The sequence below is a fragment of the Rugosimonospora africana genome, from assembly GCF_016862975.1.
GTDB classification, from domain to species: Bacteria; Actinomycetota; Actinomycetes; order Mycobacteriales; family Micromonosporaceae; genus Rugosimonospora; species Rugosimonospora africana.
This window is the reverse complement of record NZ_BONZ01000062.1, coordinates 113399-155624: the sequence shown is the minus strand read 5'-3', so window position 1 is coordinate 155624 and position 42226 is coordinate 113399. Positions and strand designations below refer to the sequence as shown.

The window sequence follows — 42226 nt, the reverse complement described above, 5'->3', positions numbered from 1 at the left end:
ACGCAGTTCAAGGCGGCCCTGATGGGCTCGGCACAGCCGAACCCCGACCTGACCGTGTACCAGCAGGGTGCCGGCCGCCTCGACGTGGGCCGGGCGATCAGCCAGACGCTGACCGCGCAGCCGGCCAGCCTGTCCCTGGGTGTGCAGCAGTGGCCGCACACTGACGACCAGCCGGTGACCAAGACCGTCACGTACCACAACGGCGGCGGCACCGACCTGACGCTCAGCCTGTCCATCGGCGGCCGGGCACCGGACGGTACGGCGGCGCCGGCCGGCATGTTCACCCTCTCCGCCAGCCAGCTCACCGTCCCGGCGGGCGGTCAGGCGCAGGTCACCCTCACCGTGGACACCCGGGTCGGCGGGCCGGACGGCCGGTACTCCGGCGACCTGGTCGCCACGGCCGGCGACACCAGGGTCGGTACCCCCATCGGAATCACCAAGGAGGCCGAGAGCTACAACCTCACCCTCACCTTCATCGACCGCAACGGCGGCCCAGGCGACGCCGACGCGCTACTGCAGGGTACGGACGAGGCCACGCACTCCGTCGTCGAGTTCCCGTACGACCCGTCCGGCACCGTGACCCTGCGGCTGCCCAGGGGCCACTACGACCTGCACGCCGACATCCCCACACTCACCGACGACCCGTGGAACCCGCTGCGCAGCCTGCTCGCCGAGCCGGCGCTGAACCTGACCGGCGACACGCACGTCACCCTCGACGCCCGTACCGCGAAGCCGGTCACGGCGACCGTTCCGGACCCCACGGTGTCATCGGTCCTGGCATACATCGGGTACGACCACCTCACCCCGTACGGCGACGCCGGCACCAGGCTGTGGCTCTTCGCCCTGACCGGGGTGTTCACCGACCAGCAGGGGCCGAGCCTGCCGGCCTCACAACTGCGGGGCGCGTTCATGCTCCAGTGGGCCGCGACGGACTCCGACGGCTTCGTCACCGGTGGACCGTTCTACAGTGCCGCCGAGTTCCCGGTCGGCGGCCTGCCGAACGGGTTCGTCAGGCACTACACCGCGCGGGACCTGGCCGAGGTGCACGCCACCTACGGACCGATCCAGCCCGGTGACACCGGCCTGGTGGGCACGTTCGCGCTCTCGCCGCTGTCCAGTGGCGCGATATCCGCGGAGATTCCGGTGACTCTGCCGGGAAGTCTCACGCTGTACCACACCACCGTGGACGGCACCCGGTGGTACACCGATCTGACGAGCATGGCGACCGGGCCGGAGGGCTTCCCCACGCCGGACGCGGACTTCACCGGATCGGCCGTCTACCAGGCGGGGCGCCGCTACCAGGAAACCTGGGCGAGTCCGGTGTTCGGACCGGCGTTCCCGGTGTCCCCGTCCGGGGAGGGGGACATCAACCGGCAGGGCGACACGCTGAACTTCTTCCCGCCGCTGTACGGCGACGGAAGCGGCCACGCCGGCGGTACGACGACCGACTCCGGACTCACCACGGTCTACCGGAACGGAACCCAGATCGCCCAGGTCCCGGACGTAGCCGGGCAGTTTGCCGTGCCGGCGGACACCGCACGGTACCGGATCGAGACGCAGGCCACCCGCACCGGATTCGGCGGCCTGAGCAGCACGGTGAGGGCGGCGTGGACGTTCAGATCCGGGCACGTCGACGGCGACGGCTTCGCACCGCTGCCGGTCATGGCGGTGCAGTTGCGCCCCGCGCTGGACGCGAACAATGCGGCGCCGTCCGGCCGCTTCACCATCCCGGTCTCGGTCCAGCGCCAGCCTGGCGGCTCCGCGGGCGCGGTCAAGCAGATCCACGTGGCGGTGTCCTACGACGACGGCAAGACCTGGCAACCGGCCACGCTGCAATCCAGCGGTGACGGCTGGACCGCCACGGTCACCCACCCGGCCGGCGGCGGTTTCGTGTCGCTGCGGGCGGACGCGACAGATTCCTCGGGCAATACGGTCGAGGAGACGATCATCCACGCATATGCCCTGAACGGGTAGCCGCAACCGGTGGTGGGCGCCGGACCGATGCCCGGCGCCCACCCCGGCGGCTACAGGTGCGGCCCGAGCAGCGTCAGGTCCGCCGGGGACAGCCGGTCCCGGGCGGTGTTCGCCTGATGCCAGTACGGGTACAGCAGCGGCATCGCGCTGGCCTCGTCCAGCCGCTTGCGCTCCTCGTCGTCGAGGATGAGGTCCGCGGCCGCCAGGTTGTCGGCGAGCTGCTCGCTGGTACGCGCGCCGATCACCAGCGAGGTCACCGCCGGCCGGCCCAGCAGGTACGCCAGGGCCACCTGGGCCGCCGAGACGCCGTGCGCCCGGGCGACGTCGATCAGCACGTCCACCGTGTCGTACAGCTTGTCCCGGTCGTACACCGGGGGTTCGCCCCACTCGGTCAGCTGCCGGGAACCGGCCGACGGCTGGTGGTCCCGCCGGTACCGGCCGCCCAGCAGGCCGCCCGCGAGCGGGCTCCAGACCAGGACGCCGAGCCCCTGATCGATGGCGGCCGGGATCAGCTCGTACTCGGCCTCACGGGCCTGCAGCGAGTAGTAGATCTGCTGGCTGACGAACCGGGGCAGCCCGTTGCGCTCGGCGGTACCCAGTGCCTTCATCAGCTGCCAGCCGGTGTAGTTGGACGCCCCGACGTAGCGCACCTTCCCGGAGCGCACCAGCGTGTCCAGCGCCTCCAGCGTCTCTTCCAGCGGGGTCACGCCGTCCCACTCGTGCACCTGGTACAGGTCGATGTGGTCGGTGCCCAGCCGGCGCAGGCTCGCCTCGCAGCCGGAGATGATGTGATGGCGGGACAGGCCGGCGTCGTTGGGCCCCGAGCCCATCGACATGCGTACCTTGGTGGCCAGCAGGACGCTGTCCCGGCGGCCCCGCAGCACCTCCCCGACGATCTGCTCGGACAGTCCGGCCGAGTACACGTCCGCGGTGTCTATGAGGTTGATCCCGGCGGCCAGGCACATGTCGACCTGCCGGCGTGCCTCGTCCACGTCGGTGGAGCCGACGTTGGCGAAGTTCCCGGTGCCACCGAACGTCATCGTTCCCATGGTCAGTACCGAAACCCGCAGGCCGGAACGACCAAGTGTGCGATATTCCATGCCCGCAGCCTAGGCCCTGATGGTCGCGTCGATCAGTTGGCCGCCGGGCGGTCGGCGGTCAAAGTTCCTCGACCTGCCGGGAGCGGCGCACGATGAGTGTGGTCAGCGCACCGGTGACGCCCAGCCCCACCACGCCGAACACCACCAGCAGCCAGGCGAGGACCCCTCGCCCTCCCCGGGTACCTGTGCCGGGGAGGGCCTGCATGACCAGCGGGCTCGTGCTCACCGACGGCGAGGCGGTGGCACCCGGATCCGACGTAGTCACAGACGGTACCGACTCCGTTACCGAGTCGGGCGCCGCTGTGCCGGTCCTGGACTGGGTCGTCTTCGTCGCGCCGGCCGCGGTCGGGCTCGGCCGTGCCGTGGAGGACGGCCGGGAGGTCGGGGACGTGCCGGTGCCGGGCGCGACGATCGTGTACGTGGCACTCCGGGCCGGTACCCCGGCGACCTTGGGCGTGGCCTTGACCGTGTGCTTGCCGGGCGCGCGATCCAGCAGCGGCGGCGACCCGAAGTAGCTGGCCGCGCAGGTGGTCCCCTGGTTGGTCGCCGTCACCGTGCCCAACGGCCAGGTGTCGAACGCGAAGTCGACCTCGCCACAGCCCGTGGTGTGCGGGGGCTTCTGCCACTCGAAGATCAACGCGAAGCTCTGGTTCGGGCCGCCACTCGTACTGCCGGTCAGCGTGGATGGCGGGGGCGCGGCGAGAGCCGGCGCGGCGAGAGCCGCACCCGCGAGTGCCCCGGCAACAACGACGGCGAGCATGTGACGGATTCGCACCCGCAAATAGTGGCTGGCCAGACGTCTCACATCAAATAGACGACACTCGATTAATGTGTACATAGAGGGACAACCGCACTCGCGGCACGGATTAGCCGGAGGCCGCCCGGGGTACTCATTGCACCCGTTACCACCACAGCGAACACGGGCGCTTCACATAGGAGGTCTCACATGCGGGTCTCAGCCGTCATCGTCGTCGTGTGGCTGATCATCGGTGCGATCGCCGCCGGCCAACGAGGTTACTTCGGAAGTTCGCCCACCAACTGCTCCCGCGCCACCAACGCCATCCTGAACATCGTCGCCGGGCCGCTGAATTACGTCGGGGTCAACCCGAAGGTGGACTGCCATGCCCCCCAGCCGTCCCAGTAACCGCGCCTGGGGCGCTGAACGCGTGGGCCGCCGGATCCCTTGATCCGGCGGCCCACGCATGAATTGAGGAGCGGCGATCAGCCGACTCCGGCCGCCGCCGACACAGCCCGGCCGGTGAGCACCGTGGCCAGGTGCGCCCGGTACTCCGCCGACGCGGTCAGGTCGCTCGTCGGCCGGGTACCCTCGCCGGCCAGGCCGGCCGCGGCGGCGATCGCGTCGGCCGTGGAGGCCGCGCCGGTCAACGCGTCCTCGACCGCCCGCGCCCGTACCGGCACCGGACCCATGTTGGTCAGCGCCACCCGGGCCTCCGCGATGGTGCCGTTCTCCCGGCGTACCGTGGCGGCCACGCCGACCAGGGCCCACGCCTGGGCCATCCGCTGGAACTTCTCGTAGTGCGTGCCCCAACCCTCGTGGCTGGGAAAGCGCACGCCGAGCAGCACGTCGGCCGGTCCGAGGGCGGTGGTCAGGTAGTCCACGAAGAAGTCGCCGGCCGGCACGGTGCGCTGCCCGTCCGGACCGGCGATCTCCATCGTGGCGTCCAGCGCGACCGCCACGGCCGGCAGGTCACCCGCCGGGTCGGCGTGCGCGAGCGAGCCGCCGAGCGTACCCAGGTGACGCACCTGGCGATCGGCGACCGTCGCGGTGGCCTGCGCCAGCAGCGGCACGTACCGCCGGACCAGAGGGTTGGCCAGCACGTCGGCGTGCCGGGTCATCGCACCGATGAGCAGCCCGTCGCCGTCCTCCCGGATGCCTCGCAGATCGGCGAGGGCACCCAGGTCGATGAGCACAGACGGGGCGGACAGCCGCAACCGCAGCATCGGGATCAGGCTCTGGCCGCCGGCCAGTACCTTGCCGTCGTCTCCGGCGGCGGACAGAGCCTGGACCGCTTCGTCCACTGTAGAGGGACGCTGGTAGTCGAAGGACACCGGGATCACGACTGGCCACCGCCGTTCCGGATCGCCTGCCAGACGCGCTCGGGCGTGCAGGGCATGGGTACATCGTCGACTCCGTACGGCCGCAGCGCGTCCACCACGGCGTTGACCACGGCCGGCGTCGAGGCGATCGTGCCCGCCTCGCCGACGCCCTTCGTACCCAGCGGGTGGTCCGGCGCGGGGGTCTCGGTCCGGTCCGAGACGATGTCCGGCAGGTCCGCCGCGCTCGGCGGCGTGTAGTCCACGAACGTACCGGTGAGCAGGTTGCCGTCCGCGTCGTACACGGCCTCCTCGAACAGCGCCTGGGCGACGCCCTGCGCCACGCCGCCGTGCACCTGACCCTCCACGATCATCGGGTTGACCACCCGGCCGACATCGTCCACCGCCACGTACGCGCGGATCGTCACCCGTCCGGTCTCCGTGTCCACCTCGACGGCGCACAGGTGGGTGCCGTGCGGGAAGGAGAAGTTGACCGGGTCGTACACGTCGTCCGCGTCCAGCGTCGGCTCCACCCCGTCGGGCAGGTCGTGCGCGGCGAACACGGCCAGCGCGCAGTCGGCCAGCGACCGGCCGCCGTCCGGAGTGCCCCGCACCCGGAACGCGCCGTCGGCGAACTCCACGTCCGACACATCGCACTCCAGCAGGTGCGCGGCCACCGGCTTGGCCTTGTCGATGACCTTCTTGCACGCGTTGACCAGCGCGAAGCCGCCGACCGCCAGGGACCGCGAGCCGTAGGTGTCCATCCCCTTGTACGCGGTGCGGGTGTCCCCGTGCAGCACCTCGACGTCCTCGAACGCGACCCCGAGCTGGTCGGCCACGATCTGGCTCCACGCCGTCTCGTGCCCCTGCCCGTGCGGCGAGCTGCCAGTCACCACCTCGATCTTGCCGGTCGGCAGTACCCGGATGCTCGCGCTCTCCCAGCCACCGGCCCCGTACCGCAGGCTGCCCAGTACCCGCGAGGGTGCCAGCCCGCACATCTCGGTGTACGTCGACACCCCGATGCCCAGCTGTACCGGGTCGCCGGACGCCCGCCGGGCGGCCTGCTCCCTGCGCAACTCGTCGTAGCCGAGCAACTGCTTCGCCCGGTCGGTGGCCGCCTCGTAGTTGCCCGAGTCGTAGGTGAGCCCGGCGACCGTGGTGAACGGGAACTCCTCGTGGCCGATCCAGTTGCGCCGCCGTACCTCCAGCGGGTCCAGGCCCACCTCGACGGCCAGCTCGTCCATGATCCGTTCGATAGCGTAGGTCGCCTCGGGGCGGCCGGCGCCCCGGTACGCGTCGGTGAACGTGGTGTTGGTGAACACGCCGGTGCACTCGAAGCGGTACGCCGGGAACTTGTAGATGGCGTTGTACATGAAGGCGCCCAGGATCGGAACCCCCGGCCCGACCAGCCCCAGGTACGCGCCCATGTTCGCGGTCAGCCGCACGTTCAGGCCCAGGACCGTGCCGTCGCGGCGGGCGGACAGCTCGATGTCCTGGATCATGTCGCGCCCGTGGTGCGCCGACAGCAGGCTGTCCGAGCGGGTCTCGGTGTACTTCACCGGCCGGCCGGCCCGCTTCGAGGCCAGGTACGTGATCATCTCCTCGGGCGTCACCTGGAGCTTGCCGCCGAACCCGCCGCCCACGTCCGGCGCGACGACCCGCACGCGGTGCTCCGGCGTACCGGTGCCGACGGCCAGCAGGAAGCGCAGCACGTGCGGGATCTGGGTCGCCGACCACACGGTGACCTGGTCGCCGGTCGCGTCCACCACCACGCTGCGCGGCTCCATGAACGCGGGGATCAGGCGCTGCTGGCGGTACCGGCGCCGGATCACCACCTCGGCGCCCGACGCCGCCTCGTCCACCGCCCCACCGGTCCCGGCCTGCGCCGAGTCGAAGATCCAGGTGTACGCCTTGTTGGTGGTCTGGTCGGTGTGAACCAGGTCGGCACCGTCGGCGAGGGCCGCCTCCAGGTCCAGTACCACCGGCAGCGGCTCGTAGTCGATCTCGATCGCGGCCAGCGCGTCCACCGCGCTGGCCCGGTCCCGGGCCACCACCACGGCGACCGCCTCGCCGGTGTGGCACACCTCGTCGACGGCCAGCGGCGGATGGGCCGGCATGACCAGCTCGGCGGTGACCGGCCAGGCACACGGCAGGCTGCCCTGGACGTCGGCGACGTCGCGTCCGCTGAACGCGGCGACCACGTTCGGTTCGCGCAGGGCCGGAGCGGTGTCGATCCGGCTGATCCGGGCGTGCCCGAGCGGGCTGCGGAGGATCGCCATGTGCAGCATGCCGGGCACGACGATGTTCTCCGTCCACATCGTCTGCCCGGTGATCAGCCGCGCGTCCTCCTTGCGCTTGCGGGCCGCGCCGACCTCGGCGGCCGGCGCCTGGGAGGTGATCGTCATACCGCCACCTCCCGCTGCTCCGGTGCGGCCTGCGCCGGCACCTGTGGCGGGGCCGCGCCGCCGCCGTCGGCCATCGCCGCCGCGGCGTCGTGAACCGCGCGGACGATGTTCTGGTACCCCGTGCAGCGGCACAGGTTCCCTTCCAGCCCCTCGCGGATCTCGGCATCGGTCGGGTCGGGATTGTCGGCGAGCAGGGAGACCGATGCCATGATCATGCCGGGGGTGCAGTAGCCGCACTGCAACGCGTGCCGCTCATGGAACGCGCGCTGTACCGGGTGCAGCGCCCCGCCCGGTTCGGCCAGACCCTCGATCGTGGTGACCGCCTTGCCGTCGGCCTGGACGGCCAGCACAGAGCAGCTCTTGACCGAGACGCCGTCGAGCAGCACAGTGCAGGCCCCGCAGTTGCTGGTATCGCATCCCACCACCGTGCCGACCTTGCCGATCCGGTCACGCAGGTGTTGGACGAGCAGAGTGCGCGGCTCGACATCGTCGTCGTAGCGCACGCCATCGACGTTGAGTTTGATCCGGGTCATCAATCCTCCCGGGCGGGACGGGATCCGGCGCTCGCACCGGATCGTGGCCAGGCGTGCTCGTCAGCCCGGCGCCGTCGCTTTCCGGCCGCGCCTCGGGTCACCGTGCGCGCTGTGATCCACCCAATAACGTCTTCCAGGTTCCCGCAAGAGCCCGCCCGGTGGACGATCGGCGGGGCGGGACCCGCGTCTCCGCTCAGCCGATTCGCAGATGAGAGGGCATCATCCTGAGCTGACTCGCAGCCGCGAGCGTTAACGGCTCAACGGCTCGCACGTCGCCGCACGGCCTCCGGATCGCGGCTCACACCCGGCAGCGCCGCTACCGGGCCGCGCCGCCGTCGACCGGACCCTGGCCGTGCCGACCCGAGGACCCCGCCGACGATCGCCGCCCCGCAGCGACACCGGGGCCGGCTTGAGCCCGGAGAGCCCGATGGCGGAGATGGAGACCTCGACCATCGCGGACATGCTGTACGCGGCCGTCCTACATGTCAAACTGTCGATATTCGGCGCGGCAGGGTAGCCGGCGCCATCCGGTCAGCGGGGCGCGGCGATCACCTCGACCAGATCCTCCAGCGCGGCGAGGCTGTGCCCGGCCACGAAGTCGTCCAGGTACGGCAGCGCCGCGGCCATCCCGCCGGCCACCGGCTCGTACCCCGGCTTGCCCCGGTGCGGGTTGACCCAGACCAGCCGGTACGCCAGCCGGGACAGCCGGGCCACCTGCGCGGCGAGCTGCGCCGGGTCGCCCCGCTCCCACCCGTCGCTGCCCAGCACCACCACCGCGCCCCGGGCCGTGCCCCGCTGCCCCCACCGGTCGAGGAACGCGCCCAGCGAGTCGGCCAGCCGGGTGCCGCCGCGCCAGTCCGGGATCGCGTCGCCGGCCGCCCGCAGCGCGGCATCGGGGTCGCGGTGCCGCAGCGCCCGGGTCACCCTGGTCAACCGGGTACCCAGGGTGAACACCTCGGTCTGCGTGGGCCGCCGGCGTACCGCGGCGTGACCGAAGCGCAGCAACGCGTCGGAGTACTGCGCCATCGAGCCGGACACGTCCAGCAGCAGCACCAGCCGGCGCGGCCGCTCCCGCCGCTCCCGGCGGGCCAGCCGAGCCGCCTCTCCACCGTGCCGCAGCAGGTACCGCACCGTACGGGCCGGATCGATCCGGCCGCTGGGCGCCGGCCGGTACCGGCGGCTGGGCCGGGTGGCGGTACCGGGAGCCAGCAGCGCCAGCATCCGGCGTACCTCGGCGCGCTCCGCCGCCGTCAACGCGGCCACGTCGCGGTGACGCAGTACCTCCTCGGCGCTGGCCGACAGCGCCACCACGTTCTCCGCCTCATCCTGACCGTCCGCGCCTGGTATGGCGCCCAGGCTCAGCGACAGCCGCGCCGGCCTCGGGTGGGCCGTGCGCGGCCGGTGCACCGGCGCCCGCCCGTCGCCGAAGTACGCGGCGAACGCGGCATCGTAGATCGGCAGGTCGTCGGGCTGGCCGCAGAGCGTGAGCCGGCCCGCCCAGTACGCGCCCCGGGCAGTGGTCACTCCCAGCTCGTCGACCGCGGCGAGCATCGCCTGTACCCGCTCGACGCTCGCCTCGACGCCGGCCCGGCGCAGCGTACGCGCGAAGCCCACCAGCGCACCGGTGACCCCGCGCCCGGCCACGGATCAGGCCCCGACCAGGGTCGCGACTCCGGTGGTGCGCACCCGGTCGGCGTCCTCGCGGTACTTCAGCACCGCCCCGAGCGTGGCTGCCGCGACGTCGGGGTCCAGCTCGCTCGCGCCGAGGGCGGCGACCGCGCTCGCCCAGTCCAGCGACTCGGCCACGCCGGGCGGCTTGATCAGATCCAGCTCCCGCATCCGGGCCGCGGCCCGCGCGACGTCGACCGCCAGGCGCTGGGTGATCTCCGGCAGCCGGGCGCGCAGGATCTGCACCTCGCGCTCGAAACTCGGGTGCTCGACCCAGTGGTACAGGCACCGGCGCTTGAGCGCGTCGTGCACCTCACGGGTGCGGTTGCTGGTCAGCACCGCCACCGGTGGGGACGCCGCGGCGATCCGGCCCAGCTCCGGAATGGTGATCGCGGCGTCGGACAGCACCTCCAGCAGGAACGCCTCGAACTCGTCGTCGGCGCGGTCGATCTCGTCGACCAGCAGTACGCACGGGCTGTGCTCCAACGCCTGCAGCAGCGGGCGGGCGATGAGGAACCGCCGGTCGTACAGGCTCGCCTCGAGCGCGGCGTGTTCCGGTGCGGCGCCCGACGCGGACGCCGCCGCTTCCACCGCGCGCAGGTGCAGCAGCTGGCGCGGAAAGTCCCAGTCGTACAGGGCCTGCGTCGCGTCCAGCCCCTCGTAGCACTGCAACCGCACGAAATGCGCGCCGGTCGCCGCCGCCAGCGCCTGCGCGAAGGCCGTCTTGCCGACGCCCGCGTCGCCCTCCAGGAACAGCGGCCGGCCCAGCCGCATCGCCAGGTATCCCGCGGTGGCCAGACCCTCGTCGGCCAGGTACCCCTGCCCGGCGAGCGCCTGTGCCAGCTGGGCGACGGTGGCGGGCGGGGCGGTGCCGCCGGCAGAGGTCATCTCCTCACTATGCCGCCGCCGGCCGGGACCCGCTACATTCCCGGCCGGCCGCGACCCGCCCCGCTGGTCTCCGACCAGTCTGCGGTCAGCGCAGACCCACGCCGACGCGCGCGCTACGCGGCGCACGGTTCACGCCGACGCGCGCGCCCAGCGAGTCACCACCTCGTCCAGCACGCTCAGCGGCAACGGACCGCCGCCGAGTACCACGTCGTGGAACGCCTTGATGTCGAACCGGTCGCCGAGCGCCCGGGTGGCCTCGGCCCGGATCCGCAGAATCTCCAGCCGGCCGACCATGTAGGACAGCGCTTGGCCCGGCGCCGCGATGTACCGGTCGACCTCGGCCACGATCTCCACCGGCGCCATCGGCGTGTTCGCCATCAGGTAGTCGATCGCCTGCTGGCGCGACCATCCCTTGATGTGCAGGCCGGTGTCGACCACGAGCCGGCCCGCGCGCATCGAGTCCAGGGTCAACATGCCCAGCCGGTCGACGTCGCCGGAGTACAGGCCCATCTCGTCGGCCAGCCGCTCGCAGTACAGGCCCCAGCCCTCGGAGTACGCGTTGACGTCGGCGCACCGGCGCAGCAGCGGCAGGTCGGTCAGCTCCAGCGAGATGGCCTGCTGGAAGTGGTGTCCCGGGACGGCCTCGTGGAACGCGGTCGCCTCGGACGTCTGCCGCCCGCGTTCGTGCGCCTGGTAGGTGTTGGCGAAGTAGACGCCGGGGCGCTTGCCGTCCAGCGACGGCATCATGTAATACGCCGCCGGCTGCCCGGGCGCTTCCGCGGCCGGGACGGCCTCGACCTGGCACCGGGTGCTGGGCATCCGGCCGAACCAGGCCGGCGCCGCCGCCTCCGCCCGCTCGATCGCGCTGCGGGCGGCGTCCAGCAGTTCGTCGCCGTCCTGCCAGCGCAGCGCCGGATCGGTGCGCATCCGCTCGAAGATGTCCGCCAGGTCGGTGACCCCGAAGACCCTCGACCCGACCTCGCGGTACTCCTCGGCCAGCTTCGCGATCAGGTCCAGCCCGGTCTGGTGCAGTTCCTCGGGCGAGCGCTCGGTGCTGGTGTGCGCCCGCGACAGGCCGGCATACATCGCCTCGCCGTCGGGAAGCCAGCAGATGCCCGACTTCTCCTCCGGGCGACCGGCCGCGCTGAACTCGGCCGCCAGCACGTCCCGGTACGCGGCCAACGCCGGCCGCACGACCTCGGCCACCACCCGCTCCCGGTCCTGCGCGAACGTCGGGTAGTCCTCGGGGCCCGGCTGGCGCAGCAGCGGATCGTTCGCCGGATCGGCCAGGTACCGGTCGAGGTGCGCGATCGCGCCACGCACCAGGTGCGCCACCGGCGTACGCCCGGCGGCCAGGCCCGCGCGGTGGCGGCTCACCACGCCGTCGAGGAATTCGGGCACCGCACGCAGCCGGGCCAGAAACGCCTCGGCCCGCTGGGCGTCGGGGAACGTGAGCATCGGGAGGACCGACAGCAGGCCAGAGGCCGGCGCGGCGAAGAAGTCGCTGATGGTGTACTCGACGGCGCGTGCGTCGATCCGGTCCGCCTGCGCCCGCGCCTGCTGCGCGACCACCGCGAGCGTCACCGCGTCGCCTTCGTCCACAGTGGACTCAGCGAGCCGGTCGGCGCGCTGCCCGAGTGCGAGCCCCTTCGCGCGCAGTTCCTGCTCGGCTTCCTCGGACGGGTCGGACAGGAGTTCGTCGTAGCCGGGCACCCCGAGCAGCGTCGCACCCAGCGGCTCGGCCGCGAACATCAGCTTGATCATCTCATCGGCCAGGCCGGTGGCGGAGTCGCCGTCCCGGCCGGTCTCCATCGGGCTCGTCATGACGCGAGCCTAACCACAGGTAACAGGGGGCGGACGTGGCGCCGGTTACGCTGTTGGCAGATGAACAGTTCGTCAAGCCACCTCGCCGCGCCGGTACTCCCGGCGCGGTCGGCCCCGCGCAAATCCCCGACCGCCGCCGAGTTGGCCGCCGCGGCGGGTCGCACACTGCCCGACGTCATCGCGCCCGACCTCACGGTGCTGTTCTGCGGCATCAATCCCGGCTTGCTGTCTGCCGCCGTCGGCCGGCACTTCGCGCGGCCGGGCAACCGGTTCTGGCCGGCCCTGCACCGGGGTGGGTTCACCGACATCCAGCTGCACCCCGAACAACAGGACGAACTGGTGAACCTCGGGCTCGGGGTGACGAACGTGGCCGCCCGCGCGACGGCGCGCGCCGATGAGCTGACCGCCGCCGAGCTCATCGACGGCGGCCGGATCCTGCGCCGGAAGGTCGCCCGGTACCGGCCGCGATGGGTGGCCGTGCTCGGCATCGGGGCCTACCGCACCGCCTTCGGCGTACGGGACGCCGTCATCGGGGCGCAGCCGGAGCCGCTGGCCGGCGCGCGGGTATGGGTACTGCCGAATCCGAGCGGCCTCAACGCGCACTACACGCTGCCTCGGCTCTCGGCTGAGTTCGCCGCACTTCGCCGGGCCGCCGAACACTGAACGAGTACCCGGCCGCCGGGATCGCGCCCGGAAGTGTGGCGTACCAAGGTGAACACAACTCGCGGTACGGCCGCCGGTACCCGTAACCACACCGTCCCGGTGTCGTTTTGGGACATAGATGGGGGCCTCCCCATCGGCCCCTCATGCAAAGGATCAACCGACGCGATGTCTGTTGAGCCTGCCGAATTCCCGAGGTCCAGCACCGGGCGCGTGTCTTGGGCGCTGGTCCCCGTCGCACCGGCGTTGAGTTGCGCGCTGCTCGCCGCCGGTACCACCGGCCTGCTGCCCCGCATGACCGCGCTGGCCGCTGCCGCGGCCGCGTCCACCGCCGTACACGCCGTCCTGCTCATCTGCCTAGCTTTGGCCGCGCCCGGTACACGGTCACCGGCAAGCCCGGGCCGCCGGAGCGCCGCGCTGCTCGGCGCCAGCCTGCTGGCCACCGGCGCGACCGTGGTCGCCGCGGTCGCCGCCGAATCCCGGGTCGCCACCAATCCGCTCGTCGACCCGTTCGCGGCCCGGCTGGGCACGGCCGGGCTGCTGCTGGCCACGCTGCTGTTCCTGTTCGGACTGCTCCTGCTGCCCGGTCCGGCATCCGGCGCCCTGGCCCGGCTGCACCTGGCGCTGGACGGACTCGCCATCGGAGCCTGCCTGCTGTACGCCGCCTGGCTCATGGTGGTGCACTCGCACGGCGGTACCCACTCCCCGGCCGCCGGGGTCGCGCTGTTCGGGTGCGCCGGGCTGGCGACCGCCACGGTCAGCGGCCTGCGCGCCGGGCGGTACCGGCCGACGGTTCTGATCTGCTGCACCGGCGGCGCGGTGACCATCATCGGCCTGGGTACCGCCGTGGCGTTGTTCGCCGGCAGCGCGCCCGAGGGCTGGTTGCCGGTGGCCGCGCTGGCGCTGGTGTTCGGGCCGGTGCTGTGCTGGGCCGGCACGCTGGTCACCGAGTCCGACCCCGCCCCGTCGCCGGCCGAGCGGACCGATCCCGGGTTCGCCGGCTACCCGATCCTGGCCGTACCGGTGGGCACCGCCCTGGCCGCCACCGCGTACCGGGTGGCCGGCGATCGGCCGTTCGACGCGGTATCGGTCGGGCTGGGCCTCGGAGTGCTCGCCGTCCTCGCGGTACGGGAAGTCTTCGCGGTACTCGACATCCGCCGGTACGCCCGCCGGATCGCCTTGCAGGAGGCCCGGTTCCGCTCGCTGGTGTCCCGATCGACCGACATCACGGTGGTACTCGATGACGACCTCGTGGTCACCTGGCAGTCGCCGTCCGCCGCGCACCAGTTCGGGCTGCTCGACCGGGATGTGCTGGATCGGCCGTTCCTGGGGCTGGTCCACCCCGAGGACGCCGCCGCGGTACGGGAACGGCTGACCGCACTGGTCGCAGCGCGTCCGTACGGTACGGCCCGGCCGACCCTGCTGGGGGCCCGGTTGCGCGACGGCTCCGGGCGCTGGCGCGAGACCGAGTCCACGGTCAGCGACCAGCGCTCGGTACCCGAGGTCGGCGCCCTCGTCGTGCACGTGCGCGACATCGGCGAGCGCCGGGAACTGGAGCGTGAACTGCACCGGATGGCGTTCATCGACCAGCTCACCGGGCTGCCGAACCGCCGGCAGCTGCTGCGCACGATCGCGGCGATGCGCGCCGTACCCGGCCAGCCCGGCGCGATCCTGGTGGTCGGACTCGACGACCTGGCCCAGACCGGCAACGGGCGGCTACCCGAGGTCGGCGACGCGGTACTCGTCGAGGTCGCCAGCCGGCTGCGTGGGGCCGTCGAGCCGTCCGACCGGGCCGCTCGGCTGTCGGACACCGAGTTCGCCGTCGCCACGGCGGATCATCCGGTGCACGCGTACGCGCTGGCCGCCCGGGTACTCGCCGAGCTGACCCGGCCGTACCCGGTGGCCGCCGCGACCGTGCACCTCGGCGCCGCCGTCGGCTTGGCGGAGCTGGCCGCGGCGACCAGCGTCGGCGACACACTGTCCCGGGCCAGGCTGGCCCTGTGCCGGGCCGCGCAACTGCGCCAGGGCCGGATCGAGTGGTACGACGAGGCGTTGGAGGCGGCCCTGCTCCGCCGGTTCAGGCTGGAGGAGGAGCTGCCCGGCGTCATCGCGCGCGGCGAGCTGGACCTGGTCTTCCAACCGATCCTCGACCTGATCGACGCGGCACCCGTCGGAGCCGAGGCGCTGCTGCGCTGGCGGCACCCGAAGCGCGGCACGGTGCCGGCCGCCGACTTCGTACCGGTGGCCGAGGATCTGGGCCTGATCGACGAGATCGGCGAGTGGGTGCTGCGCCGCGCCTGCCGGCAACTGGCCAACTGGCTGCGCGACGGGCTGGATCTGTGGCTGTCGGTCAACCTGGCCGCCCGCCAGCTGGCGGCGCCCAATTTCGTGGCCCGGGTCGCCCGGGTCCTCGACGACTACCGGATTCCGGCCGACCGACTGGTGGTCGAGATCACCGAACAGGATCTGAGGCCGGACCTGCCGGCCGCCGTCGCGCAGCTGACCCGCCTGCGGACACTGGGGGTACGCACCGCGCTGGCGAAGTTCGGCACCGGCCCCACCCCGCTGGCCTCCTTGCGACGGCTGCCGGTCGACGTCCTCAAGGTGGACCGGGCGCTGTTCGCCGGGACCCCCCACGTCTCGCCGGGCGGTGTCGAGCTGGGTATGCCGGTCATCGACGTGGTGGTCGGGCTCGGCCGCCGGCTCGGCATGGAGATCGTCGCCGAGGGGTTGGAGGACGAGGCGCACCTGGACCTGGCCCGGGCCGGCGGCTGCCGGTACGGGCAGGGCTTCCTGCTGGGCCGTCCGCAACCCGCCGAGCACTTCGAGGCGTACCTGGAAAGTCACCGCTCCCCGACGGCGTGACCGGTCAGGAGTTCCACGGCTGGCCGAGTCCTACCGGTTGACCTCGACCGGCGTCGAGCCCGACGGTCCCGAGGCACCCGGCGCTCCCGCCGAACTGGCCCGTACCCGGTCCCGCGTGTGCCAGGCGACCACGAACACCAGCAACCACAGCCCGCCGAGCAGCGTCGAGGCGACCACCTCGCTCGGCCAGCTCCAGCCCACGTAGACCCGGGCGGCACCGACCACGAACACCACCCCGGCCGCCGCCGTCCACGCCGGTACCGCGACCCGCCACCCGAACCGCCGCGACAGCAGCCAGGCCAGCATGCCGACGCTGGCCGCCACGACCGCGGTCTGGTTGGGGAAGAAGCCCGGCTGGGGCGTGGCCTGCGGCGCGCGTTCCCAGTCGGCGGCGACCGTGATGATCACGAGCGGGACGAACGCGCCGAACGAGCCCAGCACTCCGACCAGGTCGACCCGCCAGACCCGGGAGCGCCAGTTCAGCGCGATCGCGAGCACACCGACGAGCAGCACCAGGAACGTCCCGCGCAGCGTCAGCAGCGTCTCGGTCGCCACGTGTACCGCGGCGTGCGTACGCCGGGCCGACACCCAGCGCGTGATGAATGGATCCGCCAGCAGCAGCCCGCTGTGCCGGACCAGCCGGTCGACCGCCCAGGTCAGCCCGTACCCGACGCCGAGCAGCGCGATCGCGCCGCCCAGCACGTTGACGGCCACCGCGCCGCCCACCCCGATCCGTTCGGTGAGCCACCCGAATCCGGCCCGGTACGCCCGATCGACGAAGCGCAGCGGCGTCCAGGTCGCCAGTCGCTTGCCCAGGTCGGCCATCGGATCGGGGTGGCGCCCCAGATAGCGGCCGATGAGCACGATCGCCACGATCACCACGACCAGAGCCAGCAGGGCGCTGGTGGCCTGCCCGAACAGCTCGGTCGCGGTGGCGTACGAGCGGCCGGCCAGGTACCCGACGATCATCGTGCCGCCTGCGATACCGATCACACCGATCACGTTCCACGGCAAGAACACCCCGTACCGCATGCCGGACATGCCGGCCAGGCGCGGCACCAGGGTACGGGCGAACGCGATGAACCGGGCCATCAGCACCGCCCGGCCGCTGTGGCGCAACAGCAGTGCGTCCGCCTTCGCCCACCGCTGGTCGCCGACCCGCATTCCGAGCCGGGTGGTACGCAGCCTCGGCCCGACCCGCCGCCCCTCCAGGTACCCGAGGCTGTCGCCCAGAGCGGCGCCCCCGATCAACACCGGCAGCGCGATCGCCAGGTGCAAAGTGCCGCGATAGCAGAGGAATCCCACGATCAGCAGCGTGATTTCGCCGGGCGCCACCAGTCCGAGTATTGTTGCAGTCTCGCTGCCGACGATCGCGGCGGCGAGAATGTAGATCAGCGCTGGCGGCCAATCCGCCAAGGCGCTCAACAGCTGACTCACGCCGCTCCCCGTAGCATGGCCCGATCCTGCCAGCCGATAGCACGGACTAAACAGGCAAACCGGGCACTGTACCGAAGATGGGGGGCAATCTCAGGGTCACCCAACCACCTCGGGACAATGGAAGCATGCAAACCCGCGCTGACCTTCGCAATGTGGCCATCATCGCTCACGTAGACCACGGAAAGACCACTTTGGTCGACGCCATGCTGCGCCAGTCCGGCGCCTGGCACGCTCGGGCCGAGATGGCCGAGCGGGTGATGGACTCGATGGACCTGGAGCGAGAAAAGGGCATCACCATCCTCGCCAAGAACACCGCCGTCCACTACCAGGCACCCGACGGCGACCAGGTCACCATCAACATCATCGACACCCCGGGCCACGCGGACTTCGGCGGCGAGGTCGAGCGCGGACTGACCATGGTCGATGGCGTGCTGCTGCTGGTCGACGCGAGTGAGGGACCGCTGCCGCAGACCCGGTTCGTGCTGCGCAAGGCGCTGCGCGCCCGGCTGCCGATCGTGCTGGTCATCAACAAGGTGGACCGCCCGGACGCGCGCATCAAGGAGGTCGTGGACGACACGTACGAGCTGTTCCTCGACCTGGACGCCGACGAGGAGCAGATCGACTTCCCGATCGTGTACGCCTGCGCCCGCGACGGCCTCGCCTCGCTGGAGCAGCCGGCGGACGGCGCGCTGCCCAACTCCACCTCTCTGCAGCCCCTGTTCGCCACGCTGCTGGACACGATCCCGGCGCCGTCCTACGTGCCGGACGCGCCGCTGCAGGCGCACGTGACCAACCTGGACGCCTCACCGTTCCTCGGCCGGCTCGCCCTGTGCCGGGTCCGGGAGGGCGTCATCCGCAAGGGCCAGACCGTGGCCTGGTGCCGGGCCAACGGGACGGTCGACAAGGTACGCATCTCCGAACTGCTGATGACCGACGGCCTGGAGCGCAAGCCGGCCGAACAGGCAGGACCGGGCGACATCATGGCGGTCGCCGGCATTCCGGACATCATGATCGGCGAGACGCTGGCGGACCTGGACAACCCGGTACCGCTGCCGCTGATCCGCGTCGACGAGCCGGCCATTTCCATGACGATCGGCACCAACACCTCACCCCTCGCCGGGCGGGTCAAGGGCGCCAAGGTGACCGCCCGGCTGGTCAAGGACCGGCTGGACCGGGAGCTGATCGGCAACGTCTCGCTGCGGGTGTTGCCGACCTCCCGGCCGGACGCGTGGGAGGTCCAGGGCCGCGGCGAGCTGGCGCTGGCCATCCTCGTCGAGCAGATGCGCCGCGAGGGGTACGAGCTGACGGTCGGCAAGCCCCAGGTGGTGACGAGGGAGGTCGACGGCAAGGTCTGCGAACCGGTCGAGCGGCTGACCATCGACGCCCCGGAGGAGTACCTAGGGGCGATCACCCAGTTGCTGGCCACCCGCAAGGGCCGGATGGAGCAACTGGTCAACCACGGCACCGGCTGGATCCGGATGGAGTGGCTGGTACCGGCGCGCGGCCTGATCGGCTTCCGCACCGAGTTCCTCACCGACACCCGGGGCACCGGCATCCTGCACCACCTCTTCGAGTCGTACGAGCCATGGTTCGGTGACCTGCGTACACGCGCCACCGGCTCGCTGGTCGCCGACCGGGCGGGTGCGGCCACCTCGTACTCGATGTTCAACCTGCAGGAGCGCGGCTCGCTGTTCGTCGAGCCGACCATCGAGGTGTACGAGGGCATGATCGTCGGTGAGAATTCGCGCTCCGACGACATGGACGTGAACATCACCAAGGAGAAGAAGCTCACCAACATGCGCTCGTCCACCGGTGAGGAACTGGAGCGACTGGTCCCGCCGCGCAAGCTGTCGCTGGAGCAGGCTCTCGAGTTCTGCCGCGAGGACGAGTGCGTCGAGGTGACGCCGAACGCGATCCGCATTCGGAAGGTGGTCCTGGACGCCGCCGAGCGGGGACGGCTGGCTCGCCGGCGTGGTCCGGCGTGATCGACGGACTCGACGACGTACCCGGCACGATCTCGGTCTGGTACGCGCCGCTCGGCTCTGCCATCCCTCGGTACGCACGGCTGGAGAACGAGCGGCATTATGCCGCGAGCACGATGAAGGTTGCCGTGCTCGCGGCGCTGCACCGGGCGCACGAGGCCGGCCGGCTGGACCTCGACGCGCCGGTACCGGTGCGCAACCAGTTCGCCTCCGCGTTGCCGGGCGCGCCCGAGTTCAGCCTGGCCGGCCCGCACGACGACAACGACGACGCGGTGTGGGACCGGCTGGACGGCGAGGCGAGCCTGGGCTGGCTGGCCGAGCGGATGATCGTGCGGTCCAGCAACTTCGCCACCAACATCGTGCTGGCCCACACCGGCGCCGAGGAGGTGGCGCAGGTCTGGCGGCTGGCCGGCGCCACGCACAGCACGACACCGCGCGGCATCGAGGACGCGGCCGCCCGGGAGGCCGGGGTCGACAACCTGGTCACCGCGGCCGACCTGGGCCGGCTGCTGGACGCGTTGGCCACCGGTACGCTGGCCGGCCCGGACGGTACCGCCCGGATGCTGGCCACCCTCCAGGCTCAGGAGCACCGCGAGGACCTGGCCGCCGGCCTGCCGCCCGATGCCCGGGTGGCGCACAAGAACGGCTGGGTACCGGGCATCCGTCACGCGGCCGGCGTGGTGTTCCCGCGGGACGCCGACCCGTACACGATCGTGGTGTGCACCAGCACGCCGCTGGCCGGCACCGCCGGAGCCGACGGCCGGGACGCGGCCTGCGACCTGGTCGCGCGCGTCGCGCGGGCGAGCTGGAGCGCCCGGGGAGCCTGACCCTCGGCGTGGTCCGGGCCCTTCGGGCTCAACCGCCGAGCGTGGTCCGGGTCTTTCGGTTCAGCCGGCGAGCGTGGTCCGGGCCTTTGAGGCTCGGCCCAGCCGGCGAGCGATCGGCAGGGCGGGCGTCAGTCCACCAGCCGGTCGCGCAGCCGCGCGATGACGGCGTCGTCGAGGTCGAGCCCGACTCGCAGGTACCCGTCCATCGAACCGAAGTCACGATCGACCTGGTTGAACGCCTCGTCGAGGTACTCCGGCGCGGCCGCCAGCACCGGGCGCAGTACCTCCGGATCCACGCCCCGGCGCTCGGCCATCGCGGCGAGGATGGCCTCGTTGCCGGCCGCCGAGACCTCGTTGCTCAGCAGGTAGTCGGCGCGCACGGTGTCCCGGTCGGCACCGAGCGCGGACAGCAGGATGGCGCTGAGCCAGCCGGTGCGGTCCTTGCCGGCGCTGCAGTGGTACAGCAGCGGGCCGGTGGCATCGGCGACGCGGTTCATCGCGGTCGCGAACCCGGCACGGCCGGCCGGCGACGCGACGAACCACCGGTAGATCGCGCGCATGGCGCCGGGCGTACCCTCGGCGCCCAGCCCCTCATGCGCGGACAGGTCATGGCCGAGCAGCACGGCCGCGACATAGGTGAACACCGGGTGCGCCGGGTCGAAGATCGGAATGTGCGCGACCTGCGGGCCGGCCGGGAGCCGGTCCGGCGGCGCCACGTCGATCTCGCTGCCGTGACGCAGGTCGAGCAGGTCGGTCAGTCCGCACCGGCCGAGCCGGTCGACGTCGGTGTCGGTAAGCCGGCCCAAGGCCGGCGCCCGGTACACCAGTCCGTCGCGTACCACGCCGCCGTCCGCCGGCAGCCCGCCCAGGTCCCGGGTGTTCGGCGCGCCCGCCAGTCCCAGAGATCGCCGCAGCTCGGTCACCGGATCAGTCTGCCTCAGCTCTCTTCTCCCCGGCCGCCTGGCCGGCCCGCCCACAAACCGGGCGGCCCTGGCGGCAGTAGCTCTCTTCTCCCCCGGCCGCTTGACCGGCCCGCCCACAAACCGGGCGGCCCTGGCGGCCCTACCCCCGGTCGCTGGCGCCCCGGCCCGGTCACCGCGCGGTGCCGCTGCCCTCCACGGGTTCGGGTTTGGGCTCGATCGCCTGCTTCGCCTCGTCGCGACGCGCCTTGATCAGGCTTGCCACCGTCGCGAGCGCCAGCGCGCCGACGATCACCGCCAGGGACAGCCAGATCGGAATGTGCGGCGCCCAGGAGATCGGCCGGCCACCGTTGAGGAACGGCAGCTCATTGCTGTGCAACGCCTCCAGGATCAGCTTGACCCCGATGAAACCGAGGATCGCGGCGAGGCCGGCCGACAGGTACACCAGCCGGTCGAGCAGATTGCCCAGCAGGAAGTACAGCTGCCGCAGGCCCATCAGGGCGAAGACGTTGGCGGTGAAGACGAGGTACGCCTGCTTGGTCAGGCCGAAGATGGCCGGGATCGAGTCGAGTGCGAAGATCAAATCTGTGGTACCCAGCGCTACCATGACGATCAGCATGGGAGTGAACACGGTACGACCATTGACCCGCACCACCAGCCGAGCCTGGTGGTACTCCCGCGACAGCGGCAGCACCCGGCGGAACCAGCGGAGGACCGGGTTCTCCTTGAATTCCGCTGGCTCGTCCGAGCCCTGCCGGGCGAGGTTGACCGCGGTGTAGAGGAGGAAGAAGCCGAAGAAGTAGAAGATCCACTCAAACCGGTTCAGTGCCGCCGCTCCCACGGCGATGAACAGCCCCCGCATCACCAGCGCGAACCCGATGCCGATGAGCAGCGCTTTCTGCTGATACGCCCGGGGGGTTCGGAATCTGCTCATGATGATGACGAACACGAACAGGTTGTCCACGGACAGGCTGTACTCGGTGAGCCACCCGGCGAAGAACTCGCCCCCGTACCGGCCGCCGTACCAGAGGGATATGCCGATGCCGAACAACACCGCTAACCCGACGTAGAACGCCACCCAGAGAACCGATTCGCGAATGGGGGGCGTGTGCGGCCGACGGCCAATGATCAGCAGGTCTACCGCGAGGAGCGCGACCAGCCCGACCAGGCTGACCGTCCACATCAGGAGCGATACGTGCACCGTGTCTAACCTCCGAAACCACATGACGTGACTCCGGAGGTCTCCTCCGCCACCGGCCGGTGTCTCCAGCGCCTCGGTGACTGACGGCGCCGGGTGACCTCAGCCACCGTGCTGACGACGCCGTCACAAGGGAGTACTCCCCTCCTGCGTTCCCATTGTCGCCGATAACCCGGGTCGAGCGCGAGTAGGGGTCCCGATGATCGTGGACATCACACAACGCGAGGTCTGCGGGCGCGCTCAGGACCTGGTCAACACCAGACCGGTGTGGCAGTCTGCGCGGCATGGTCTTGGAAGTCGCTCTGATCGACGTCATCCCCGGTACCGAAGACGAGTTCGTCGCCGCCTACGGGAAAGCCCGCGAGACACTGGCCACCACGCCCGGACTCCAATCGGTCCGGATGACCCGGGGTGTGGAGAGCCCGTCGCGGTTCGTGCTGTTGGTCGAGTGGGACTCCGTCGAGGCGCACGAGAAGAACTTTCGTGGCACAGAACGCTTCGGGGTCTGGCGCGGGCTGATCGGGCCGTACTTCGCCCAGCCTCCCCACGTCGAGCACTTCACCGACGTGTGAGCGCGAGCCGCCGAGCCGCCGGGTGCGCCGGCCAGCCACCCGGCTCAGCGCGGGATCCGGTCGGCTTAGGTCGCCGACCGGATCGCGCCGGGACTACCGAACGCCCGCGACGTCCATCCCGCGCAGCTCCTTCTTGAGCTCCGAGATCTCGTCGCGGATCCGGGCCGCCAGCTCGAACTGCAGTTCACGAGCGGCGGCGAGCATCTGCTCGTTGAGATCCTGGATGAGCTGAGCCAGGTCGGCGCGCGCCATCCCCTCCCGGGACGGTGTCGCGGCGCGGCCCCGGCTGCGGGTCTCGGGTACCGGCGCCTTGCCGCGCGAGATCTGGCGGCCTGCGCCGCCGACCATGGCGTCGTTCTCCTCGGCCTCGCGGTAGATGTCGTCCAGGATGTCGTGGATCTTCTTGCGCAGGGGCTGCGGATCGACGCCGTTGGCGACGTTGTAGGCGGTCTGCTTGGCCCGGCGCCGGTTCGTCTCGTCGATCGCCTTGGCCATCGAGGGCGTCATCTTGTCGGCGTACATGTGGACCTGACCCGAAACGTTACGGGCCGCCCGGCCGATGGTCTGCACCAGCGAGGTGCCGCTGCGCAGGAAGCCCTCCTTGTCGGCGTCGAGGATCGCCACCAGGCTCACCTCGGGCAGGTCGAGGCCCTCACGCAGCAGGTTGATGCCGACCAGCACGTCGAAGTCGCCCTTGCGCAGCTCCCGCAGCAGCTCGACCCGGCGCAGGGTGTCCACCTCGGAGTGCAGGTATCGGACCCGGATGCCGTGCTCCAGCAGGTAGTCGGTGAGGTCCTCGGCCATCTTCTTGGTCAGCGTGGTGACCAGCACCCGTTCGTCCCGCTCGGTACGCAGCCCGATCTCGTGCATCAGATCGTCGATCTGCCCCTTGGTCGGCTTGACCACGACCTCCGGGTCGACCAACCCGGTCGGCCGGATGACCTGCTCGACCACATCGCCCTGGGAGTGCTGCATCTCCCACGGGCCCGGGGTGGCCGACAGGTACACCATCTGGCCGACCCGCTCCAGGAACTCGTCGAAGCGCAGCGGGCGGTTGTCTCGCGCGGACGGCAGCCGGAAGCCGTGGTCCACCAGCATCCGCTTGCGCGATGCGTCACCCTCGTACATGCCGCCGATCTGCGGCACGGTGTTGTGCGACTCGTCGATGACGGTCATGAAGTCGTCGGGGAAGTAGTCGAGCAGGCAGTGCGGTGGGTCGCCGGGCTGCCGGCCGTCGATGTGCATCGAGTAGTTCTCGATGCCGGAGCAGAACCCGACCTGGCGCATCATCTCGACGTCGTACGTCGTGCGCATCCGCAGCCGCTGGGCCTCCAGCAACTTGCCCTGCGCCTCGAACTCGGCCAGCCGCTCCTCCAGCTCCGCCTCGATGCCGCCGATCGCCCGCTCCATCCGCTCCGCGCCGGCCGCGTAGTGCGTGGCCGGGAAGATCAGCAGCTCGTCGACCTCGCGCACGACGTCGCCGGTCAGCGGGTGCAGGTAATAGAGCTTCTCGATCTCGTCGCCGAAGAACTCGACCCGGACGGCCAGCTCCTCGTATGCCGGGATGATCTCCAGGGTGTCGCCGCGCACCCGGAACGTGCCGCGCTGGAAGGCCAGATCGTTGCGCGTGTACTGGATGTCGACCAGCTGGCGCAGGATCCGGTCGCGCTCGATCTCCTCGCCGACGCGCACCCTCACGGCCTGCGCCAGGTATTCGTTCGGCGTGCCCAGGCCGTAGATGGCGGACACGGTGGCCACGACGACAACATCCCGGCGGGTCAGCAGGGACATCGTCGCCGAGTGGCGCAGCCGCTCGACCTCCTCGTTGACCGAGGAGTCCTTCTCGATGTAGGTGTCCGTCTGCGGGATGTATGCCTCGGGCTGGTAGTAGTCGTAGTAGCTGACGAAATACTCCACCGCGTTGTTTGGCAGCAGCTCCCGGAACTCCTTGGCCAGCTGGGCGGCCAGCGTCTTGTTCGGAGCCAGCACCAGGGTCGGGCGCTGCAGCCGCTCAACCAGCCAGGCCGTGGTCGCGCTCTTACCGGTGCCGGTCGCGCCGAGCAGCACGACGTGCCGGTCGCCGCGCCGCACTCGACGCTCAAGCTCATCGATGGCGGTCGGCTGGTCGCCGGAGGGCTGGTAATCGCTGATCACCTCGAAGCGACGGTCGAGTCGCGGGATGTCCAAGGCCATGAAACAACCGTACGCCCGCCCTCTGACACTTCCATGGCTGTGGCCTCGGGCCGCCTCGAACCGCCCGACAACGTCAGTCAGGCCGAATCGGACACTGACGACGCGATGTGCACGATCGGCTTCAACATTGCGATTGTGTGTCAGAGATCACCGCGATACCGTCAACACGTGGGCCGCTCGCGGCGGCCGACCGGAGCGACGACCGGACCTCCACACCGGCCGGTCCCGCCCGGCGCATGGGTTGCAGCACCCGGCGAAGCGCCGGTGAGCGCACCCGTTGCGGTTCGCGCGCATCGCGCAGACCGGCCGCCGCGAGCTGCCTTGCGTTCCAGCCCTGATTCCCTCGTTCGTCGCCGCGTCAGGCCCGGCGCCCGCTACCCACTGATGCCAGGCCACGCACCGATGCCCGCTTTCTACCAGCACCCGCTATGCGCCGGCACCCGCCACTCAGCCGCGCTCGCTATCCACCAGCGCCCGCTGCCGGGCCACCCCGCTGCCCGCGGTACTCGCGACCCACCCTCCAGCGCCCGCTGCCCGGCCACCCCGCCGCCCGCCAGCGCCCGCCAGCCGCCAGCGCCCGCCAGCCGCCAGCCGCCAGCGCACGATGCCCGCCGGCACGGGCGGCCCGGCCGGATCGCCCGGGTCAGGCCGGATTCAGCCGCTCGCGCCACAGGTCGTCGACCGCCGCGCGCAGCTCGTCCAGCGTGCCGTCGTTGTGCAGGATCACGTCCGCGGCCGCACGGCGCTGCTCGTCGGTGGCCTGCGCGGCGATCCGTGACCGCGCCTCGTCCTCGCTCATGCCGCGGACCTCGACCAGCCGCCGTACCCTCGCGGCCTCGTCCGCCAGTACCACCACGACCAGGTCGAAGCCTTTCGCCAGCCCCGCCTCGACCAGCAGCGGTACGTCATTGACGACCACCGCGTCCGGCGGCTGCGCGGCGACCAACTCAGCCGTCCGGGCCCGTACCCGCGGATGGATGATCGATTCCAACCGGCGCCGGGCCTCGTCATCGCCGAACACCCGCCGGCCCAGAGCCGGGCGGTCCAGCGCGCCGTCCGGACCGAGCACCTCGGGCCCAAACGCGGCCACCACCTCGGCGAGGCCGTCCGTGCCGGGCGCGACCACCTCACGGGCGAGCTTGTCGGCATCGATCACCTGAGCACCGAGTTCGGCCAGCCGCCTGGCCACCTCGCTCTTGCCAGCCCCGATGCCACCGGTCAGTCCGACCTTCACGATCATGAGCCTACCGGCCGGAGTACCGGCGGCATCCCCCGCTCCCCGCCGTCCACACGAAGCCGCCCATGCAAAGCCGCCTCGCACAAACGGCGCCCGCACAAACGGCGCGGCCCCGGTCCGGAAACCTCCGGGCCGGGGCCGCGCCGCGTGACGCTGACCGGTTGGCTCAGCTCTTGCCGCCCGCGAGCTTCTCCCGCAGCGCGGCGAGCGCCTCGTCGGTGGCCAGGGTGCCCGACGGCTCCTCGGCCGCCTTCGCGGGCGTCGGGGTCGCGGAGCTGACCGGGCCACCGCCGCCGGTGGCCGGCTCCGCCGCCGCGTCCGCCGCACGGGCGCTCTGAACCTGCTTGGTGTGGGCCTCCCAGCGCACGCGGGCCTCGGCGTACTGCCGCTCCCACTCCTCGCGCTGCTTGTCGAAGCCTTCCAGCCACTCCCCGGTCTCCGGGTCGAAGCCGTCCGGGTAGATGTAGTTGCCCTCGTTGTCGTAGGTGGCCGACATGCCGTAGAGGGTCGGGTCGAAGTGCTCCTCGCCCTCGACGAAGCCCTCGTTGGCCTGCTTGAGCGACAGCGAGATCCGGCGACGCTCCAGGTCGATGTCGATGACCTTCACCATGACGTCCGAGCCGACCTGCACGACCTGCTCCGGAATCTCCACGTGGCGCTCGGCCAGCTCGGAGATGTGCACCAGGCCCTCGATGCCGTCGTCCACCCGGACGAAGGCGCCGAACGGCACGAGCTTGGTGACCTTACCGGGGACGATCTGCTGGATCGCGTGCGTGCGGGCGAACTGGCGCCACGGGTCTTCCTGGGTCGCCTTCAGCGACAGGGACACCCGCTCGCGCTCCAGGTCGACGTCGAGCACCTCGACCTCGACCTCCTGGCCCACCTCGACGACCTCGGACGGGTGGTCGATGTGCTTCCAGGACAGCTCGGAGACGTGCACCAGGCCGTCAACGCCGCCCAGGTCCACGAAGGCACCGAAGTTGACGATCGACGAGACCACGCCCTTGCGGACCTGGCCCTTCTGCAGCTTGTTGAGGAACTCGGTGCGCACCTCGGACTGGGTCTGCTCGAGGTAGGCGCGGCGGGACAGGACCACGTTGTTGCGGTTCTTGTCCAGCTCGATGATCTTCGCCTCAAGCTCCCGGCCGACGTACGGCTGGAGATCACGGACGCGACGCATCTCGACCAGCGACGCGGGCAGGAAGCCGCGCAGGCCGATGTCCAGGATGAGGCCGCCCTTGACCACCTCGATGACCGAACCGCGGACGACGCCGTCGTCCTCCTTGATCTTCTCGATCGTGCCCCACGCGCGCTCGTACTGCGCACGCTTCTTCGAGAGGATCAGGCGGCCTTCCTTGTCCTCCTTCTGAAGGACCAGGGCCTCGATGTGGTCATTGATCGAAACAACCTCGGCCGGATCGACGTCGTGCTTGATCGACAACTCGCGCGAGGGGATGACGCCCTCGGTCTTGTAGCCGATGTCGAGCAGGACCTCGTCCCGGTCGACCTTGACGACGGTGCCCTCCACGATGTCACCGTCGTTGAAGTACTTGATGGTCTCGTCGATCGCTGCGAGGAAGGCTTCCTCGGAGTTGAAGTCGTCGACGGCGACCTTGTTGTTGCTGGCGCTCGAGGTGGCCTCGATGCTGCTCGTCATGTGGGCTGTTGCTCCGGTCGAATTATGTCGGGCGAACCTGGTGCGTCGCGGGCTCGCCGCGGGCGCGTCCCAGCGAAATCCCCCAGAAGTTTCGTTGGTAGCGTGCCGGCGGCCGCGGACCTGCTCCCTACCGAGATACGCGCCCACGAGTGCATTGACTAGCTTACCGTGCGCATCCGCACAGCGTGCAAGCCCTCTGGCTCGCCGACGCGTACTGTATTCGGGATGAGTTGCGAGCCCGGGGCGACCCGGCGAGCCGTATCTCCCGAGGAGAACCGCCGGGCAAGCCGCTCCTGGTGGGATCGGGACGCCGACGACTATCAGGCCGAACATGGCACATTTCTCGGGGACGTGGACTTCCGCTGGTGCCCGGAGGGCCTGCGCGAGGCCGAGGCTGGGCTGCTCGGCCCGGTTGCCGGCCGGCGGGTGGTCGAGGTCGGCTGCGGTGCCGCGGCCGCGTCTCGGTGGCTGGCCACCCAGGGCGCTCGGGTGGTGGGCCTGGACCTGTCCGGCGGCATGCTGCGGCACGCCCGCCTGGCCGCGGACAGTACCGGAGTGCGGGTACCCCTCCTGCAGGCCGACGCCACCGCTCTGCCGCTGGCCGACGGGGTGTTCGACATCGCGTGTACCGCGTTCGGCGCCGTACCGTTCGTGGCCGACTCCGCCGCCGTGATGCGAGAGGTGTACCGGGTGCTGCGCCCGGGCGGGCGCTGGGTGTTCGCGGTGACCCACCCGATGCGCTGGATCTTCCTCGACGATCCCAGCGAGAACGGCCTGGTGGCCACGCACTCGTACTTCGACCGGCGGCCGTACGTCGAGTACGACGAGTCCGGGCAGGCCACGTACGTGGAGCACCACCGGACCCTCGGCGACCGGATCCGGGAGCTGGTGGCCGCCGGGTTCCGGTTCGACGACCTGATCGAGCCGGAGTGGCCGGCCGGTCACGAGGAGATCTGGGGGCAGTGGAGCCCGCTGCGCGGCCGGCTTTTTCCCGGTACGGCGATCTTCGTGGCCAGCCGGCCGGACGCCTGACCGTACCGCTGGCGCCCCGGCACCTACCGCTAGCGCCCCCGGCGCGAGCCGATCTGCCCGGCCCGGATCTGCCGGATCGCCGAGCGGCGTTCGTCGCCGGTGAGCCGGTCGAAGTACAGGATGCCCTGCAGGTGGTCGGTCTCGTGCTGGAGGCAGCGGGCCATTTCCTCCTCGCCGGACACCTCCACCGGATCGCCGTGCACGTCCACCCCTGCCACCACCGCGCGCCTGGCCCGGGGCGTGGAGGCCGACACGCCCGGCACCGACAGGCACGCTTCGAGCCCGTCGTACTCGCCGGACAGCTCCACGATCCGCGGGTTGACGACGTAGCCGAGCCGGCCATCCAGGTTGTACGAGAAGACGGCCAGGCCCACGCCGATCTGTGGCGCCGCGAGGCCGGCCCGCCCGGGCAGCCGCACGGTCTCGATGAGATCGTCGACGAGCCGGGCCAGGTCGTCGTCGAAGCGCGTCACCGGGTCACAGACGGTGCGCAGTACCGGATCGCCGAGCAGGCGCAGCGGCCGGACGGTCATCGTCCGCCCTCCGGCACCACCCGGCCACGGCCGGGCTGAGTGTCCCCGCCGTGCCGGTGCGCGCTGACCGTGCGCAGCTTCTCGATCTGGTCGAGCAGCAGGTCGTGCCAGGCCAGCTCGGCCTGGATGCGCAGCCGCGCGTGCTCCACGATCAGGTCGTCCGCCACCGTCTGGTCGGGCCAGGCGCGTTCCCCGAGGTGGTCGAACTGGGCCGCCTGGGCCGCCAGCATGCGGCGGCGGTCCTCGATGAACCCGCGCAGCGTGTCCTCATCCAGCTCGTCACTCATGGCCAGCGCCAGGTCGACCGGGTCGGGCCTCAGCCCGACCTCCCCGAACGCCTCGGTGCGCAGGGTCCGCAGCTCCCGGCGGCCCTCCTCGGTGATCGCGTAGACGGTGCGGGCGGGCAACTGGCCGTCCTGCTCGGTGCGGACCGGCTCGATCAGCCCCTCGGCCTCCATCCGGTGCAGTGCGCCGTAGAGCGAGCCGGGGCGCACCTCGGACCACAGCTCGGCGCGGTCGACGCGGGCGTCGCGGCGGATCTGGTGCCCATACATCGCGCCGTGGCGGGCCAGGGCGCCGAGCACGAAGAGCCGGGTGGGATTCACCCGGTAACTAAAACACGAGTACTCAAATTTGACAACTAAGCCGTGCCGCGGCGACGGGTCCGGGTCGTTGCGCGTCGCCAGACGCGCCGAGCCGGACCCGTCGAAACTCGAACGGCCCCGATCGCGCGATCGGCTCAGTGGTCGGCGGCGTCCCAGTCGCGGCCCGCGCCGACGGAGACCTCAAGCGGCACGTCCAGCGGATAGGCGCCGCCCATCTGCTCCCGCACCAGCGCCTCCAGCGCCTCCCGTTCCCCGGGGGCGACCTGGAAGACCAGCTCGTCGTGCACCTGCAGCAGCATCCGGGAGGCCAGGCCGGAGTCGTGCAGGGCGGCGTCCACCCGCAGCATCGCCACCTTGATGACATCGGCCGCCGAACCCTGGATGGGCGCGTTGAGCGCCATCCGCTCGGCCATCTCCCGGCGCTGGCGGTTGTCGCTGTTGAGGTCGGGCAGGTAGCGCCGGCGTCCCAGCACGGTCTCGGTGTATCCGTCGCGACGGGCCTGGTCGACGATGCGGTGCAGGTAGTCGCGAACCCCGCCGAACCGGCCGAAGTAGTCCTCCATCAGCACGGTCGCCTCGGCCGGCGTGATGCCCAGCTGCTGGGCCAGCCCGTACGAGGACAGCCCGTAGGCCAGGCCGTAGTTCATCGCCTTGATCCGGCGCCGCTGCTCGTGGCTGACGTCGGTCGGCTCGACGCTGAACACGCTGGACGCGGTCGCCGCGTGGAAGTCGAAGCCGGACCGGAACGCCTCGATCAGCGCCTCGTCCTTGGACAGGTGCGCCATGATCCGCATCTCGATCTGGCTGTAGTCCGCGGTCAGCAGGGTCTCGAGATCCGGCCCGACCACGAACGCCCGGCGGATGCGCCGCCCCTCCGCCGTGCGGATCGGGATGTTCTGCAGGTTGGGGTCGGTGCTGGACAGCCGGCCGGTGGCGGCGACCGTCTGGTTGAACGTCGTGTGGATGCGCCCGTCGTCGCTGACCGACTTGAGCAGGCCGTCCACCGTGGACTTCAGCTTGGCCACGTCGCGGTGCCGTAGCAGGTGCTCCAGCAGCGGGTGCTCGGTCTGCGCGTACAGCCAGGCCAGGGCGTCGGCGTCGGTCGTGTAGCCGGTCTTGATCCGCTTGGTCTTCGGCAGCGACAGCTCGGTGAACAGGATCTCCTGCAGCTGCTTGGGCGAGCCGAGGTTGAACTCGCGGCCGATCACCCCGTACGCCGCCTGTGCGGCCGCCTTCACCTCGCCGGCGAAGTGCGCCTCCAGTTCGGAGAGGTATTGCGTGTCGGCGGCGATGCCGATGCGCTCCATGCTGGCGAGAACGTAGGCCAGCGGCTGCTCGACCTCGCGCAGCAACCCGGTCGCCTCCGCACCGTCGCGGCCCAGCTCCTCACCGAGCGATCCGGCCAGGTCGAGGGTGGCCCGGGCGCGCAGCATCAGGTTGCGCTCGAGCTCGTCTTCCTCCCCCAGGCCGTCGAGGGTCAGCTGACCGTTGTCGGCCTGCTCCACGCGCAGCTCCCGCTGCAGGTAGCGCAGGGCGAGGTCGGTCAGGTCGTACGAGCGCTGATCGGGCCGGGCCAGGTAGGCGGCCAGCGCGGTGTCGGTGACCAGCCCGCGTAGGCTCCAGCCCCGCTCCGCGAACGCCAGCAATGCCGGCTTGACGTCGTGCAGGACCTTGGGTCGATCGGGGTCGGCCAGCCAGGCCACCACGGCCGCGTCGTCGGCGGCGTCCAGGCCGGCCGGGTCGAACCACAGCGCCGGGCCGTCGCCGGCGGCGAGCGCGAACCCGCTCAGCGTGCCGGTGCCGCGCCCGAAGTCGCCCGACACCGCCACACCCACCGCCTCGCCCGCCGGGGCGTGAGCGGCCAGCCAGTCGGCCACGCCGGGCCCGCGCAGCACCGTGCCGGCCAGGTCGAAGCCGGACTCCGCCTCCGGCTCGACGGCCTCCAGGTATTGGTAGAGGCGGTCGCGCAGGATGCGGAACTCCAGCGCGTCGAACACCCGGTGAACGGCCTCGCGGTCCCAGCCGGGCCAGGCCAGCTCGCCCGGCGCCAACGGCAGCTCCAAGTCGGAGAGCAGCAGGTTGAGCTGGTAGTTGCGCAGTACGCCGGCCAGGTGGTCGCGCAGGCTGTCACCGGCCTTGCCCTTGATCTGGTCGACGTGCTCTACGACGCCGTCGAGGTTGCCGAACTGGGTGATCCACTTGGCCGCGGTCTTTGGCCCGACGCCCGGCACCCCGGGCAGGTTGTCGCTGGTCTCCCCGACCAGCGCGGCCAGGTCGCGGTAGCAACCCGGCCCGACACCGTATCGAGCGGTGACCGCCTCCGCGTCCATCCGGTCCATCTCGGAGACACCGCGTTTGAGGTAGAGCACGGTCACGCGGTCGCGGACCAGCTGGAAGGCGTCTCGGTCGCCGGTCACGATGCTGACCTGCATGCCCTGCTCGCTGGCCTGCCCGGCGAGCGTGGCGATCACGTCATCGGCTTCGTAGCCCGGCTTCTCCACGGTCTGGATCCGCAGCGCGTCGAGCACTTCGTGGATGAGGCTGACCTGGCCGGCGAAGTCCTTGGGCGACTCCGAGCGGGTCGCCTTGTATTCCGGATAGACCTCGGTGCGGAACGAATGCCGGGACACGTCGAAGGCAACCGCGATGTGGGTCGGCTTCTCGTCGCGCAGCATGTTGATCAACATCGAGGTGAACCCGAAGACGGCGTTGGTCACCTGTCCGGTACTGGTGGAGAAATTCTCCGCGGGCAGCGCGAAGAATGCCCGGTAGGCGAGCGAATGTCCATCGAGCAGGAGCAGACGTGGCGTTGCGGCACTCACCCCGGCGAGCCTAGTCGTACCCACCGACAAGACGCGCAACGACGCCCGCCCATCCGGGGGCGCCGCCCACGCTCATGATCGTCCCGAGCCCGCGCCCCACCCTGTCGATCTTGCCGAAGCGGGGCTCGTGGCTGGTCAACGGGACAGGGCTCTAGAGGACCTTGGCGAGGAACGCCTTCGTCCGGTCGTGCTTCGGGTCGGCCAGTACCTCACGCGGCGCCCCGGACTCGACGACCACGCCGCCGTCCATGAAGATCAACGAGTCGCCGACCTCGCGGGCGAATCCGATCTCGTGAGTAACCACGATCATCGTCATGCCGTCCCGGGCAAGGTCCTTCATCACGTCCAGCACCTCGCCCACCAGCTCCGGGTCGAGGGCGCTGGTCGGCTCGTCGAACAGCATCAGCTTCGGCTCCATCGCCAGTGCCCGGGCGATGGCCACCCGCTGCTGCTGGCCGCCGGAGAGCTGCCCCGGATAGTTGGAAACCTTGTCGCTCAGGCCGACCCGCTCCAGCAACGCCACCGCACGCTCGCGGGCCTGGGCCTTGGACTGCCGCTTGACCCGGCAGGGTGCCTCCATGACGTTGGCCAGTGCGGTCATGTGCGGGAACAGGTTGAACCGCTGGAAGACCATGCCGATCGAGCGGCGCTGCGCGGCGACCTCCTTCTCCCGCAGCTCGTGCAGCTTGTCGCCGTGCTGGCGGTACCCGATGAGGTCACCGTCCACGAAGATCCGACCAGAGTTGATCTTCTCCAGGTGGTTGACGCACCGCAGGAACGTCGACTTGCCGGAACCGGAGGGGCCGATCACGACGCTGACCTCGCCGGTGCCTACCACCAGGTCGATGCCCTTGAGGACGTCGAGGTGCCCGAACGACTTGTGTACGTTCTCGGCGCGAACCATCTCGGGGCGCGCCGTGCCAGTGTCGTCCCTGATGTCCGAATCCACCGCACCAGTCATAACGCCGGCTCCTTGCCATTGCCGTCCGTGAGGACGATCCGTCCACTGCTCTCGACCGACAGGTCGCGCAGCCGCCGCCGGGCCCGTCCCCCGGTACCGTACCCGCGGCCGAAGTGCCGCTCGACGAAGTACTGGCCGATCATCAGCACGCTGCACAGGATCAAATACCACAAGCAGGCCCCGACGAGTACCGGCAGCACCTGGAAGGTCCGCGTACCGACCGCGCTCAACTGGAAGAACAGTTCCCTACCTACCGGGACGTACGCGACCAGCGAGGTGTCCTTGACCATCGCGATGGTCTCGTTGCCGGTCGGCGGCACGATGACCCGCATCGCCTGGGGCAGGACGATGCGCCGCAGCACCTGGCCACGGGACAGACCGAGCGCCGAGGCCGCCTCCGACTGCCCGACATCGATGGACTGGATGCCCGCCCGGACGATCTCGGCCATGTAGGCCGCCTCGGACAGGCCCAAGGCGAGCATGCCGGCGACGAAGCCGGTGAGCAGCTCGCTGGCCTTGATGCTGAAGATCTGCCCGGAGAAGTCGTGCATGCCGAACAGCGCGCCGATCTGCTTGCCGAACGGCAGCCCGAAGCCGATCCGCGCCCAGAGGATGCCCAGGTTGCCGAACAGGATCGCCAGTACCAGCCGGGGAATCGCACGGAACACCCAGGTGTAGACCCACGCCGCCCCGGCGAGTATCCGGTTGGGCGACAGGCGCATGATCGCGATCACCACGCCGAGCGCGACACCGATCAGCATCGACGTGATCGTCAGTTCGATCGTGCCCACGAGGCCGTCCAGTACCGGCCGCAGGAACATGACGCCGGGCTGCCCCTGGCCGCTGTCGCTGAAGATGAACGACCACTCGAAGTGCTTGTTCGTCAGCAAGAGGTGGACGAACATCGCGGAGAGCACGACCACCACGACGGCGGTCACCCACCGCCCGGGGTGCCGCACGGGTACGGCCTTGATGGGTTCAGGCCGTACCCGCTCGGGTTGTTGCTGGATCTGCGTTGTCATCGCACGGAACTTCAGGACGCCGGGTTGACCGCGGGCGAGGTGATCGCGCCGGCTTCGACGCCCCACTTGGCGAGGATCGTCTTGTAGGAACCGTCGGTGATCAGCGCCTGCACCGCGCCGGCGAGCGCGCTGCCGAAGTCGGCCTGGTCCTTGGGCAGCACGTACCCGTACGGTGCCGACTCGTAGATCTCGCCGACCAGGCTCAGCTGACCGTTGGTCTGCTTGACCGCGTACGCGCACACCGGCGAGTCGGCCAGCATCGCGTCGTCCTTGCCGCTGACCACGGCCGAGGTCGCGTTGCCCTGGTCCTGGTACTGATCGATCTTGATAGCGGGCTTACCGCCGTCGGTGCACGCCTTCGACCGCTTGGTGACGTCGTCGACCTGCACGGTGGCGGTCTGCACGGCGACCTTCTTGCCGCACGCGTTGCCCGGGTCGATCGACGCCCCGGCCTTGGCCGCCCACTGGGTGCCGGCGGAGAAGTAGGAGACCATGGTCACCTGCTGCTCACGCTCGGCGTTGATGGTGAACGACGAGACGCCGATGTTGTACTTGCCCGAGCCGACACCGGGGATGATGTCGTCGAACTTCGCCGACTGCCACTCAGTCTTGAGACCGAGCTTTGCGGCCACCGCGTTGAACAGGTCGACGTCGAAGCCCTGTACGGTCTTGCCGTCGGTCGCCAGGAACTCGCTCGGCGCGTACGTCGAGTCGGTACCGATGATGATCTTTCCGGCCGACTTGATCGACGCCGGCACCTTCGCGGCCAGCGCCGAATCGACGGCGGCGGACGGCGCACCGCCGGCCGGAGTGCCACCGCCGTTGCTGTCGCCACAGCCGGCCAAGGTCACGATCAGCGCCGCCGCGCCGACCAGACCGAAGACTGCCCTGCGACGGGAGGCATCCCACAACATTTCTGTACCCCTCACTGTGACGGGGAGCCCGAGCGGCAGTGCGCCGCTCAGGCCACCCCGAGATATGCGTCCTTGACCGAGGAGTCGCGCAGCAACTCCTCACCGGTACCGCTCTTGACGATGCGGCCGGTCTCCAGCACGTACGCGCGGTGCGCCCGGGACAGCGCCTGCTGCGCGTTCTGCTCCACCAGCAGGATCGTGGTGCCCTGCTGATTGATCTCGGTAATGATCGAGAAGATCTGCTGGATGAGCATCGGCGCCAGGCCCATCGACGGCTCGTCCAGCAGCATCAGCTTCGGCCGGCTCATCAGCGCCCGGCCGACCGCCAGCATCTGCTGCTCACCGCCGGACAGCGTGCCGCCGGCCTGCTTGCGCCGCTCCGACAAGCGGGGGAACAGCTCGAAGACCCGCTTGAGGTCGGCCTGGATCCCGGCCCGGTCGCGGCGGGTGTACGCACCCATGTCCAGGTTCTCCTGCACCGTCATTCCGGGGAAGATGCCCCGGCCTTCCGGCGCCTGGCTGATCCCGCGGATGACCCGCAGGTCGGCGCGCATGTTCGTGATGTCCTGCCCGGCGAACCGGATCTGCCCCGACGCGATCGGGCGCAGCCCGGAGACCGCACGCATCGTGGTGGACTTGCCGGCGCCGTTGGCCCCGATGAGCGCCACGATCTCGCCCTCGTCGACCTGGAGGCTGATCCCATGCAGTGCCTGGATCCGGCCGTACAGCAGGGTGATGTTGTCGATCTCAAGCAGCATCGGCCGGTTCCCCCAGGTACGCCGCGATCACCTTCGGGTCGTCCCGCACCTCGGCGGGCGTACCCTCGGCGATCTTCTTCCCGAACTCCAGCACCACGAGCCGGTCACACACGCCCATGACCAGCCGCATGTCGTGCTCGATGAGCAGCACCGTCACGCCGTTGTCGCGGATCGCGCGGATCAGCGTGAGCAGATCCTCCTTTTCCGCCGGGTTGAAGCCCGCGGCCGGCTCGTCGAGGCAGAGCAGCGTCGGGCCGGTGGCCAGCGCGCGAGCGATCTCGAGCCGCCGCTGCTCGCCGTAGGACAGGTTGCGCGACACGTCGCCGGCGCGGCCCGCGATACCGACGAACTCCAGCAATTCCATCGCCCGCGCCCGCCCGCTGCGCTCCTCACGCCAGTGCCGCGGCAACCGCAGCAGCGCGCCGACCACGCTGGTCTTGTGGTGGGCGTCGACGCCCACCATCACGTTTTCCAGCGCGGTCATCTCGGGGAACAGCCGGATGTTCTGGAACGTGCGGGCGATGCCCAACCGGGTGATCTCGTGCTTCTTCTTGCCGGTGACCGACTGCCCGCTGAACCGGATCGCTCCGCTGGTCGGCCGGTACACGCCGGTCATCGCGTTGAAGCAGGTGGTCTTGCCGGCACCGTTCGGCCCGATCAACCCGAAGATCTCACCCTTGTGCAGGCTGAAGTTGACCTGGTCGAGCGCGACGACGCCGCCGAACCGCAGGGTTACGTTGTCGACCTCCAGCAGCGTCTCCGGGTCGGCCGGCCTCACCGGCGCGGTCTCGGGCGCGCTGGTCGCGATCGGCTCGTCGACCCGCTGCCGGGCGGTGGCGTCCTCCCACTCAGGCGACTCAGTATTCGGCTCGCTCATCGCGCCACCTCGCTACGCTCGCCGGCACGACGAGGCTCATTCGCACTGAGCCTGCCGATTCGCTCGCTACTCTCGCTCATTCCGGCGCGGCCTCCTTCCTGCGATCCCGCAGCTCCATGGCCCGGCGGCGGCTGGGAATGAGCCCCTGCGGCCGGAAGATCATAACCAGGATGATGACCAGCCCGAACATCACGAACCGCCACTGGAACAGGTCGGTGTGCGAGATCGGGTCGGTGACCCCGCGGAGCCGCTCGGGGATGTAGGCGATCAGCGCACCACCCAGGATGGCGCCGGCGATGTTGCCGGAGCCGCCCATCACCACGCCGGCCAGGACCAGGATCGAGAACTGGAGGACGAAGGTGTTCGAGTTCACGAAGCCCTGGAAGCCGGCGAACATGACGCCGCCCAGCCCACCGACGAAGGCGCCGATGGCGAAGGCCCAGAGCTTGAACTTGACCGTCCGCACCCCCATCACCTCGGCCGCTTCCTCGTCCTCGCGGATGGCCAGCCAGGACCGGCCGACCCTGCTGCGGTCGAGGTTGCGGATCGCGAAGATGACCACGATGACCAGGGTCAGGCCCACCCAGTAGTACGGGGTGGAGTCGCGCACGCCGAACAGCGGGGTGCCGTCGGCGTGGTGACCGGGCGGGGCCGGGATCCGGGTGAAACCCGTGTCGCCGCGAAGGAAGCCCGGGGTACTGGTTGCGATGATCTTGATGAGTTCGGCGAACCCGAGCGTGACGATGGCCAGGTAGTCCCCGCGCAATCGCAGGGTCGGCCAGCCGAGGATGAGGCCCGAGAGCATCGCGATAGCGACCGCGACCGGGATCGTCTCCAGCCACGCCCAGTGGGTGTGCCAGAGGCTGTCCGGCGAGCTGAGCAGCGACACGGTGTACGCGCCGACCGCGAAGAAGCCGACGTACCCGAGGTCCAGCAGGCCGGCGTATCCGACGACGACGTTGAGGCCCAGCGACAGCAGGATGTAGTAGGAGACCGTGAACAGGGTGGTGCGCCAGTCGGTACCGGTCGTGATGATCTGCGGTCCGATGACCGGCACGTCGGCCGTGTACGGCAGCAGGTACGCCGCGGCGACAACCGCCACGAGGATGCCGGTACGGGCCGGCCACGGCAGGTTGGCGAACCAGCTTCGGATGCCGTTGCGCTTGCGGCGCGGCAGGGGCGCGGGTGTCTGCGCCTCGGCGGTGGGAGGGACGTCCACTGTGGTCATGCCGCCACCTCCTCCGGTACGAACGTCTCGCCGTGGTTCATGCGCGGGCCTTCCCTAGTGCCTCGCCGAGCAGACCGGTCGGCCGGAACATCAGGATCACCACGAGGATCACGAAGCCCACGGCGTCGTGCCACGCGGTGCCGAACAGTCCCGAACCGTAGTTGCCGACGAGCCCGAGCAGGAACCCGCCGACCAACGCGCCCCGCAGGTTTCCGATGCCGCCGAGCACGGCGGCGGTGAATGCCTGGATACCAAGCGTGAATCCCTGGTCGTAGCGAGTGTCGCCGATCTTCAAGACGTACATCACGGCGGCCACGCCGGCCATCAGCCCGCCGAGCAGGAAGACCAGCGAGATGACCCGGTTCTTGTTGACCCCCATCAGAGCCGCGCCGTCCGGGCTCTGCGCGACCGCGCGGATCCCGCGGCCCAACCGGGTGCGCCCGACGAACCACTCCAGCAGGACCATGAGCGCCAGCGCCAGCACCACCATCAGGATCTGCAGGCCGGTGATGTCGGTGTTGCCGAAGTGCACGACGGGCTTCGTCGAGATCATCGGCGGCACGCCACGGGGGTTGTGGTGGGTGAGCACGCCGATCGTCTCGGAAATCACCGTCGAGGCGCCGATCGCGGTGATCAGGAACGCCAGCGGCGGCGCGTTGCGCCGCCGTAGTGGCCGGTACGCGACCAGTTCGACGAGCAGCGCGGTCAGGCCGGAGACCACGGCCGCGACGGCCAGGCCCAGCAACAGGTATCCGATCGCGCCGCCGACCGAAGGCTGCGCCGAGTTCTGGTCCAGACCGAAGAATCCCCAGGTGATCAGGCACGCGAAGGTACCCATGATGAAGACTTCGGAGTGGGCGAAGTTGATGAGACGCAAAACGCCGTAGACCAGCGTGTAACCGAGCGCGAAGAGCGCGTAGATGGCGCCCTGAGCCAACCCGGTGACGGTCAACGGCCCGAAATCGTGTATGAGACCAGAGAAGTTCACACGAGGCTCCAGGAGCGAAGAGGGCGGTGCGGCCGGGAGTTCTTCGCCCCCCGGCCGCACCGGCCCATCGACCGAATTAGGTACAACTGATCAACCGATCAGCTCTTCGGAGCCTCCTGGTCCGGCGCCACGGTGCCGTCCGGCTGGAACTTGAACGCCCAGACCTTCAGCAGGCTGGGGTCCAGCTCACCGGTGCTGGTGAACTTGTAGGTGTTCGCGATACCGGTGTAGCTGTTGGTGTTGATGTAGTTGTTCAGCTTCGTCGTCGTGGTGTTGCCGGCGCTGATGCCCTGCAGGAAGAAGTTCGCCGCGTCGAACGCGACGTCGCTGTAGGTGCCAGCGTCCTGGTTCCAGCGGGCCTTGTAGTCGGCCACGAACGAGCCCTTGGCCTGCGAGGCCGGGGCGCACGGGCAGGTCACGATCGAGCCGGCCGCCGCGGCGTTGCCGGCCGCCTTCGAGAAGCCCGGGTCGTTCACACCGTCGCCGGCGACCTCGACGCCCTTCCAGCCCTGCGCGGTCAGCTGCTTACGCAGCAGGCCGGCGTTCTGGTAGTAGCCGCCGTAGAAGAACGCGGTGGCGCCACTGGAGACGATCTTGGTGACCGTGGGCGAGAAGTCGGTCTGCTGACCGTCGCCCTGAGTGTGGTCGGAACCCACGACCAGCGGGCCCAGGGTGCTCTTGACGATGTTGGCGAGGCCGGAGCCGTACGCGGACTGGTCGTCAGCGACGAACACCTTCTGCGCCTTGAGCACCGACTTGATGTAGTTCGCAGCGGCCGGCCCCTGCGCGTTGTCGTTGGCGACCGCGCGGTGGAAGGTCTTCCAGTTGCTGGTCGACAGCGACGGGCGCGTCGCGGACGGGGTGATCATCGGAATGCCGGCCTGGTCGAAGGTCGGGTCGGCGGCCTGCGACTCACCGGAGAACGGCGGGCCGATGATGCCGATAATCTTCGTGTCGGCGACGAGCTGCCGGGCCACACCAGGGGCGACCTGCTCGCTACCCTGCGAGTCGAACGTCTTCAGAACAATGCAGTTCTTGCCGTTCTTCGTGTTGTACTGCTCGACAGCCAGGGCCGCGCCCTGCTCGATGTTGACGCCGAGGTTGGCGGACGAGCCGGTCAGCGCACCGAAGTACGCCAGCTCATACCCACAGTTCTTGCCGCCACTCGACGACGAGTTGGTGTCCTTCGTGCTGTTACACGCCGCCGAACCAGCGATGACCGCCAGTACGGCTACGCCCCCAAGCGCACGTACAAGTCCCTGCCTCAAGGCCTCGAACCCTCCTCCATCCAATGACTCAGCGCTCCACAGGGGCGCGTCGCCCGGGCGTGGCGCGCTGAAGCCAGATCGCTGTGCCGATCTGGGGCGGGACGTTATCCCACTTCGCAAACCACCGTAAGGTTCTTTGGCAGGCGTTGACCTAACCGTTACTGACTGTGTTAGGCCGGGGATTGACCTGCAACGTTGTCGTTACCAGACGACTCGGCGATGATCCGGTCCGCGACCTCCCGCATCGTCATCCGGTGGTCCATCGCGGTGCGCTGAATCCACTTAAAAGCCTGCGGTTCGCTCATCCCGTACTGAGCCATCAGCGAGCCCTTCGCGCGCTCGACGGCCTTGCGGGTCTCCAGCCGATCGTTCAGCGACGCGATCTCCGACTCGAGCACGGTAATCTCGGCAAACCGCGACAACGCGATCTCGATGGCCGGCACCAGGTCGCTCTTCTGGAACGGCTTGACCAGGTAGGCCATCGCGCCCGCGGCGCGTGCCCGCTCGACCAGTTCCCGCTGGCTGAACGCGGTAAGGATGATCACCGGAGCGATCCGCGCGCCGGCGATCTTCTCGGCCGCCGCCAAGCCATCCATGATCGGCATCTTGATATCCAAGATCACAAGATCGGGCTTGAGCTCTTCGGCGAGCCGGACGGCGGTCTCCCCGTCGCCAGCTTCGCCGACGACGTCGTAGGACTCCTCCACCAGCATCTCGGCGAGGTCGAGCCGGATCAGCGCCTCGTCCTCGGCGATGAGTACCCTACGGCGTGGCCCGCCGTCCTGCGTCCCGGTCACCTGGTCCTACCCCCACGCTTCGATCTCAACACGCCGTATCCGGATGCCAATGCCATCAGCGTAGTGGGTAGGCTGTAGCGACCTACGCCCCTGTAGACCAACGGCAGAGTCAGTGGACTCAAAATCCATCCAGTGTGGGTTCGAATCCCACCGGGGGCACGTCGCAGATCCTCAACCTCACAGTGTGATCGGGTAGCCACGCACCGTGTCCAAGGGTCGGGGCGGAAGGATCACGGGTGGACTCAGGCGGCCTGTCAAAGACGCTGCGGTCACGGCGGCTTCGCCCTGGCGATCGGGTGCGGATCGTGTCTCCGGCCAGCCCACCGAGCCGTGACGGCGTCGCCCGTGGCGTTGAGCTGCTGACCTCGTGGGGCCTGCGCGTCGAGTTGGGCGAGCACGTGTTCGACCGGTGGGGATACATGGCCG

33 protein-coding genes, 1 tRNA gene and 2 pseudogenes (1 of these 36 only partly in view) are annotated in these 42226 nt (G+C 70.3%); 10 read left to right on the top strand and 26 right to left on the bottom strand.

The window, feature by feature from the left end; all coding sequences use genetic code 11:
• Positions 1 to 1974 (top strand): annotated as a pseudogene (locus Raf01_RS31325) (S8 family serine peptidase); the annotation flags it as partial.
• A gap of 50 nt (positions 1975 to 2024) precedes the next feature.
• On the opposite strand, the gene Raf01_RS31320 reads toward Raf01_RS31325, so the two are convergent.
• Positions 2025 to 3074, bottom strand: a complete 1050-nt coding sequence (locus Raf01_RS31320; RefSeq protein ID WP_203921663.1) for an aldo/keto reductase — start codon at positions 3072 to 3074, stop codon at positions 2025 to 2027.
• A gap of 58 nt (positions 3075 to 3132) precedes the next feature.
• Positions 3133 to 3849, bottom strand: a complete 717-nt coding sequence (locus tag Raf01_RS31315; RefSeq protein WP_203921662.1) for a RodZ family helix-turn-helix domain-containing protein — start codon at positions 3847 to 3849, stop codon at positions 3133 to 3135.
• Positions 3850 to 4020: 171 nt separating this feature from the next.
• Here Raf01_RS31315 and Raf01_RS31310 point away from each other — a divergent pair, with 171 nt between their 5' ends.
• On the top strand, positions 4021 to 4218 hold the full coding sequence (locus Raf01_RS31310) for a hypothetical protein (RefSeq protein ID WP_203921661.1): 198 nt from the start codon (positions 4021 to 4023) through the stop codon (positions 4216 to 4218).
• A gap of 77 nt (positions 4219 to 4295) precedes the next feature.
• Here Raf01_RS31310 and Raf01_RS31305 read toward each other — a convergent pair whose 3' ends face one another.
• The 6 genes from Raf01_RS31305 to Raf01_RS31280 form a co-directional block, all read right to left on the bottom strand.
• Positions 4296 to 5153: an FAD binding domain-containing protein gene (locus Raf01_RS31305; RefSeq protein ID WP_203921660.1), complete on the bottom strand. Its 858-nt coding sequence runs from the start codon at positions 5151 to 5153 to the stop codon at positions 4296 to 4298.
• Positions 5150 to 7534: a xanthine dehydrogenase family protein molybdopterin-binding subunit gene (locus Raf01_RS31300; RefSeq protein ID WP_203921659.1), complete on the bottom strand. Its 2385-nt coding sequence runs from the start codon at positions 7532 to 7534 to the stop codon at positions 5150 to 5152. The genes Raf01_RS31305 and Raf01_RS31300 overlap by 4 nt, the downstream gene beginning before the upstream one ends.
• Positions 7531 to 8067, bottom strand: a complete 537-nt coding sequence (locus Raf01_RS31295) for a (2Fe-2S)-binding protein (RefSeq protein ID WP_203921658.1) — start codon at positions 8065 to 8067, stop codon at positions 7531 to 7533. Before Raf01_RS31295 ends, Raf01_RS31300 begins: the two co-directional genes overlap by 4 nt.
• Before the next feature lie 531 nt (positions 8068 to 8598).
• Positions 8599 to 9711, bottom strand: coding sequence for a vWA domain-containing protein (locus tag Raf01_RS31290; RefSeq protein WP_239134078.1), 1113 nt, complete (start codon positions 9709 to 9711; stop codon positions 8599 to 8601).
• 3 nt (positions 9712 to 9714) lie between these two features.
• Entirely contained in the window at positions 9715 to 10623 is a 909-nt protein-coding gene (locus Raf01_RS31285) for an AAA family ATPase (protein ID WP_203921657.1), read from the bottom strand.
• Positions 10624 to 10752: 129 nt separating this feature from the next.
• A complete protein-coding gene (locus tag Raf01_RS31280; RefSeq protein WP_203921656.1) occupies positions 10753 to 12447 on the bottom strand; it encodes a DUF885 domain-containing protein in 1695 nt (564 codons plus the stop codon).
• A gap of 60 nt (positions 12448 to 12507) precedes the next feature.
• Between Raf01_RS31280 and mug the strand changes: the two genes are divergently transcribed.
• Together mug and Raf01_RS31270 are read left to right on the top strand one after the other, a co-directional pair.
• Positions 12508 to 13110, top strand: a complete 603-nt coding sequence (gene mug, locus Raf01_RS31275; RefSeq protein ID WP_203921655.1) for a G/U mismatch-specific DNA glycosylase — start codon at positions 12508 to 12510, stop codon at positions 13108 to 13110.
• Between the two features lie 165 nt (positions 13111 to 13275).
• Positions 13276 to 15972 (top strand): putative bifunctional diguanylate cyclase/phosphodiesterase, encoded by a 2697-nt coding sequence (locus tag Raf01_RS31270; protein ID WP_203921654.1) that lies wholly within the window; start codon positions 13276 to 13278, stop codon positions 15970 to 15972.
• Positions 15973 to 16002: 30 nt separating this feature from the next.
• Here Raf01_RS31270 and Raf01_RS31265 read toward each other — a convergent pair whose 3' ends face one another.
• Positions 16003 to 17409, bottom strand: coding sequence for a VTT domain-containing protein (locus tag Raf01_RS31265; RefSeq protein ID WP_203921653.1), 1407 nt, complete (start codon positions 17407 to 17409; stop codon positions 16003 to 16005).
• Positions 17410 to 17534: 125 nt separating this feature from the next.
• Here Raf01_RS31265 and typA point away from each other — a divergent pair, with 125 nt between their 5' ends.
• Positions 17535 to 19394 carry a translational GTPase TypA gene (gene typA / locus Raf01_RS31260; RefSeq protein WP_203921652.1) on the top strand — a complete coding sequence of 620 codons (1860 nt, stop codon included), beginning with the start codon at positions 17535 to 17537 and terminating at the stop codon, positions 19392 to 19394.
• Complete coding sequence (locus Raf01_RS31255; RefSeq protein WP_203921651.1) at positions 19391 to 20218, top strand: serine hydrolase; 828 nt, start codon at positions 19391 to 19393, stop codon at positions 20216 to 20218. Before typA ends, Raf01_RS31255 begins: the two co-directional genes overlap by 4 nt.
• Before the next feature lie 128 nt (positions 20219 to 20346).
• On the opposite strand, the gene Raf01_RS31250 is transcribed toward Raf01_RS31255, so the two are convergent.
• The gene (locus tag Raf01_RS31250; protein WP_239134077.1) at positions 20347 to 21141 is read right to left on the bottom strand and encodes a tyrosine-protein phosphatase; all 795 of its coding nucleotides are present in this window, start codon (positions 21139 to 21141) and stop codon (positions 20347 to 20349) included.
• A 169-nt stretch (positions 21142 to 21310) separates the two neighbouring features.
• Positions 21311 to 22339, bottom strand: coding sequence for a TerC family protein (locus Raf01_RS31245; protein ID WP_203921650.1), 1029 nt, complete (start codon positions 22337 to 22339; stop codon positions 21311 to 21313).
• 281 nt (positions 22340 to 22620) lie between these two features.
• On the opposite strand from Raf01_RS31245, the gene Raf01_RS31240 reads away from it, so the two are divergent.
• On the top strand, positions 22621 to 22908 hold the full coding sequence (locus Raf01_RS31240; RefSeq protein ID WP_203921649.1) for an antibiotic biosynthesis monooxygenase family protein: 288 nt from the start codon (positions 22621 to 22623) through the stop codon (positions 22906 to 22908).
• 93 nt (positions 22909 to 23001) lie between these two features.
• On the opposite strand, the gene uvrB is transcribed toward Raf01_RS31240, so the two are convergent.
• The 3 genes and pseudogenes from uvrB to rpsA form a co-directional block, all read right to left on the bottom strand.
• Positions 23002 to 25101 (bottom strand): excinuclease ABC subunit UvrB, encoded by a 2100-nt coding sequence (gene uvrB / locus Raf01_RS31235; RefSeq protein ID WP_203921648.1) that lies wholly within the window; start codon positions 25099 to 25101, stop codon positions 23002 to 23004.
• Between the two features lie 649 nt (positions 25102 to 25750).
• Positions 25751 to 26338 (bottom strand): annotated as a pseudogene (gene coaE, locus Raf01_RS31230) (dephospho-CoA kinase); the annotation flags it as partial.
• 166 nt (positions 26339 to 26504) lie between these two features.
• Positions 26505 to 27995 (bottom strand): 30S ribosomal protein S1, encoded by a 1491-nt coding sequence (gene rpsA, locus Raf01_RS31225; RefSeq protein ID WP_203921647.1) that lies wholly within the window; start codon positions 27993 to 27995, stop codon positions 26505 to 26507.
• A gap of 225 nt (positions 27996 to 28220) precedes the next feature.
• Here rpsA and Raf01_RS31220 point away from each other — a divergent pair, with 225 nt between their 5' ends.
• Complete coding sequence (locus tag Raf01_RS31220) at positions 28221 to 29027, top strand: class I SAM-dependent methyltransferase (protein ID WP_203921646.1); 807 nt, start codon at positions 28221 to 28223, stop codon at positions 29025 to 29027.
• A gap of 29 nt (positions 29028 to 29056) precedes the next feature.
• On the opposite strand, the gene def is transcribed toward Raf01_RS31220, so the two are convergent.
• The 12 genes from def to Raf01_RS31160 form a co-directional block, all read right to left on the bottom strand.
• Positions 29057 to 29560 (bottom strand): peptide deformylase, encoded by a 504-nt coding sequence (gene def / locus Raf01_RS31215; RefSeq protein ID WP_203921645.1) that lies wholly within the window; start codon positions 29558 to 29560, stop codon positions 29057 to 29059.
• The gene (locus Raf01_RS31210; protein WP_203921644.1) at positions 29557 to 30165 is read right to left on the bottom strand and encodes a PadR family transcriptional regulator; all 609 of its coding nucleotides are present in this window, start codon (positions 30163 to 30165) and stop codon (positions 29557 to 29559) included. Before Raf01_RS31210 ends, def begins: the two co-directional genes overlap by 4 nt.
• Before the next feature lie 134 nt (positions 30166 to 30299).
• Positions 30300 to 32987, bottom strand: a complete 2688-nt coding sequence (gene polA, locus Raf01_RS31205) for a DNA polymerase I (RefSeq protein WP_203921643.1) — start codon at positions 32985 to 32987, stop codon at positions 30300 to 30302.
• Positions 32988 to 33138: 151 nt separating this feature from the next.
• Positions 33139 to 33948, bottom strand: coding sequence for an amino acid ABC transporter ATP-binding protein (locus Raf01_RS31200; RefSeq protein ID WP_275413091.1), 810 nt, complete (start codon positions 33946 to 33948; stop codon positions 33139 to 33141).
• Positions 33945 to 34970: an amino acid ABC transporter permease gene (locus tag Raf01_RS31195; RefSeq protein ID WP_203921642.1), complete on the bottom strand. Its 1026-nt coding sequence runs from the start codon at positions 34968 to 34970 to the stop codon at positions 33945 to 33947. Before Raf01_RS31195 ends, Raf01_RS31200 begins: the two co-directional genes overlap by 4 nt.
• A gap of 11 nt (positions 34971 to 34981) precedes the next feature.
• On the bottom strand, positions 34982 to 35884 hold the full coding sequence (locus Raf01_RS31190) for an ABC transporter substrate-binding protein (protein WP_203921641.1): 903 nt from the start codon (positions 35882 to 35884) through the stop codon (positions 34982 to 34984).
• Positions 35885 to 35931: 47 nt separating this feature from the next.
• Positions 35932 to 36642 (bottom strand): ABC transporter ATP-binding protein, encoded by a 711-nt coding sequence (locus Raf01_RS31185; RefSeq protein ID WP_203921640.1) that lies wholly within the window; start codon positions 36640 to 36642, stop codon positions 35932 to 35934.
• A complete protein-coding gene (locus Raf01_RS31180) occupies positions 36632 to 37519 on the bottom strand; it encodes an ABC transporter ATP-binding protein (protein WP_203921639.1) in 888 nt (295 codons plus the stop codon). The genes Raf01_RS31185 and Raf01_RS31180 overlap by 11 nt, the downstream gene beginning before the upstream one ends.
• 76 nt (positions 37520 to 37595) lie before the next feature.
• Positions 37596 to 38747, bottom strand: a complete 1152-nt coding sequence (locus Raf01_RS31175; protein WP_203921638.1) for a branched-chain amino acid ABC transporter permease — start codon at positions 38745 to 38747, stop codon at positions 37596 to 37598.
• A 37-nt stretch (positions 38748 to 38784) separates the two neighbouring features.
• Positions 38785 to 39735, bottom strand: a complete 951-nt coding sequence (locus Raf01_RS31170) for a branched-chain amino acid ABC transporter permease (RefSeq protein ID WP_203921637.1) — start codon at positions 39733 to 39735, stop codon at positions 38785 to 38787.
• A 98-nt stretch (positions 39736 to 39833) separates the two neighbouring features.
• Positions 39834 to 41003, bottom strand: a complete 1170-nt coding sequence (locus Raf01_RS31165; RefSeq protein ID WP_203921636.1) for a branched-chain amino acid ABC transporter substrate-binding protein — start codon at positions 41001 to 41003, stop codon at positions 39834 to 39836.
• A gap of 170 nt (positions 41004 to 41173) precedes the next feature.
• A complete protein-coding gene (locus Raf01_RS31160) occupies positions 41174 to 41800 on the bottom strand; it encodes an ANTAR domain-containing response regulator (RefSeq protein WP_239134076.1) in 627 nt (208 codons plus the stop codon).
• A gap of 86 nt (positions 41801 to 41886) precedes the next feature.
• On the opposite strand from Raf01_RS31160, the gene Raf01_RS31155 reads away from it, so the two are divergent.
• Together Raf01_RS31155 and Raf01_RS31150 are read left to right on the top strand one after the other, a co-directional pair.
• Positions 41887 to 41959: transfer RNA gene (locus tag Raf01_RS31155), tRNA-Leu, on the top strand.
• Between the two features lie 137 nt (positions 41960 to 42096).
• Positions 42097 to 42226, top strand: partial view of a S66 peptidase family protein gene (locus tag Raf01_RS31150; protein ID WP_373319619.1) — the start only. It continues 767 nt past the right edge of the window; 130 of the gene's 897 nt are visible here — the first part of the coding sequence; its start codon is at positions 42097 to 42099; its stop codon lies beyond the right edge, outside the window.

Excerpts from the sequence above, each read along its gene's own strand:
- Raf01_RS31270 (WP_203921654.1), top strand. The coding sequence starts at position 13,276 with ATGTCTGTTGAGCCTGCCGAATTCCCGAGGTCCAGCACCGGGCGCGTG.
- Raf01_RS31240 (WP_203921649.1), top strand. The coding sequence starts at position 22,621 with ATGGTCTTGGAAGTCGCTCTGATCGACGTCATCCCCGGTACCGAAGAC.
- Raf01_RS31185 (WP_203921640.1), bottom strand. The coding sequence starts at position 36,642 with ATGCTGCTTGAGATCGACAACATCACCCTGCTGTACGGCCGGATCCAG.
- rpsA (WP_203921647.1), bottom strand. The coding sequence starts at position 27,995 with ATGACGAGCAGCATCGAGGCCACCTCGAGCGCCAGCAACAACAAGGTC.
- mug (WP_203921655.1), top strand. The coding sequence starts at position 12,508 with ATGAACAGTTCGTCAAGCCACCTCGCCGCGCCGGTACTCCCGGCGCGG.
- Raf01_RS31310 (WP_203921661.1), top strand. The coding sequence starts at position 4,021 with ATGCGGGTCTCAGCCGTCATCGTCGTCGTGTGGCTGATCATCGGTGCG.
- Raf01_RS31320 (WP_203921663.1), bottom strand. The coding sequence starts at position 3,074 with ATGGAATATCGCACACTTGGTCGTTCCGGCCTGCGGGTTTCGGTACTG.
- Raf01_RS31285 (WP_203921657.1), bottom strand. The coding sequence starts at position 10,623 with ATGACCTCTGCCGGCGGCACCGCCCCGCCCGCCACCGTCGCCCAGCTG.
- Raf01_RS31175 (WP_203921638.1), bottom strand. The coding sequence starts at position 38,747 with ATGACCACAGTGGACGTCCCTCCCACCGCCGAGGCGCAGACACCCGCG.
- Raf01_RS31200 (WP_275413091.1), bottom strand. The coding sequence starts at position 33,948 with ATGACTGGTGCGGTGGATTCGGACATCAGGGACGACACTGGCACGGCG.
- Raf01_RS31295 (WP_203921658.1), bottom strand. The coding sequence starts at position 8,067 with ATGACCCGGATCAAACTCAACGTCGATGGCGTGCGCTACGACGACGAT.
- Raf01_RS31220 (WP_203921646.1), top strand. The coding sequence starts at position 28,221 with ATGAGTTGCGAGCCCGGGGCGACCCGGCGAGCCGTATCTCCCGAGGAG.
- Raf01_RS31300 (WP_203921659.1), bottom strand. The coding sequence starts at position 7,534 with ATGACGATCACCTCCCAGGCGCCGGCCGCCGAGGTCGGCGCGGCCCGC.
- def (WP_203921645.1), bottom strand. The coding sequence starts at position 29,560 with ATGACCGTCCGGCCGCTGCGCCTGCTCGGCGATCCGGTACTGCGCACC.
- uvrB (WP_203921648.1), bottom strand. The coding sequence starts at position 25,101 with ATGGCCTTGGACATCCCGCGACTCGACCGTCGCTTCGAGGTGATCAGC.
- Raf01_RS31280 (WP_203921656.1), bottom strand. The coding sequence starts at position 12,447 with ATGACGAGCCCGATGGAGACCGGCCGGGACGGCGACTCCGCCACCGGC.
- Raf01_RS31190 (WP_203921641.1), bottom strand. The coding sequence starts at position 35,884 with ATGTTGTGGGATGCCTCCCGTCGCAGGGCAGTCTTCGGTCTGGTCGGC.
- Raf01_RS31195 (WP_203921642.1), bottom strand. The coding sequence starts at position 34,970 with ATGACAACGCAGATCCAGCAACAACCCGAGCGGGTACGGCCTGAACCC.
- Raf01_RS31180 (WP_203921639.1), bottom strand. The coding sequence starts at position 37,519 with ATGAGCGAGCCGAATACTGAGTCGCCTGAGTGGGAGGACGCCACCGCC.
- typA (WP_203921652.1), top strand. The coding sequence starts at position 17,535 with ATGCAAACCCGCGCTGACCTTCGCAATGTGGCCATCATCGCTCACGTA.